At 34.4% G+C, this 57,671-nt stretch carries 57 protein-coding genes, 1 pseudogene and 1 riboswitch (1 of these 59 running past the window's edge); of the genes and pseudogenes, 34 read left to right on the top strand and 24 right to left on the bottom strand.

Annotated elements, in window-relative coordinates; genetic code table 11:
- The 3 genes in view from mddA to CLV90_RS11535 are tightly spaced (at most 22 nt apart) and all read left to right on the top strand, a layout consistent with a single transcriptional unit that may run on beyond the window.
- A protein-coding gene (gene mddA / locus CLV90_RS11525; RefSeq protein ID WP_133687623.1) for a methanethiol S-methyltransferase crosses the window boundary here: on the top strand, positions 1–271 show its 3' portion. Its footprint begins 506 nt before the window's first position; only the last 271 of its 777 coding nucleotides appear in the window; the start codon falls outside the window, past its left edge; it ends in the stop codon at positions 269–271.
- Between the two features lie 22 nt (positions 272–293).
- Entirely contained in the window at positions 294–1,685 is a 1,392-nt protein-coding gene (locus tag CLV90_RS11530) for an FAD-binding oxidoreductase (protein WP_133687624.1), read from the top strand.
- Positions 1,686–1,704: 19 nt separating this feature from the next.
- Positions 1,705–2,256, top strand: a complete 552-nt coding sequence (locus CLV90_RS11535) for a dihydrofolate reductase family protein (RefSeq protein WP_243835397.1) — start codon at positions 1,705–1,707, stop codon at positions 2,254–2,256.
- A 69-nt stretch (positions 2,257–2,325) separates the two neighbouring features.
- On the opposite strand, the gene CLV90_RS11540 is transcribed toward CLV90_RS11535, so the two are convergent.
- From CLV90_RS11540 to CLV90_RS11555, 4 genes are all read right to left on the bottom strand, one after another.
- Positions 2,326–3,003 carry a type 1 glutamine amidotransferase domain-containing protein gene (locus CLV90_RS11540; protein ID WP_133687625.1) on the bottom strand — a complete coding sequence of 226 codons (678 nt, stop codon included), beginning with the start codon at positions 3,001–3,003 and terminating at the stop codon, positions 2,326–2,328.
- 44 nt (positions 3,004–3,047) lie between these two features.
- The gene (locus CLV90_RS11545; RefSeq protein WP_133687626.1) at positions 3,048–4,046 is read right to left on the bottom strand and encodes an NADP-dependent oxidoreductase; all 999 of its coding nucleotides are present in this window, start codon (positions 4,044–4,046) and stop codon (positions 3,048–3,050) included.
- A 238-nt stretch (positions 4,047–4,284) separates the two neighbouring features.
- The gene (locus CLV90_RS11550) at positions 4,285–5,679 is read right to left on the bottom strand and encodes an NAD-dependent succinate-semialdehyde dehydrogenase (RefSeq protein WP_133687627.1); all 1,395 of its coding nucleotides are present in this window, start codon (positions 5,677–5,679) and stop codon (positions 4,285–4,287) included.
- A 21-nt stretch (positions 5,680–5,700) separates the two neighbouring features.
- The gene (locus tag CLV90_RS11555; RefSeq protein WP_133687628.1) at positions 5,701–6,441 is read right to left on the bottom strand and encodes an SDR family oxidoreductase; all 741 of its coding nucleotides are present in this window, start codon (positions 6,439–6,441) and stop codon (positions 5,701–5,703) included.
- 239 nt (positions 6,442–6,680) lie between these two features.
- On the opposite strand from CLV90_RS11555, the gene CLV90_RS11560 reads away from it, so the two are divergent.
- A complete protein-coding gene (locus tag CLV90_RS11560; RefSeq protein ID WP_243835399.1) occupies positions 6,681–7,436 on the top strand; it encodes an aspartate/glutamate racemase family protein in 756 nt (251 codons plus the stop codon).
- Here CLV90_RS11560 and CLV90_RS11565 read toward each other — a convergent pair.
- Complete coding sequence (locus tag CLV90_RS11565; RefSeq protein WP_133687629.1) at positions 7,433–8,329, bottom strand: AraC family transcriptional regulator; 897 nt, start codon at positions 8,327–8,329, stop codon at positions 7,433–7,435. The two genes, CLV90_RS11560 and CLV90_RS11565, sit on opposite strands and share 4 nt — an antisense overlap.
- Positions 8,330–8,493: 164 nt before the next feature.
- Between CLV90_RS11565 and CLV90_RS11570 the strand changes: the two genes are divergently transcribed.
- From CLV90_RS11570 to CLV90_RS11615, 10 genes are all read left to right on the top strand, one after another.
- Positions 8,494–9,123 carry an alpha-ketoglutarate-dependent dioxygenase AlkB family protein gene (locus CLV90_RS11570; RefSeq protein WP_133687630.1) on the top strand — a complete coding sequence of 210 codons (630 nt, stop codon included), beginning with the start codon at positions 8,494–8,496 and terminating at the stop codon, positions 9,121–9,123.
- 60 nt (positions 9,124–9,183) lie between these two features.
- Positions 9,184–9,483 (top strand): putative quinol monooxygenase, encoded by a 300-nt coding sequence (locus CLV90_RS11575; protein ID WP_133687631.1) that lies wholly within the window; start codon positions 9,184–9,186, stop codon positions 9,481–9,483.
- Positions 9,484–9,691: 208 nt separating this feature from the next.
- Complete coding sequence (nfsB, locus tag CLV90_RS11580; RefSeq protein WP_133687632.1) at positions 9,692–10,351, top strand: oxygen-insensitive NAD(P)H nitroreductase; 660 nt, start codon at positions 9,692–9,694, stop codon at positions 10,349–10,351.
- Positions 10,352–10,371: 20 nt separating this feature from the next.
- The gene (locus CLV90_RS11585) at positions 10,372–11,379 is read left to right on the top strand and encodes a zinc-binding alcohol dehydrogenase family protein (protein WP_133687633.1); all 1,008 of its coding nucleotides are present in this window, start codon (positions 10,372–10,374) and stop codon (positions 11,377–11,379) included.
- Positions 11,380–11,407: 28 nt separating this feature from the next.
- Positions 11,408–11,884: a cupin domain-containing protein gene (locus CLV90_RS11590; protein ID WP_133687634.1), complete on the top strand. Its 477-nt coding sequence runs from the start codon at positions 11,408–11,410 to the stop codon at positions 11,882–11,884.
- Between the two features lie 21 nt (positions 11,885–11,905).
- Entirely contained in the window at positions 11,906–12,742 is an 837-nt protein-coding gene (locus CLV90_RS11595) for a DUF4437 domain-containing protein (RefSeq protein WP_133687635.1), read from the top strand.
- Positions 12,743–12,996: 254 nt separating this feature from the next.
- Positions 12,997–13,470, top strand: a complete 474-nt coding sequence (locus CLV90_RS11600) for a Dps family protein (protein ID WP_133687636.1) — start codon at positions 12,997–12,999, stop codon at positions 13,468–13,470.
- Positions 13,471–13,522: 52 nt separating this feature from the next.
- Positions 13,523–13,792 carry a UBP-type zinc finger domain-containing protein gene (locus CLV90_RS11605; RefSeq protein WP_133687637.1) on the top strand — a complete coding sequence of 90 codons (270 nt, stop codon included), beginning with the start codon at positions 13,523–13,525 and terminating at the stop codon, positions 13,790–13,792.
- Between the two features lie 12 nt (positions 13,793–13,804).
- Complete coding sequence (locus CLV90_RS11610; protein WP_133687638.1) at positions 13,805–15,451, top strand: FAD-dependent oxidoreductase; 1,647 nt, start codon at positions 13,805–13,807, stop codon at positions 15,449–15,451.
- Positions 15,452–15,465: 14 nt separating this feature from the next.
- The gene (locus CLV90_RS11615; RefSeq protein ID WP_133687639.1) at positions 15,466–16,332 is read left to right on the top strand and encodes an AraC family transcriptional regulator; all 867 of its coding nucleotides are present in this window, start codon (positions 15,466–15,468) and stop codon (positions 16,330–16,332) included.
- A gap of 5 nt (positions 16,333–16,337) precedes the next feature.
- Here CLV90_RS11615 and CLV90_RS11620 read toward each other — a convergent pair whose 3' ends face one another.
- Positions 16,338–16,748: a hypothetical protein gene (locus CLV90_RS11620; RefSeq protein ID WP_133687640.1), complete on the bottom strand. Its 411-nt coding sequence runs from the start codon at positions 16,746–16,748 to the stop codon at positions 16,338–16,340.
- Positions 16,749–16,919: 171 nt separating this feature from the next.
- Between CLV90_RS11620 and CLV90_RS11625 the strand changes: the two genes are divergently transcribed.
- The 12 genes and pseudogenes from CLV90_RS11625 to CLV90_RS11680 all read left to right on the top strand — a co-directional run bounded on the left by CLV90_RS11625 (position 16,920) and on the right by CLV90_RS11680 (position 27,935).
- The gene (locus CLV90_RS11625; RefSeq protein ID WP_133687641.1) at positions 16,920–17,765 is read left to right on the top strand and encodes an enoyl-CoA hydratase/isomerase family protein; all 846 of its coding nucleotides are present in this window, start codon (positions 16,920–16,922) and stop codon (positions 17,763–17,765) included.
- Positions 17,766–17,769: 4 nt separating this feature from the next.
- Entirely contained in the window at positions 17,770–17,937 is a 168-nt protein-coding gene (locus CLV90_RS19280; RefSeq protein ID WP_166638573.1) for a hypothetical protein, read from the top strand.
- A gap of 27 nt (positions 17,938–17,964) precedes the next feature.
- Entirely contained in the window at positions 17,965–18,948 is a 984-nt protein-coding gene (locus CLV90_RS11630) for a zinc-dependent alcohol dehydrogenase family protein (protein WP_133687642.1), read from the top strand.
- Between the two features lie 243 nt (positions 18,949–19,191).
- A complete protein-coding gene (locus tag CLV90_RS11635) occupies positions 19,192–20,154 on the top strand; it encodes a 2OG-Fe(II) oxygenase (RefSeq protein WP_133687643.1) in 963 nt (320 codons plus the stop codon).
- Between the two features lie 76 nt (positions 20,155–20,230).
- On the top strand, positions 20,231–21,016 hold the full coding sequence (locus tag CLV90_RS11640; RefSeq protein WP_133687644.1) for an SDR family NAD(P)-dependent oxidoreductase: 786 nt from the start codon (positions 20,231–20,233) through the stop codon (positions 21,014–21,016).
- 83 nt (positions 21,017–21,099) lie between these two features.
- Positions 21,100–22,218 (top strand): annotated as a pseudogene (locus tag CLV90_RS11645) (esterase-like activity of phytase family protein).
- Between the two features lie 204 nt (positions 22,219–22,422).
- On the top strand, positions 22,423–23,046 hold the full coding sequence (locus CLV90_RS11655) for a MarC family protein (protein ID WP_133687646.1): 624 nt from the start codon (positions 22,423–22,425) through the stop codon (positions 23,044–23,046).
- A 44-nt stretch (positions 23,047–23,090) separates the two neighbouring features.
- Positions 23,091–23,621, top strand: a complete 531-nt coding sequence (locus CLV90_RS11660) for an NAD(P)H-dependent oxidoreductase (RefSeq protein WP_133687647.1) — start codon at positions 23,091–23,093, stop codon at positions 23,619–23,621.
- Positions 23,622–23,681: 60 nt separating this feature from the next.
- Positions 23,682–25,586, top strand: a complete 1,905-nt coding sequence (locus CLV90_RS11665; RefSeq protein WP_133687648.1) for a monovalent cation:proton antiporter-2 (CPA2) family protein — start codon at positions 23,682–23,684, stop codon at positions 25,584–25,586.
- 179 nt (positions 25,587–25,765) lie between these two features.
- The gene (locus CLV90_RS11670) at positions 25,766–26,356 is read left to right on the top strand and encodes a DUF6515 family protein (protein WP_133687649.1); all 591 of its coding nucleotides are present in this window, start codon (positions 25,766–25,768) and stop codon (positions 26,354–26,356) included.
- Positions 26,357–26,519: 163 nt separating this feature from the next.
- Positions 26,520–27,137, top strand: a complete 618-nt coding sequence (locus tag CLV90_RS11675; RefSeq protein WP_133687650.1) for a DUF6134 family protein — start codon at positions 26,520–26,522, stop codon at positions 27,135–27,137.
- Between the two features lie 30 nt (positions 27,138–27,167).
- Positions 27,168–27,935, top strand: coding sequence for a patatin-like phospholipase family protein (locus tag CLV90_RS11680; RefSeq protein WP_341777689.1), 768 nt, complete (start codon positions 27,168–27,170; stop codon positions 27,933–27,935).
- A gap of 11 nt (positions 27,936–27,946) precedes the next feature.
- On the opposite strand, the gene CLV90_RS11685 is transcribed toward CLV90_RS11680, so the two are convergent.
- The 6 genes from CLV90_RS11685 to CLV90_RS11710 form a co-directional block, all read right to left on the bottom strand.
- Positions 27,947–28,558, bottom strand: a complete 612-nt coding sequence (locus CLV90_RS11685) for a DEAD/DEAH box helicase (protein ID WP_133687651.1) — start codon at positions 28,556–28,558, stop codon at positions 27,947–27,949.
- A gap of 113 nt (positions 28,559–28,671) precedes the next feature.
- The gene (locus CLV90_RS11690) at positions 28,672–29,571 is read right to left on the bottom strand and encodes an EamA family transporter (protein WP_133687652.1); all 900 of its coding nucleotides are present in this window, start codon (positions 29,569–29,571) and stop codon (positions 28,672–28,674) included.
- Between the two features lie 138 nt (positions 29,572–29,709).
- Positions 29,710–30,867, bottom strand: a complete 1,158-nt coding sequence (locus CLV90_RS11695; protein WP_133687653.1) for an iron-containing alcohol dehydrogenase — start codon at positions 30,865–30,867, stop codon at positions 29,710–29,712.
- A 46-nt stretch (positions 30,868–30,913) separates the two neighbouring features.
- A complete protein-coding gene (locus CLV90_RS11700; RefSeq protein ID WP_133687654.1) occupies positions 30,914–31,546 on the bottom strand; it encodes an NAD(P)H-dependent oxidoreductase in 633 nt (210 codons plus the stop codon).
- Positions 31,547–31,556: 10 nt separating this feature from the next.
- Positions 31,557–32,228 (bottom strand): Rossmann-fold NAD(P)-binding domain-containing protein, encoded by a 672-nt coding sequence (locus tag CLV90_RS11705; protein ID WP_133687655.1) that lies wholly within the window; start codon positions 32,226–32,228, stop codon positions 31,557–31,559.
- 1 nt (position 32,229) lies between these two features.
- Positions 32,230–32,814 carry a TetR/AcrR family transcriptional regulator gene (locus CLV90_RS11710; protein ID WP_133687656.1) on the bottom strand — a complete coding sequence of 195 codons (585 nt, stop codon included), beginning with the start codon at positions 32,812–32,814 and terminating at the stop codon, positions 32,230–32,232.
- Positions 32,815–33,058: 244 nt separating this feature from the next.
- Here CLV90_RS11710 and CLV90_RS11715 point away from each other — a divergent pair, with 244 nt between their 5' ends.
- The 3 genes from CLV90_RS11715 to CLV90_RS11725 all read left to right on the top strand — a co-directional run bounded on the left by CLV90_RS11715 (position 33,059) and on the right by CLV90_RS11725 (position 36,972).
- Entirely contained in the window at positions 33,059–34,273 is a 1,215-nt protein-coding gene (locus CLV90_RS11715; protein WP_133687657.1) for a patatin-like phospholipase family protein, read from the top strand.
- 126 nt (positions 34,274–34,399) lie between these two features.
- Complete coding sequence (locus CLV90_RS11720; RefSeq protein ID WP_133687658.1) at positions 34,400–35,440, top strand: leishmanolysin-related zinc metalloendopeptidase; 1,041 nt, start codon at positions 34,400–34,402, stop codon at positions 35,438–35,440.
- A 197-nt stretch (positions 35,441–35,637) separates the two neighbouring features.
- Positions 35,638–36,972: a DEAD/DEAH box helicase gene (locus CLV90_RS11725; protein WP_133687659.1), complete on the top strand. Its 1,335-nt coding sequence runs from the start codon at positions 35,638–35,640 to the stop codon at positions 36,970–36,972.
- Between the two features lie 93 nt (positions 36,973–37,065).
- On the opposite strand, the gene CLV90_RS11730 is transcribed toward CLV90_RS11725, so the two are convergent.
- The 5 genes from CLV90_RS11730 to CLV90_RS11750 form a co-directional block, all read right to left on the bottom strand.
- On the bottom strand, positions 37,066–37,926 hold the full coding sequence (locus CLV90_RS11730; RefSeq protein WP_133687660.1) for a sigma-70 family RNA polymerase sigma factor: 861 nt from the start codon (positions 37,924–37,926) through the stop codon (positions 37,066–37,068).
- A 344-nt stretch (positions 37,927–38,270) separates the two neighbouring features.
- On the bottom strand, positions 38,271–39,548 hold the full coding sequence (locus CLV90_RS11735; protein ID WP_133687661.1) for a TRAP transporter large permease: 1,278 nt from the start codon (positions 39,546–39,548) through the stop codon (positions 38,271–38,273).
- 10 nt (positions 39,549–39,558) lie between these two features.
- Complete coding sequence (locus tag CLV90_RS11740; protein WP_133687662.1) at positions 39,559–40,011, bottom strand: TRAP transporter small permease; 453 nt, start codon at positions 40,009–40,011, stop codon at positions 39,559–39,561.
- A complete protein-coding gene (locus tag CLV90_RS11745) occupies positions 40,008–40,991 on the bottom strand; it encodes a TRAP transporter substrate-binding protein (RefSeq protein WP_133687663.1) in 984 nt (327 codons plus the stop codon). Before CLV90_RS11745 ends, CLV90_RS11740 begins: the two co-directional genes overlap by 4 nt.
- A 208-nt stretch (positions 40,992–41,199) precedes the next feature.
- Positions 41,200–42,042, bottom strand: a complete 843-nt coding sequence (locus tag CLV90_RS11750; protein WP_133687664.1) for a helix-turn-helix domain-containing protein — start codon at positions 42,040–42,042, stop codon at positions 41,200–41,202.
- 220 nt (positions 42,043–42,262) lie between these two features.
- Between CLV90_RS11750 and hxlB the strand changes: the two genes are divergently transcribed.
- Both hxlB and hxlA read left to right on the top strand, forming a co-directional pair.
- On the top strand, positions 42,263–42,847 hold the full coding sequence (hxlB, locus tag CLV90_RS11755) for a 6-phospho-3-hexuloisomerase (RefSeq protein WP_133687665.1): 585 nt from the start codon (positions 42,263–42,265) through the stop codon (positions 42,845–42,847).
- Positions 42,848–42,897: 50 nt separating this feature from the next.
- Entirely contained in the window at positions 42,898–43,527 is a 630-nt protein-coding gene (gene hxlA / locus CLV90_RS11760) for a 3-hexulose-6-phosphate synthase (RefSeq protein WP_133687666.1), read from the top strand.
- Between the two features lie 217 nt (positions 43,528–43,744).
- Here hxlA and CLV90_RS11765 read toward each other — a convergent pair whose 3' ends face one another.
- From CLV90_RS11765 to CLV90_RS11795, 7 genes are all read right to left on the bottom strand, one after another.
- Positions 43,745–44,437, bottom strand: a complete 693-nt coding sequence (locus CLV90_RS11765) for a nitroreductase family protein (protein ID WP_133687667.1) — start codon at positions 44,435–44,437, stop codon at positions 43,745–43,747.
- 274 nt (positions 44,438–44,711) lie between these two features.
- Positions 44,712–46,739 carry an NADPH-dependent 2,4-dienoyl-CoA reductase gene (locus CLV90_RS11770; RefSeq protein ID WP_133687668.1) on the bottom strand — a complete coding sequence of 676 codons (2,028 nt, stop codon included), beginning with the start codon at positions 46,737–46,739 and terminating at the stop codon, positions 44,712–44,714.
- Positions 46,740–46,992: 253 nt separating this feature from the next.
- Entirely contained in the window at positions 46,993–47,853 is an 861-nt protein-coding gene (locus CLV90_RS11775; RefSeq protein WP_133687669.1) for an outer membrane beta-barrel protein, read from the bottom strand.
- Between the two features lie 657 nt (positions 47,854–48,510).
- Positions 48,511–49,173, bottom strand: a complete 663-nt coding sequence (locus CLV90_RS11780; protein ID WP_133687670.1) for a hypothetical protein — start codon at positions 49,171–49,173, stop codon at positions 48,511–48,513.
- An 87-nt stretch (positions 49,174–49,260) separates the two neighbouring features.
- Positions 49,261–50,562, bottom strand: a complete 1,302-nt coding sequence (locus CLV90_RS11785; protein WP_133687671.1) for a Na+/H+ antiporter NhaC family protein — start codon at positions 50,560–50,562, stop codon at positions 49,261–49,263.
- A 51-nt stretch (positions 50,563–50,613) separates the two neighbouring features.
- Positions 50,614–50,710, bottom strand: a riboswitch (SAM-I-IV-variant riboswitch).
- A gap of 313 nt (positions 50,711–51,023) precedes the next feature.
- Positions 51,024–51,401: a response regulator gene (locus CLV90_RS11790; protein WP_133687672.1), complete on the bottom strand. Its 378-nt coding sequence runs from the start codon at positions 51,399–51,401 to the stop codon at positions 51,024–51,026.
- A 164-nt stretch (positions 51,402–51,565) separates the two neighbouring features.
- Positions 51,566–52,792, bottom strand: a complete 1,227-nt coding sequence (locus tag CLV90_RS11795; RefSeq protein WP_133687673.1) for a hypothetical protein — start codon at positions 52,790–52,792, stop codon at positions 51,566–51,568.
- A gap of 110 nt (positions 52,793–52,902) precedes the next feature.
- Between CLV90_RS11795 and CLV90_RS11800 the strand changes: the two genes are divergently transcribed.
- From CLV90_RS11800 to CLV90_RS11810, 3 genes are all read left to right on the top strand, one after another.
- Positions 52,903–55,257, top strand: a complete 2,355-nt coding sequence (locus CLV90_RS11800) for a TonB-dependent receptor (RefSeq protein WP_133687674.1) — start codon at positions 52,903–52,905, stop codon at positions 55,255–55,257.
- 74 nt (positions 55,258–55,331) lie between these two features.
- Positions 55,332–56,366, top strand: coding sequence for a M29 family metallopeptidase (locus CLV90_RS11805; RefSeq protein WP_133687675.1), 1,035 nt, complete (start codon positions 55,332–55,334; stop codon positions 56,364–56,366).
- Positions 56,359–57,627, top strand: a complete 1,269-nt coding sequence (locus tag CLV90_RS11810; protein WP_133687676.1) for a purine-cytosine permease family protein — start codon at positions 56,359–56,361, stop codon at positions 57,625–57,627. The genes CLV90_RS11805 and CLV90_RS11810 overlap by 8 nt, the downstream gene beginning before the upstream one ends.
- Positions 57,628–57,671: the final 44 nt, after the last annotated feature.

Below are 57,671 nucleotides of genomic sequence, written 5' to 3' on the forward strand. Positions count from 1 at the left end.
TTTTTACGGATTGGTACGTCACCCTATAATGCTAGGATTCATAATCGCTTTTTGGGCTACACCAATTATGACCGTAGGTCACCTGTTATTTGCAGTAATAACAACTAGTTATATTCTAGTTGCCGTTAAATTCCTAGAAGAAAAGGATCTTAAAAAAGCATTAGGCAAAACCTATGAAGAGTACCAAAAAAAGGTTCCCATGATTATTCCTTTCACAAAATTTTCTAACAATAATACCATAGAGCCAAAAGGTGTGCAAAGTGGACTTTAATACCAATCTAAAAATTTAAATTATGAAAATAGAGACACAATCCTTTTTAAAAAAATTAGTTGACGACCTACACAACTTAATTAACTGTACTATAATAACACCTACAGACCAGGACTATAATATTTCGCGCAAGGTGTATAACGCTATGATAAATAAACATCCTGGCGGTATAGTCATGTGCAGTAATGTTACTGAAGTACAAACCGCTGTAAATTTTGCACGTAAAAATAATTTACTTGTTGCAATAAGAGGTGGCGGTCATAATGGGGGTGGATTAGGCTTATGTGATGATGGTATGGTCATTGACCTATCAGGTTTAAAATCAATCACCGTAAATGCAGAAAATAAAACCGTAAAAGTCGGCGGAGGTTGTATTTGGAACGAAGTAGATAATGCTACACATGAATATGGTTTGGCAATCCCTTCTGGTATGGTTTCAAGCACCGGTGTAGGCGGACTCACACTTGGTGGAGGTGTGGGTTATCTTTCTCGAAAATATGGCTTAACCATTGATAATCTTTTAGAAGCTGAAATGGTTTTGGCAGATGGATCAATTGTAATAACTAATAAGGATGAACACTCTGATCTATTTTGGGCTATTCGTGGTGGGGGTGGCAATTTCGGAGTAGTAACAGAATTTACTTTTCAAGCACATCATCAAAAAATGGTGTATGGCGGGCCAACATTATGGCCTATAGAACAGACCGAGGAAATTATGGCTTGGTTCGATAGTTTTATTAGAACGGCACCAGATGATATTAATGGTTTTATAGCCACCATGATAATTCCTGAATCTCCATTTCCTGAACATCTACACAACAAGAAGTTTTGTGCCATTGTATGGTGTTATACTGGTGACATGGATAATATAAAAGAAACTTTTGCGCCGGTTTTAGATAAAAATCCGCTGTTTGCCCATATGGGCGAAATGCCTTATCCAGCGTTGCAAGCTATGTTCGATGGTTTGTTTCCTACAGGAATGCAGTGGTATTGGAAAGCTGATTTCTTCAAATCTTTAACTCCTGAAATAAGTGCCCAACATTTAAAATTTGGATCTAAAATACCTACTCCTTTATCACAAATGCATTTATACCCCATTTCTGGCGCAGCAAGCAGAGTGGGAGCTACAGATACGCCTTGGGCATATCGTGACGCTGAGTATTGTGGCGTATATGTTGGTGTTGACCCTGACCCCAAAAATGCCGATAAAATTACCAATTGGTGTAAAGATTATTACAACGCACTACACCCATACTCTGCTGGCGGAGCGTATTCCAACTTTATGATGGATGAAGGTCAAGAGCGAATTAAAGCAAGCTATAAACAGAATTATGAGCGACTAACCAAAATAAAATATCAATATGACCCAAATAATTTTTTTAGAGTAAATCAGAACATCGCTCCTAAAGCGTAACTTATAGCTATATAAAATAATGATTATTAATAAGATAATCTATTACGTTGCCATTTCTATTGACGGATTTATCTGTGGATTGAATGATGATATTAGCGGTTTTGTAGGTGAGGGTAGTGGTGTTACAAAATACTTGTCTGATCTAAAAGAATTTGAAACCACTATCATGGGTAAAGACACTTATGAATTTGGATACGCCTACGGATTAAAACCTGGTCAGCCAGCATATGCACATATGCAACACTATATTTTCTCTAAGTCTTTACAGTTTGATACCATAAGCGATCAGGTGCATATAATTGCTGATTATAGTTTGGGTAAAATAAGAGAGTTGAAACTAAACTCAACTACAGATATCTACTTATGCGGAGGTGGAATTTTCGCCGGATGGCTATTTGACAATCAATTGATCGATATCATTAAAGTAAAAATTAATCCCTTAGTATTAGGTGAAGGCGTACGATTATTTGGGGAATCTAAACAAGGACATCAACTAGAACTTAACTTAACGGAAGCTTATGATGGCGGATTGGTATTTAACACCTATTCCGTTAACTATAATATGAAATAGTCCTAAAAGAAAAAGTCCAGAAAATCAATTGATTTTCTGGACTTTTAACTAATAACCAAACTTAAACTTTTACTTTAAAGCAGCTAATAATTTCTCTGCTACTAATTCAGATGATGCAGGGTTTTGACCTGTAATTAAATTACCATCTTGAATTGCGTATGCTGCCCAATCTTCTTTTTTAGAATAGATTCCGCCATTTTCTTGTAACATATCTTCTACTAAGAAAGGAACAACTTCTGTCAACTGAACAGCTGCTTCTTCACTATTTGTGAATCCAGTAACTTTTTTACCTTTAACTAATGGCTGACCATCAGTTCCTTTAACTCCTTTCAAAGCTGCAGGTGCGTGACATACAAATGCAACTGGTTTCGCTTGCTCATTGAATGTTTCAATCAATTTAATTGATGTTGCATCGTTAGCTAAATCCCATAACGGTCCGTGACCACCTGGGTAGAATACGGCATCAAAATCAGAAGCATTTACATCAGCTAATTTTTTAGTGTTGTTGATAACACTTTGCGCATCTTTATCATCCTTATAACGCTTTGTATCTTTTGTTTGAGCATCTTCAGTATCACTACTTGGGTCAATTGGTGCTTGACCGCCTTTTGGTGTCGCTACTGTAATTTCAGCACCTTTATCCAATAATGCGTAATACGGAGCTGCAAACTCTTCAATCCAAAACCCTGTTTTCTTTCCTGTGTCTCCTAATTGATTGTGGGACGTTAATACGAATAATATTTTCATTTTATTTTTGTTTTTAAGTTATTGATTTATAGCAAGTCTTGTATTTAGACTTTAACTATCATTTTTCCTTTATTCTTACCATCCATCATATCTAAGAACGCTTGTGGCGTATGTTCAAAGCCTTCAACGACAGTTTCTTTATACTTTAATTTACCTTCACCTAACCAAGTTGCTAGTTGCTTCATAGCTACTGGGAATTTATCTGCGTAGTTGGAAACAATAAATCCTTGCATTAAAGCACTATTCTTAACCAAGAACGGTTGTACAGCCACTGCCATCGGAATTTCCGTTTTGTTGTACACAGAAATTGCACCACAGATGATAATACGTGCAAACTGATTGATATTAAATAGAACAGCGTCAGATATTGGTCCGCCTACATTATCAAAATATATATCTACGCCATTAGGGGCTGCCTCTTTTATAGCAGCTTGCATATCTTTTGTAGTTTTATAATTGATACCATAATCAAATCCGAATTCAGATTTTATCATATCAACTTTTTCATCTGAGCCTGCAATACCGATAACATTCAAACCAAGAATTTTACCAATCTGACCTACAACACTACCAACGGCGCCTGCAGCACCAGATACTACTAAAGTTTCACCTTTCTTAGGATTCCCGATTTCGTTTAGACCTAAAAATGCCGTTAAGCCCGTCATACCAACGATACCTAAATAAGCACTTAGTGGCGCTTTGCTTTTATCTATTTTCTGCAAGCCTTCACCCGTAGAAACCTGCTTTTCTTTCCATTGTAATAATCCTGATACAAAATCACCTTTCTTAAAACCTTCGTTGTTAGATTCTATAACTTCTGCAACAATTCCAGAACTTATCGGCTCCCCTAATTTAAAAGGAGGAACATAAGATTTGGCATCGTTCATACGACCTCTTAAATAGGGGTCAACAGAAATATATTTGGCTTCTAACAATAGTTGACCATCAGATATACTAGGATTTATATCAGATTCAACAAACTCAAAGTCAGAAAGAGTAGGAGTACCCACCGGACGTTTTTTTAAATTAATGGACTTATTCATAAGTTATTATTTAAATTCTATGCTAATTTATAGTCTAAGAAATATGTGATAATTAGTGCATTCACTAGTATACTTTTATATTATAAATTGCAAACTTATAATCTGTGTTTCTTAGACACTTCAAAGATATTACAAAAAAAGAATGAACATTCATTTTTTAACAAAGGTTTATAAAACGAATTACTTTTTTGCATTAAAAAAAGCATCTGTAAAGATGCTTTTTAGTTCTTATTATAATTTATTTCTTTATAGTAATGGCTTTCACATTCACAAATTCTTTCATTCCGAATCCGCCATGTTCTCTTCCGTAACCTGAGTCTTTAACACCACCAAATGGCATCATCGGATTTGCTAATCCGAAGGAATTTATAAATACCATTCCCGTATCAAAATGCTTTTCTGCCAATTCAATTGCCTTATCAACATCTCTAGAAAAAATTCCGCCGCCTAATCCGAATCTACTATCATTAGCGATACGCATTGCATCTTCATTGTCCTTTGCCTTAATTAACGAAGCAACTGGTCCGAATAACTCATCATCATATGCTGGTTGACCTGGCGTTACATTACCTAAAACCGTGGCAGGGTAGAAGTAGCCCTCACCATCAGGGATTTTTCCGCCACATAAAATTTCAGCACCTTTATCAACACTTTCTTCAAGCTGTTCGTGAATCTTTTTTCTTAAATCTTCACGCGCCATTGGTCCTAATTCGGTTTCCTCTTTTTTAGGATCACCCACTTTTAAAGCATCCATTGCTTTAACAAATTTCTCTTTAAACTCGTCATACACCTTTTCGGTAGCTACAAATCTTTTAGCCGCGATACAGGTTTCTCCATTATTATAGATTCGCCCCATAACACTTTTTTCTATTGCCAAATCAATATCTGCATCATCAAGCACCAAATAGGCATCATTGCTACCCAATTCTAATACTGTCTTTTTTAGTTGTGCACCGGCTAGTTCTCCGATTTTTTCACCTGCAACCGGACTACCAGTTAAGGTAACACCTCTAATTAATTTGTGTTCTATAATCGCATTAGACTGCTCATGGTCAATAACCATTACATTAAATAAATTCTCTGGTAAACCAGCGGTATCAAAAATGGATTTCAATAATTTTGCCGTACCCGTAACGTTAGATGCATGCTTTAATAAAATACTATTACCAGCCATTAGGTTTACAATAGTATATCGCAATACTTGATAACTTGGGTAGTTCCAAGGTTGAATACCATAAATTATTCCCATGGGTGAATAGGTGATTATTCCTCTTCCGCCATCTGATAATTTTCTTTCTTCATTCTTTAAAAATTCTGGAGCGTTCTCTGCAGAATAATTACAAATTGAAGTACATAGGTCAACTTCGTGTTCGCTTTGCGATAAAAGTTTACCCATTTCGTCGGTCATTAACTCTGCTAGTTCTTTTTTATAATTCTGAAGCTCTTTACCTATAGATTTAATAATCTCGCCGCGTTCTTCAATAGATTTCATTTTCCATTTCAAAAATGCTTTCTGAGAGTTTTGAATGCTTTCTTCTACCTGTTCATCTGTCATGTAGGTGTGTGAAGCTATTTCTTTACCTGTTGTTGGGTTAATTGTTTTGAATGTATCTTGTTTTGTTGTCGTAGACATATCTTGTGTTTTAAGTTAATTTTACTGTTGCTCGCTTGGTACCAAATAGACATCGTTGATATTGACACGTTTTGGTTGAGTTAATACGTAGTAGATAGAATTTGCAATGTCTTCTGCCTCTAAGGTTTCCATTTTTTGCATTTCTTTCATTTTGTCCTTAATATCTTCATCGCTAATCGTACTTGTCAAATTGGTAGCAACGGCACCAGGTTCTATTGACGTAATATTAATTCCGTATTTAGGTGCCAATTCTTGACGTAGCCCTTCTGAAAACATTTTTACTGCCGATTTGGTAGCGCAATACACAGCCCCACCAGGAAAATACCTGTTCGCAGCCATGGATGAAATATTAATAATATTACCGCCCTTATTTTCTTTTAATTCTGGTAATACAGCCGCTACACCATTTAATACACCTTTTATATTAACATCTACCATCTTATCCCATTCATCTGTCTTCAACTTTTCTACAAATGAAAGCGGCATTAAGCCTGCATTGTTTATTAATCCTGATATTTTACCATATTCGCGTTTCGTTTTAGAAACTACATTTTCGAAATCAGCTTTCTTAGTTACATCACCGGCTACTGCTAATGCTTCTCCGCCCTTTTTAGTAATATCAGATTTTAAATCGTTTAGCTCATCTTCGCTTCTCGCCATCAAAACTACTTTTGCTCCGTTTTCTGCCAATTTTATTGCTGTAGCTTTACCGATACCACTAGATGCTCCTGTTATAATTAGTACTTTATCTTCTAAATTCATTGTGTCTTATTTTGATTTGAAGGCAATTTACTGGGTGTGACTAGATTCTTTTAGCTAGATTAAATGAAGAATTGACGGATATGGAAATGAGCTAAGAATGAAACTTTACGAGTCAAAAAAGTGACCCTGACTATATCGAATGAAAGCCGATTTAGAAATTATAGATTTATTAAGACCATTACTTATTTAAATGCCATTAATTTGATGCCTTAATTCTTTTTCAAGAAAAAGACGGAGTTATGATGACAAATAAAATGATCGGCATAGTTGGCGGAGTAGGTAGCTATGCCGGTATCGATTTAATTAAGAAAGTGTACGACTTAACCGAAGCTACATCTGACCAAGACCATTTGCCTGTTTCTATGCTATCGGTGCCTCATAAAATTATTGACCGTACCAAATACCTTTTAGGTGAAACAGAAATTAATCCTGGTATTGCGATATCTGAAATTATAGCTTCTTTAATTGCCAGTGGTTCTAGTATTATAGGTATACCCTGTAACACTGCACATGCCAAGCCGATTTTAAGTTTAATTGAAAAAAGCATACCAGAATCATGTGTTTTAGTAAACCTTATTGAAGAAGTAGGATTATACATTTCTGAAAAGCATCCTGAAATTACTAGAGTAGGTGTACTGGGCACAACAGGTACTATTCTTGCGAAAGTTTACCCCGAAGTACTTGCTAAATATAATATTGAAGTGATTCAACCATCCGAAGATATTCAAGTTTTATTTGTGCATCCGTCTATTTACGATACCAGCTATGGTATTAAAGCTTTTTCAAATCCTGTAAATCAAAAAGCAAGAGAAAACCTAAGCATGGCAGCAACCTATTTGTCTAGAAAAGGCGCCCAAGCCGTTATATTAGGTTGCACAGAAATTCCGTTAGCCATTCAATACGAAAAAATTGAAGACAGTTTAATTATCGATGCAACCACAGTATTAGCACGAGCACTGATCAGGGAATCTAAAAAAATGGAAATGACTGCTTAGGCACTTGCCGTTGGTGAGCAAGATGCTCTTTTCAATAACATGTATTCTCCCTTTATTTTAAAATCACGAATAGACGAACCTGTATAACGTTTAAAGGTTTTTGAAAGATGACTTACATCGGTAAAACCTAAATCATCTGCAATTTGGGTTAATGTGTAATCTGAGTTTAGAAGACGAATTTCTACAAGCTTCAACTTTGCTTTAATGATGTATTCTCGCAAAGACATGCTCACTTGCTTTTTAAAATATTCACTCACATATGTAGGCGACATCATAAAAACATCAGCTAAATTTTCAACTTTCAGTAATTCGGTTTTGTCAATATTTGTGTTGATATAAGTCAGCATATTAGTAATTCTATCATCAGAATTGTTCTTTGGTAATTCAAAGTAGGTGCTCTTTTTAATATTGCGAATTAAAATCTCTAAAATACTGGTCATTAAACTAGTAACCAGGTTTATAGATTCTTCACCATAATTTCTAGATTCTTGAAGAATCATGCCAATAAGGTTTTCGAGATAATTTCGATCCAGTTCATTTTTAATGATATCTCCTGGTAATTGGTTGTAATTAGATAAGATATACGAAGCTTCCTTAAACCATTCGTTTCTATCAATGGTTATTCTGTTCGCATTCTTAAAAAACGAATCGGTAAATTTTAGAAATACAAATCTGGTAGGTTTTTCTATAGTAAAAGAATGACATTTCAAAGGTGGTAACAAAAACATGCTATTCTTCTCATAAGTATAGTCATTATAGTTTATGCATTGTGTGCCTTCTCCATCTTTAATTAAAACCAGTTCAAAAAAATTGTTTTTAACGGGACGTTGTTTCCAATCTGTCAACTCAATTTCTTGTATTTCAAAAGGTTTGTAGGCTTCTAATACTTGCATTTACAGAATTATTAAAGGATATATCAGCTAAAATAGGTCAAATCTGTATTCACTATCAAAATTTAACCTTTATTTATACAATTATCACCCATATAATTACCTATGGTTTTGCGGTAAAGCAAGTATCTTTGTGTTGGCTTAAAAAACATAAAGCTTATTTACTCATGGATATATTTAATCAAACCAATTTATTTTCAACAAAAGAAGTCTGTAAAACAGTATATGATTTACCAGGAGCAGATGTTACGTTGTTCGAAAATTTTTTCAATATAGAAGAAAGTAATAAGCTGTATAAGAGTTTATTAGAAAACACACCTTGGCAACAAGAGCAAATTATCATTCACGGCAAACTGGTAGATTATCCTAGGTTAACCGCTTGGTATGGCGACATTAGTAAAGACATTCAATACACCAATACCAAAAGTAAAATGCATTTGTGGAACGACGATTTACTTTTTATTAAAAATCGGATAGAGCAGGAGGTAGACGTCAAATTCTCACGTTGTCTTCTTAACTATTACAGAGACGGAAAAGACAGTGTAGATTGGCATCAAGATTATAAAGGCGATCAACGTAAAAATACTGTAATTGCTTCGGTAACTTATGGAGCAACAAGACCTTTTCAGTTAAAACACGTATCTCGTAAAGATTTAAAACGTGTAGATATTCCTTTAGCAAATGGCAGTCTATTGTTGATGCAAGGTGCTACCCAAGAAAATTGGAAGCATAAAATTCCGAAAACGTCAAAACCAATATCGCCTAGAATTAACCTAACCTTTAGGTGGATTACATAGTCTTTCGTTCATCAATCTTTATATTTATACACCAATTGTAGAATCTATTTGAAATATCTTATGAAAAAATCATATTTAACCCTTGTAGTAAACGTTGTAGTAAAAGAGGAATTTAGAGAAGAAATAAAATCAGAATTGCTGAAACTAGTAGGTCCTACTAGAGGCGAAGAAGGCAATATTGCTTACGATTTGCATCAAGATAACGAGAATCCCAATTTATTTTTATTCCACGAAAAATGGGTAAATCAAGCGTATTTAGACAAACATTCTCAAAGTAGCCATATAGCGGTGTATAGAGTAGCATCCAAAGACAAATTAGAAAATTTAAGTGCTTATAAAATGACTGAGTTAACTGCTTAGTTTGTATTTATAAAGGTTTGCTATATAATTCAAGTATTTAAAACCTTAGTTTTTACTTGTTATAATTACGTATTAGGAAAATTTTAAGATTTATCCCTTAAAAAACCTCTATTTATACCAACATCACCTCTTTTTGTACTCAAATTTGGCGGTATCACCTATTTATCTTTGTTCTATAATATTCAATCAACATAGTAAAAAGATAAAAATGAATTTAAACGATACATTAAACTGGAGATACACTACAAAGGAATACGACATCACTAAGAAAATATGTGATGCAGATATGGCTGAAGTCAAAAACTTGTTGAGAATGAGCCCTTCAAGTGTAAATCTTCAACCTTGGCACTTTATAGTTGCCGAAACTACAGAAGGTAAGGCACGTATTGCAAAAGGAACACAAGGCTTTTTTAGTTTCAATGAGCCAAAAATAACTAATGCTTCTGCTGTTGTATTGTTTTGTTCAAAGATTGATGCAGATGACGCATACTACCAGCATATTGCAGATACTGAAGATAAAGACGGAAGATTCCCTAATGAAGATATTAAAAACGGATTTCTAGGCGCTGTTAAAGCTTTTACAGGTATTCATAAATACGATTTAAAGGATTTACAACACTGGATGGAAAAGCAGGTATACCTTAACATTGGTAGCTTTTTGTTAGGTGTTGCTAGTTTAGGTTTGGATGCAACACCAATGGAAGGTATTGATGTAAAGGCATTAGATGAAGAATTCGGATTAAGAGAAAAAGGATACACGTCATTAGTAGCTGTGTCTTTAGGATACAGAGCGCAATCCGATTTTAATTCTACCGAAAAAACACCAAAATCAAGATTAGCTGAAAGTGAAATTTTCACATTACTATAATTTCAAAATTTACAATTCAGATGAAAGCAATAGGATATAAAGAGAATCTACCGATTGATAATATAAAATCGCTACAAGACATCACTTTAGATACGCCAAAAGCAACTGGAAGAGATATTCTAGTAGAAGTGAAAGCGATTTCAGTAAACCCTGTAGATTACAAAGTACGTGCCAATATGCCTGTAGAAGGTGATGATTGGAAAGTAATCGGTTGGGATGCAACGGGAATTGTAACTGCTATTGGAGAAGATGTTACGCTATTTAAAGTGGGTGACGAGGTTTGGTATGCAGGTGATTTAACACGTCAAGGTAGTAATGCAGAATATCAAGTTGTAGATGAGCGTATTGTGGGTAAAAAACCTGCAAGTTTATCATTTGCTGAAGCTGCTGCTTTACCATTAACTACACTTACAGCTTATGAAATGTTGTTTCACAGATTACAAGTTTCTAAAGATGATGCCAACAAATCTATTTTAGTAATTGGTGCTGCTGGTGGTGTAGGTTCAATTTTGGTGCAATTGGCTAAAAAGCTGACAAAACTGCATATTATTGGTACCGCTTCTCGCGAAGAAACTACCGATTGGTTAAAAGAGTTAGGTGCAGATACGGTTATCAATCATAGACATAAACTCAATGATGAGTTTGAAAAATATAACCTACCAGCTCCCGAATATGTGGTGAGTTTAAACGCTACCGAACATCATGTAGATGAAATTGTAAAACTGATTAAACCTCAAGGTAAATTCGGATTTATTGATGACCCAAAAGTGATGAATGTGATGCCTTTTAAAGGGAAAGCAGTTTCTACGCATATCGAGTTAATGTTCACACGTTCTATGTTTCAGACAGATGATATGATAGAACAGCATAACATTTTAAACGAGGTTTCTGAATTAATTGATAACGGAACCGTTAGAACCACTTTGGGCGAAAACTTTGGAACTATAAATGCCGAAAACTTAAGAAAAGCACATGCTTTTTTAGAAACTGGTAAAGCAAAAGGTAAAATTGTTTTAGAAGGATTTTAGGCTCAATGAGTCAAATAAATTAAGTAAAATGAAAAACACATTAGCAGCATTAGCTGTGACAGCATTATTTGCCAGTTACACAGCAAATGCACAAGTAAATACGATAGATTCTATAGCCACTTCGAAAGTGCAACATTTCAATTTTGATGAAATGGAATCGGAAACTATTGGTGAAGGAATTAAACGCAAGTGGTTTCACGGTCAAAAAGGACAAATGACGATTTTCAATTTAGAAAAAGACGCGCATATTCCTTGGCACAAACACCCAAACGAGCAGATAACATACATAATGTCTGGTAAGGTTAAAATCAAGACTATTATTGATGGTAAAGAGGAATTTGTAGAAGTTGGAGCAGGAGAAGTGATTGTTTTTCCTGAAAATGTACCTCACGAATTTTGGGCATTAGAAGAAACTGTAGATTTAGATGTTCACGTTCCTGTTCGTGAAGATTGGTTGTCTAAAGAGCTACCAGATTATTTAAAAAAGACAGAAAAACAAGATTAATACTATTTATAAAACTTTAAAATGAAAAAAAGTATCTTAATCGCATTGGCATTAGTCGCAGGCTTTTATGCAAATGCACAGACACCAACTACAGATGCTGCAAAATCTATAAATGAAGTAGTAACCGCAGACAACGTAGAATGGGGATGGTTAAATCCGTTACGAGGCGATAAAAGTCCGGCTGCAGGAAAACTTTGGGGAGATCGTACCAAAAACGGACCAGCAGGATTTTTAGTAAAATTCAACAAAGGATTTTCTTCGCCACCACACATTCACAATATTACCTATCGTGGAGTAGTAATTCAAGGTTTATTACATAATGATGATGAACAAGCAGCAAAACAATGGTTGCCAGCAGGTTCTTATTGGCAACAACCAGCAGGAGAAGCACACATAACTGCTGCAGATGGTCAAGAAAATATGGCTTTTTTAGATATTCAAGAAGGACCGTATTTAGTAAAACCAACTTCAGAAGCTTTTGATAATGGAGAGCGTCCAGTAAATGTAGATAAATCGAATTTGGTTTGGTTAAATGCTAACGATATTGAATGGGTTTCTGCAAAGAGTAATGTTGAAACTGCTTTTTTATGGGGAAGCCACGAAAAAAATCAATTGCGTGCAACGCTTTTAAGATTACCAGCAGGTTTTAAAGGTAAAATTAAAAATTTGAGTCCAAATTTTAGAGCAGTTGTTATTTCTGGAGGATTAACACACCAGTTTTCTAAAAAAGGTGCAGTAAACCAATTAGATGCGCCATCTTATTTTGGTGCAGAAGAAAATGCAACTTCAATAATTTCAGCAGAAAAAGAAACTGTGCTTTATATTAGAAGCAACGGAGATTTTGAAGTGAATATTTAAATTATTTAGGTTGACGTATTTCGATTATCAACCTAATACAAACTTAGTTTTTAGATGACTTGAGCTAATAGATGTAGAAATTTTTAAGGTTTTCGTAATTAGTAAAACAAATCTTACAGATTTAAAATTAGGAACTAAAAGTATTAATAATTATTGTAAATGAGCTATTTACAGATTATGAACAGCTAGTAAAAATCAATTTCTATGCTTAATTTGTCGGGGAAGTTTAAAAATTAAATTAAAAATAAAGGAAAATGAAAACAAACATCGGAATTACAGAAGAAAACAGAGAAAAAGTTGCTGAACATTTATCTAAAATTTTGGCAGATGAATATGTAATTTACACTAAGACATTAAGAGCGCATTGGAATTTAGAAGGTATTGATTTTCATACCAAACATGTATTTTTTGAAGACCATTACAATGCTATAAAAGAATTTACTGATGGGGTAGCAGAACGTATTCGTAAAATTGGTCATTATGCTCCAGCTACTTTAAAGCAATTTTTACAACTTACACATCTTTCCGAAGAAATAGAAGGTGACAATTCTAGTTTAAACTACATGAAAGTCTTGTTACAAGACCACGATACCATCATTGTAGAAATTAGAAAAATTATACCTACTATTGAAGATGATTTAAATGATGTAGGTACAGCAGATTTTCTTACGGGTTTATTACAAGAACATGAAGAAATGGCTTGGATGTTACGTGCTAGTGTAAGTTAAACTTCACTGGTAATTTTCAACTTCTTATTTAAATTTTTAATACCAAAAAGCCATGCAGCAAGAATCTTGTAGTCATATCAATGCTATTTCAGAATTAAAAACGGCTACCAAGCATGTGTGTGAAGAATGTGTAAAACTCGGCGATGGTTGGGTTCATTTAAGAACATGTCAAGAATGTGGCGTAACGCTTTGTTGTGACGACTCTAAAAATAAGCATGCTACTGCACATAATCATACTACGGGTCACCCGGTAATTAGTTCTGCAGAACCTAATGAACGGTGGCTTTGGTGTTATGCAGATAAAGCTTTTGTAACCTACTAAACCAAACTAAATATGATAGATGCCAGATTCCCTGAACTCACCAATCAACAAGTAGAAAAGTTGAAAGGTTATGGTATTGTAGAGAATTTTGAAATTCCTACTACGATACTAGATTATGGTGATAAGAGATATGATTTTTTTGTTGTTTTAGAAGGAGGTATTAAAATTATTGACCCAGAGAAGGACAAGGGCAATGTTACCATTCATGGTAGGCATCAATTTTCAGGGTCTAGTAGTATTCTTTCTCACCGAGCTATTGGAGTACGTGGAGAAACATTAAAAAACACTCAAGTAATACGCATAAAGCCAGACCAGTTAAAAAAAGCTATTTCAAAGTTTAGTGATATTAGCGATTTACTTTTAAACGCATTTTTATTGCGCGAAGAAAGTTTAAAAAACAGTATACAAGGGGTCAAGTTAATAGGTTCGGAACATTCTAATGAAACGTATGCTATTCGCGATTTCATGGACAAAAATGACATTCTATATACTTTTGTCGATTCGGATAAAGATGATGGACTTAAAAGTATATTAGAAGCTTTTGACTTGAAAGAATCAGATTTACCTGTTATGATTAATAGTCAGAATGAGATTTCTATTCGTCCTTCTATTGATGAAATAGGGGAGTGTTCTGGTGTTCGATTAAAGTTAGATGATGAAATTTATGATGTATTGGTGATTGGTGCGGGACCAGCAGGTTTAGCTGCCAGTGTGTATGCTTCATCTGAAGGATTAAAAGTATTGACCATTGATAGTAATTCTCCTGGAGGACAAGCTGGTAAGAGTTCTAAAATTGAAAACTACCTCGGGTTTCCTACGGGAATTTCCGGTAGAGATTTAGCGAATAACGGCTACATACAAGCACAAAAATTTGGGTGTACCATTTCGGTACCGCATAGGGTTGAAAGTATTCAAAAAAATGCAGGTCTTTATGAGGTAAATGCAAGCAATACATCAACTTTAAAGGCACGTACAGTTATTGCTGCAACAGGTGCGGCATATAGAAGATTGCCATTAGATGGTATAGAAAAATATGAAGGTGCAGGTATTTATTATAGCGCAACTTCTATGCATGCCAATATGTGTAAAAACAGTGAAATTGGTATTGTGGGCGGAGGAAATTCCGCAGGACAAGCGGCATTATTCTTGGCAAATTACGCACATAAAGTCTATATAATTATTAGAAAAGAAGATATAGGTGCAAAAATGAGCGACTATTTGGTTCAGCGAATTATTGCTTGTGAAAACATTGAAGTATTGACCAATAGCAACGTGGTCAAAGTAGATGGTGATACCTATTTAGAAAAAGTTGACATCAAACAAAAAGACACTCTTGTACCTAATGAAATAAGCTATCTTTTTACTTTTGTTGGTGCAAAACCATGTACAGAATGGCTAGATAATATTATTGATACTGATGCGAAAGGTTTTGTACATACGGGACTCACCATTTGCGATAATGCTTTAAATAGCGAATCAGAATTTAGCCAGAGAAAACCATACACTTTTGAAACCAGTTTACCAGGATTATTTGCAGTTGGTGATGTACGCTCGGGTTCTGTAAAGCGTGTAGCATCAGCCGTTGGAGAAGGCTCTATTGTGGTAAGCGATATTCATAAGTTTCTGGCGCAAGATAAATTTGCTACTACCACCAATTAAACCATCTATGCAATATGGCGCGTACTATCATAGAAAATATTGTAATTGCGAAATACGAAGAACAAACTTTTTTTGAGTTTTGTAAATACACGACCATTCGTTTTTTCGAAATTGTATATTTTGAAAAGGGAACAGGAACGATTAAGATCAATGGCAAAACCGTACCCTACGCTGCAAATAGTGTTTTTGTTTTTATACCTGATGATATTTATATCGTGAACCCTGATTCCGCGACGACTACTGTGGCTATAAAATTCTTAAAAAGCTTCTTTAGAAATACATCGGCTCAGAACGAAACACTGCCCGTTAACAATTGGTTTCGAAAAATTGAAGAAATATTAAATAGCGAAAGTCATCAGCTTCGCGAAATGCAATTTGAAACTGAATCAGATAGGTCGCATCTGGTATCTTTAATTAATATGGTTGCCACTGAATATATGAGAGAGCAGACCTTTGATATTTTTATCATTCAAAACTCTGTATCGGTTATTCTACATCTTATTGCGAGAAATATTCAGTTTATCAATACTGCCGACACTGTAAAGGAGGTTAAATCATCTAAGATTCAGCAAATCATAAATTTTATTCACGCTAATATTTATAATTCCGAATTGCTAACTACCAAAAGTCTGGCAGAGGAGTTTCATATGGCAGATAATTATATGAGTGAATACTTTAAAAAGCATACCGATGTCTCTTTAAAGAAATACATTATCAACTATAAATTAAAACTTGTTGAAACCCGATTAAAATATACCGACTTACAGTTTTCGGAAATCGCAATAGAGCTTGGCTTTACGGATAGCAGTCACTTAAACAAAACCTTCCAAAGTTATAAAGGAATGACGATTGGGGCTTTTAAGGCTAGTATTTCAGCTTAGAGAAATTAAATACCGTCAAAAATTCCTGATACGAATTCTCCAACGCCTTCTAGTAAACCATCAAACACATCCCCAAAATCTAACCAAGAAGCATCTATATCCAAGTCCGGTATATCGGTCCAGTCAGTTACCGTAGAAACTGATAATCCGCTTAGCATTTCTGTTTTCATAGCTACATAATCACAAACCTCCCCTGTTTTTTCATGGTACAAATCAAAGTCTGTATGTGATGAGAAAATACTCAATGCCCAACAAGACCAATCCACATAATCATACCATTTACTGTTTCTGTGCGCTTTTTTCACTTCTTCGGGCGTATAGTATTTCTTCTTACCGTTATCCTTTACTAGTATTTCACCTATATCAGAAATGAATTCTCTTTTATTCTGTGGTGCGGATTCGCAAGATGTTCTCATAGAAATTTTGATTATAAAGCTGATTAAATTAGTTACTTAAACTTGAAAAAATACCATTTACCTCTTTTTTTACCAAAAGCACTTTGTTTTTTACCCATTTGAACCTTGTGTCCCCAGATACCTTTGTACTGTAATTAATACAGAACGAATAGCAACCAAAAATAAAATATTATGGACTACAAGAACTTTCAAACATTTACAGCAGAACAAAAAGGCGGAATTTTAACAGTTGACATCAACTTCGGACCAGTAAATGTACAGGGACAAGAAATGTTAGCAGATTTAAGCAGCTTATGCTTACGACTAGAGCGTGATAGAAGCGTAAAAGTAGTGGTTTTTGAATCTTCAAATCCGGGGTATTGGGTATGTCATTATGATACCGATTTATTAAAAGATATGTCTACCGAAGCTGTACCAAGAAACGAAGTACAGTTGTTGGATTTACAATCTGTTTTGGAGAGATTAAGCAATGTACCCCAAGCAACCATCGCAAAAATTGAGGGATTTGCAAGAGGTGGCGGACACGAAATGGCATTAGCATTAGATATGCGTTTTGCAGCAAGAGGAAAAGCCAAATTCATGCAAATGGAAGTAGGTATGGGCATTTTACCTTGTGGAGGTGGTGCATCTCGTATGGCTAGACAAGCAGGATTAGGAAAAGCATTAGAAATTATTTTAGGTGCAAGAGATTGGGATGCTGATGAAGCTGAAAAATTTGGAACCATAAATAAAGCCTTAGATGCGGATGAAATTGGTGCTTATGTAGATGCTTTAGCAGAACGAATTTCAAAATTTCCGGCAGAGTCCATTGCAGCATGTAAACGTGCAGTATATGCATCCATAGATTTACCAATAAAAGAAGCATTAAAAGAGGAAGCATACCAATTATTTCAAGCGACAAGTAAAACTCCGGCAGTAAAACGTTTCCAATATGCAGATGATAACGGAGCACAATTTGACCATAACAACCAAAAGAATTGGGAACAAATGGTAATGGATATTCAAGAAGTGAATTAAGGCGATGAGCGCCATACGCTTTGCGCATAGCGCTTTTCAGTTTTTGCGTAGAGCGTCTAGCGCACAGCGAAAAACGAAAAACCAACAACGAACAACCAACAACGAACAACCAACAACGAACAACCAACAACCAACAACGAACAACAAACAACGAACAACCAACAACAATTAAAAATTAACAAAATAAAAGAAGATAGAAATGAAAGCAATGTTACTAAGTGAATACGGAGAAAGCGCAAATTTCGAAGTATTAGAAATAGCAAAACCAGCAATAAAAGCAAATCACGTATTGGTGAAAATAGCAGCGTCAAGTGTCAATACTATTGATATGATGATTAAGAATATGGGGTCAGATTTACCATTATCGCCTGCTGCACCAGCCTTATTAGGTATGGATTTCTCAGGAACAGTAGAAGCTGTTGGAGAAGGGGTAGAGGGATATAAAGTTGGCGATGAAGTATACGGTTGTGCTGGCGGATTAGCAGATTTACCTGGTACATTAACAGAATACATTGTTGCCGATAGGAGTTTAATTGGTCACAAACCAAAAGACTTGACTATGCGTGAAACTGCAGCTTTACCTTTAGTTGCAATTACAGCTTATGAAGGGTTGACAAGAGCAGGCGTAAAAGCAGGACAAAAAATATTAATACACGGAGGTTCTGGTGGTGTTGGTCACTTAGCGGTACAATTGGCGAAATACTTTGGAGCAGAAGTTTATGCAACAGGAACAGGCGACAAACAAAAAGCGATTATTGAGAAATTTGGAGCAACCTTTATTGATTTTACTATAGAAAAAGCAGCAGATTACACAGCAAAATACACCGATGGTGGTTTTGATGTTGTTTTTGATACTGTTGGTGGTCCAAACCTGACTAACTCTATGGAAGCAGTTGCCTTAAACGGACACATTTCTACTACAGTTTCCTTGTTGGAAATCGATTTAACTCCGTTGCACTTTAAAGGAGCGTCATTACACGTGGTCTTTATGTTGATCCCGATGTTACATAACTTCAAAAGAGAAAAACACGGTAGTATTTTAGAAAAATTAGCTGAAATTTCTAACGAAGGTCATTTAACCCCGATTGTAGATGAAAATCAATTTTCATTAGAACAAGTCGGCGATGCTTATGCACACTTAGCTAGTGGTACAGCCATTGGTAAAGTTGTGGTTGAAAACTAATAATAGATAATAAATATGCAGTAGGATTAGAGTTGCACGCTCTAAACATGCCGATTAATATGTTTTGTTGAATGCCCCAGAAATGGGGCATTTTTTTGCTTTAAAATAAAACCTTGAAATTTACCTAAACAACCGTTTTTACTACCAAAAAATTACTGGTGTCTCATACTACCTTTGTTATCAGAATAAGTAAACAAAACCAAAAATACTTTTAAAGAGGTTTTGGTAAAAAACAAATATATCATGAAAACAATAACAAATATTAATGCACTCGCACAAGCTCGTGCGCTTACACTACCAACTCGCGAAGCTTCACTAAATCGTGATCCTTCTGTGTCACAATTTTGGAATAGTAACCGAGAGTTACTTGAAAATGCATGGAGCGAATGGGAAATAGAAAACAAAGACAGTTTATTAATTCCTGATGAAACGCTACTTGACCCAAAATTGAGAAAAGCGATAAACGATGCTTGGGAAAATCCAGAAAAAGAAAACGCTGTAGCTGATTTATGGGAAGAGATTATCCCTGGAGTATATTCTGCTCAGTTTTTTGATTTAGAACGCTTAGCAGAGTTTCGCAAGTATTTAGAGGCTACTGTAAATTCTGAAATCCCTAGACGTGCACCTTATGGTATTCAATTGAATCGTCATGGCGTTATGCTAGATCCGCGATCAGAAGGTCACCTTGCAGCACCTAATTTTCAGGCATTTTACAACGAAATCATGGATCGTTATATGCGTCCAATCGCTCGTTTGTTATTGGGTACTTATGGTTATGACAATCAGACATTTGGATTCTCTATTCAGTACAATCCAGATAAAGACAAAGATTTACATGCCCATACGGATGCTTCGGCTGCTACCTTGAATATCAATATCAACTTACCTGATGAAGGATTTACAGGTTCACAAGTGGATTTTCACGATACAACTACAAGAAAGGTTGTTCAAACTATCTTTGAACCAGGAAAAGCAATAATTCACACTGGGAAAGTACCACATGCTACACACCCAATTACTAGCGGACAACGTAGTAACTTAGTAGTGTGGCTATACGGAGACCGTATGCAAATACCGCGAGGTGGTGCAAGTAGCTATGGTAGTGTTGATAATTCAGCCGCTAAAGTTGTTACAACGGAAAACGTAACCGCTCGCGAGCGTTGGAGTATACCAAATAGCCCTAAGGATTCCTTTGCACCGTTTTAATAAAGAACAGAAGTCAGAATTTTGGCAGAACATTTTCTGCCAAAATTCCATTTAGAATATTCAAAAGTTTAAAAAAATGAAACATATAGTAATTACAGGAAGTACAGATGGTATAGGAAAACTATTAGCGCTTCGCTTAGCTAAAGAAGGTCATTTCGTGGGCGTTCATGGTAGAACTGAAGCTAAGTTAAAAGCTACTGTAACCGAAATCAAAGCAGAATCAAAGAATGAAAATGTAGTAGGTTTTTTAGCAGATTTCTCAAACTTGTCAGAAGTAAAAAGAATGGCAAAAGAATTTGCTGAAAAAATGCCAAAAATTGATGTTTTGGTGAATAATGCAGGTATTTTTAAAGTCAAAACGGATACTGCTTCGAACGGAGTAGATGTTCGTTTAGTCGTGAATTATTTAGCGCCATATCAATTTACAAATGCGGTATTACCGTTATTGAAAAAAGCCGATGCACCTAGAATTGTAAATCTTAGTTCTGCGGCACAATCTCCTGTTTCTTTAAATGCGCTGCAAGGCGGTATGAGTTTAGGAGCGAATGATGCGTATGCGCAAAGCAAATTAGCCTTAACGATATGGAGTTTTGATTTGGCAAAAAAAGAACCTAGTATTTTGGTTGTTGCAGTCAATCCCGGTTCGTTATTGAATACAAAAATGGCTAATGAAGCTTATGGTCAACATTGGTCTCCCGCAGAAAAAGGTGTAGCTATTTTGTATGATTTAAGTATGACAGCAAAAGCAAAAACAAGCGCCTATTTTGATAATGACAAAGGCGATTATGCACAAGCACACCCAGATGCATATGACGCTAAAAAGATTGAAGAATTACTTTCATTGACTAATACATTGGTTTAAATAATATGGCTTGTTATTTTTTGATGGTACCTTTGAATTAGGAATATTTTCAAATTTTAACTTTCACTATTAAAAACCGATAAATGAAGATTGTAGTTAGAACGTTAATTGTATTTATAGTATTATTAACCGTGATTTCTTGCCGTTATAAAAATGAGGTTAAAGAAACCAAAACCAATCTAAAATTGCGTTTTATAGATGAATATGTTTTGCCAGATGAAACTACATTTGAGAACACTAGAGTAGGGGGATTATCGGGTATTGATTATGCAAATGGAACCTGGTATGCTATTAGTGATGATAGCGATTTTCCTCGATTTTATAGCGTCAATATTTCTTATGACATCAACGGGTTTGATTCGGTTACGATAAAATCTGTTACTCATTTCAAAGATTCTATTGGCGAAGTTATACCTAAAGGAATAGTGGACCCTGAATCTATTCGATATGATAATGGTGCTTTTATTTGGACAAGTGAAGGAAACATAAAAGATGGATTAAAACCTTTTGTACAAATAGCTGATTCTAGCGGAATGTTTGTAAATGAGTTTACACTAGCAAATCGATATTTGCCCAATTCAGACTTAAATTTTGGACCACACCACAACGGAGTCTTCGAAGGCATTACATTGAGTTTTGATAAAAAGGGATACTGGGTTGCGATGGAATTACCATTAAAAGAAGATGGAGAAGAACCTACTTTAGAAGAAACAGATTCCCCCGTAAGAATAGCTTTTATAAATAAAGAAACAGGGCATTTCGAGAAGGAGATAGTATATGAATTGGACAAAGTTGCTCGCCCAGCAACTGACGGAGCTACTTTTGAATTGAATGGTATCGTAGAGATTTTAGAATATGAAAAAAATAAGTTTTTTGTTTTAGAACGGTCTTATGCTATGGGATAACCTGACGGAGGTAATACCGTTAAAATTTACGATGTAGATGCAAGCAAAGCAACCGATGTAAGTAGTTTTAATAGCTTAAAAGGTGAGCACTATACCAAAGTAACAAAGAAGCTTTTATTCAATTTTGAGGATATTAGAAAGGAATTAACCAACGGTATTGTCGACAATATTGAAGGTATCAATTTTGGTCCTGATTTTGAAAATGGAAATCGCTCATTAGTCGTTGTAGCCGATAATAATTTTAGTCTTTATGGTCCTCAGCTGAATCAGTTTATCCTGTTTGAAGTAGAGAAATAAAATTGCAAATAATTTTCAATAAATCATTGAAAACTTAATATTGCAATTAGACTATAATATGCTATATAATTCATTAATAAGCTAAGATTAATTTAAAGTTTTCTCTTCTTTTCTTATATTCTAATAATTCACAAAAGATTCAAAATAAACTTGGAATTTCAGTAAGAAATCAAGTTCTTGCGCGATTAAATTTTGCTTAAAATAATGAATGATTTAACTACCTTTTCTATTGCTGTTTTTACTGGTTTTTTCGCCATTACAAACCCAATATCTAACATGACCGTTTTTCTTTCTTTGACGCAAGGTGCAGATGAGAAAACCAAAGCTGACATTAATAAAAGAGCAAATATTATTGCCTTCATTATTGTATTAGTTTTTGTTCTTTTAGGAAAATATATTTTCGAACTATTTAATATTAGTATTCCTGCATTTAAGATTACCGGCGGTATTTTAATATTCTACATAGGTTTTGACATGCTTCAATCAAAACAGTCTAATGTAAAGAATATTAAACACGTAAATATTGATGAGAATATTGCGGTGTCGCCTCTTGCGATACCTATTTTGGCTGGTCCGGGTACAATTGTTACAGCAATGAACTTTGTTTCAAATGCACAACCTATTCATATTACTATAGTAATTGCAATTTTTGCTTTTATGAGTTTACTAACTTACCTTACTTTTAGATTAAGTAATTTAATTGTTAGACTAGTAGGCTACAATGTTATTTCGGTTATCGGTAAAATTATGGGTTTGATCATAGCCATTATTGGTACCGGTATGATTATAGAAGGAATAAAAATTTCTTTTAATCTGGTTACTAATTAATTACCAATACCAATAACTACTTATTTTCCTTAATTTAACGGAACATGAAGAAAGTCCTAATTTTATTTGCTCATCCTAAGTACGAAAAATCTAGAGCGAATATGGTTTTAGTAAATCATATAAAAAATAAAGAGGGCGTTACTTTTCATGACTTGTATGAAGAGTATCCAGATTTTAATATAGATGTTCCGTTCGAGAAAAAATTATTAGAAGAGCATGATGTTATTATATGGCATCACCCTATGTATTGGTACAGTTGTCCGCCGTTATTAAAACAATGGATCGATATGGTACTGGAATTTAATTGGGCTTACGGACCAAATGGAAAGGCTTTATCTTCTAAAATCTGCTTAAACGCTATCACCACTGGTGGTAGTAAAGAATTATATTGTACACAAGGAACAAATAGCTATACCATAACAGAATTTTTAAGACCCTTTGAGCAAACCGCAAATTTATGTTTAATGAACTATCACAAACCTTTTACCGTGATGGGAACTTATAAATTAACAGATGATGAATTAGAGGTTTATGGTGCTGAATACAGTTCGCTCATAGACAAGCTAAAAAATTAAAACCAATAACTTCATTACCACAGTAATGTCTAAAAACACATTACAAATAAACCAACCAATATGACCGGCAGCTTATTATTTGATGCAATTGTTTTCTTGTTAGGAGCAATTATTTGTGTTTCTATTGCGAAAAAATTAGGACTCAGCTCTGTTATTGGCTACTTAATGGCAGGGGTAATCATCGGACCTTATGTTTTAGGTTTTATTGGTGAGGAAGGTCAAGATATTCTTCATTTTGCTGAATTCGGGGTGGTGGTAATGCTGTTCTTAATCGGATTGGAAATTGAGCCTAAGAATTTCTGGAATATGCGAAAGACTATTGCTGGTTTAGGCGGGCTACAGGTGGGTGGAACCATGGTGGTATCATATCTCTTTTTTATATTATTAGATTTTGATTGGAAAGTAGCTTTGGTTATTTCTATGGCAGTAGCGTTATCATCTACTGCAATTGCCATGCAGACCATAAATGAAAAAGGATTGATGGATACTACCTTTGGTAATTCTGCCTTTTCTATCCTATTATTCCAAGATATCATCGTCATCTTCATGTTGGGTGCTATTCCGTTACTTTCGAATACAGATGTGGCGGCAACTACCGATGCACATGAGGCAAGTAGCAACCTTTTAGATGGTTTACCTATGGGCTATCAAACACTCGCCATTATTCTTTCTGTTGCATTAATTATTGGTGCAGGCCAGTATTTAATAGTACCGATGTTAAGAAAGGTAGCACAGACTGGGGTACGAGAACTATTAATTGCTTCTGCGCTATTAATAGTGTTCAGTATTTCTTTTTTAATGGAATATGTAGGGCTATCACCTGCTTTAGGAGCATTCTTAGGTGGCGTAGTGCTATCTAATAGTGAATATAAACATGAGCTAGAAAGTACCTTGGAACCTTTTAAAAACCTGCTTTTAGGATTATTTTTTATTGCCGTTGGCGCTTCTATAAACTTTGTGGTTATTGCCAAAATGCCGTTTACTATCGGCGGAATTTTAATTGCCGTAATCTTAATTAAAGCATTGGTTTTATTTGTTATAGGTACAATATTTAAAATGAAGCTTGACCAAAAATTATTACTGACCTTCGGCTTGGCGCAAATTGGGGAATTTGCTTTCGTACTTCTTTCATTTGCTTTTCAATTAAATATTCTAGAACAAGAAGAAATGGATATTTTATTGGTAATTACAGCATTAACAATGTCGTTAACACCTATTATAAGTATCATTAACGAACGATTAATTCTACCTAAAATTGGAACAAAAGAATCTATTAAAAGACCAATGGATCACATTGCTAAATCGCAAAATGTTATTCTTGTCGGCTTCGGTCATTTTGGTAGTACGGTTGGTCGTTTTCTAAGATCTCATGGTATAGAAGCCACTATTCTAGATCAAGATTCTAACCGTGTTGACTTTCTTCGTAAAATGGGGTTTGAGGTGTATTACGGCGACGCCACACGTATAGATCTATTAGAATCTGCAGGTATTGCACAAGCTAAAATATTAATATGCGCAATTGACAACCCTAGTGTTACCAAAGAAATTACAAAAATGGTAAAAGAAAAGTACCCGCATGTTGAACTCATGATTCGTGCTCAAAATCGGTATGATGCCTATGAATATTTGAATATGGGCTTCGAGAATATTTATAGAGAATCTCTAGACACCTCTTTATCATTGGCCAAAGATGTATTAAGCAAGCTTGGCTTTAGAAAATATACCTTAAACCAACAGGTACAGAATTTCATTAAATATGATGAAACAAGTTTAAGGAGATTGGCCGCTGAACCAAAAGGTGAAGAGAATTATATTTTTAAAGCTCGTAAAGAATTAGAAGAGCAGCAAAGATTGTTAGAAGAAGATTTCAAAAGAGGCATTGTTGAATATGATAATCATTGGGATAGTGAATCTATTAGAAAAGTCTTGGAGAACCAACAAGATGATAATCCGACTTCTAACTGATTCCAATTTTTATCTCTAAATAATAAGTTTTTAACTTCTATAGAATCCCTAGATTCATAGATAAAATTTACCTACCCGTCGATTTCTAATTTAATTATAGGGCAGTAGATTAAACCATTATTTAATTCATATGTCAAAGTATTGAACGCAAAAAAGTTTAACCTTTTAAATTCAATATAATGATAACAAATACTAAAACATACGTAGTACTAGGTTTATTTCTAATAGCTTTTGCTTTACCTAGCACAGCACAAACACGTAAAAGAACAGCAACAAAAACAATAACTACGAGAACTACCACTGTTACCAAAACACCCGGAAGAGTTTCTAGTAAGAAAGTTCAATATAGAACTCCTACTAAAAAAGTAGTGTCGGTTAGAAATGTACCAAACAGAAGTGTTGTTAAACATAATGGTCAGAATTACTACTACGCTAATAATAGGTATTACACGCAATCTCGAGGTAGATATATTGCTATTGCACCTAGGGTTGGCTTTAGAATAAATAGCTTACCTCCAAATTATGCAAGAATCAATTTCAACAATCATTTATACTTTAATGTTGGTGGTACCTTCTACGTAGAATCAAATGCCGGGTATGAAGTGGTAGATCCTGAAATAGGAACTATTGTTTACGAATTACCAGAGGGATATGAAAAAGTAACTATAGACGGTTTAACATATTATGAGTATTCTAATATACTTTATGAAAAAGTACAATTAGATGGTTCCAGAGCTTATGAAGTGGTTGGGATCATTGAAATGGAATAACATATAATTTAGTTTTGAAAATGAAAAGGCTTACGAATTTCATCGTAAGCCTTTTTTATTGTAATCTATAAAACATGATATTGGTTAGGTTCAAGAAAAACCGAATTACTTACTTTTACATTGGTCACTAGAATACATTTCTAAATTTATTAAACATTTTAAGATGCCTTCAATTAATCAATTTGTTATAGTTTTTGCACTTCTCTTTTTAGGCACTGTTGGTTTTTCAGATAAAGATGTAGCGCATATAAAAAATACATTTTACTTTGATATTATACATAAAGATAACGTGATTGGTAGTTTAAAGGCATCAAAGAGTATTAAAGATTCTAAAGTTCATTACCAAAGTGTTACTACTATAAACACAAGGGTTATCAAAGAAATAGATGTAAATTATTTATATAATGTTACCTATGAAAATGATAAATTAAAAAGGGCAAACGTACTTATAGATGTTAATGATAAACCCTATGCAGATATTCTTACCAATTGGGAAATAGATTATTACCAAATATCCAAGAATGACAAAAATGAGTTAGTGATAGAGGAGGATATCAACTACGCCACTATATTGCTATATTTTGATGAACCTATAAATGTCAACAGATGTTATTCTGAACAAGACGGAAGTTTTAACATTATCATACCTTTAGGCAATCATACCTATAAAAAGATAAATTCTAAAAATCATGAGAATATTTACCACTATAAAAATGGTTTTTTAGAAAATGCAGAAATTAATGGAGGATTAATAAAATTTGGCATTATTGCTCAAAAATGATTTTTTTAAAAGGTAATAAGAACATAAATTATGATGAATACCGGATTAGTACTATCAGGCGGAGGTATTAGGGGAGTAGCCCATATAGGTGTAATCAAAGCCTTAGAGGAACATGGTATTTATGCAACTCATATATCTGGCACAAGTGCAGGTGCTGTTGTTGGCGCCTTATATGCCGGTGGTGTAAAATGGGAAGATATTTTAGAGTTCTTTAAAGTAATCCCTATTTTTCATGCCAAGAAATTCGCTCGTAATAAACCCGGATTTTTAGACACCGAGAAGTTTTACGATGAGTTTAAAAAATTCTTTCCTCATGATTCTTTTGAATCATTACCTAAAGAATTATTTATTACGGCTACCGATATTATTAAAGGCGAATTAAAGATTTTTTACAAAGGAGAATTAATTAAACCTGTACTTGCATCTGCAACATTTCCTGGTGTTTTTTCCCCAATTAATATTGATGGATCTTTCTACGTAGATGGTGGTGTGTTAAACAATTTTCCTATTGAACCTTTAAAAACATCATGCGACAAAATAATCGGCAGCTATGTAAATGCTCTGAAGGGAATTAAAATAAAGGACTTAAAACATTCTTATAATGTACTGGAGAGAGCCTATAAAATAAAATCTGCCTCTGAATCTATTGCTAAATTTTCAGAATGTGAACTGATTATATCACCAGAAGAGCTTTGTGAATATGCTACATTTGATATGAAATCTATAGATCCCATTTTTGATATTGGCTACAATAGCACTATTGACGAACTAAGGAAACAGGGATATTCAAAACAATAATAAAGCTTATTTTATAACTTCACATGACTAGCACGTTCCATGAAATAATCTTCAAAACGTTGTAATTTTGGATGCATCTTTTCAGAGTATATCACATACTGGCATTTCATAATACTCTGTGCAACCGTGATCATTGCGGTATAATCTGATTTTTGAATTAAAAAATCACCATCATCTATACTGCAAATCTTTAATTGTGAAGTACTTACCCCATTTAATAAAAACAACTTGTGTAGGGTAGTAGGGGTAGTGATCAATACATCTATACCTTCGAAAATTTCAGACTTTTGAATATCAATATGTAATTCTTTATAACTAGCATATAGTCTAACATCGGTATATTTAGTGTATTCAAAAAACTTGTCATAAAGTTCCAATACTTTTTCTTTATTCTCCACAACAACTACAGCTCTTGGTGCATTGCCTGCTGCTTTGCATTTTAATTTTTGTAATGTGGTCAATATTAAAGTGGTTGTTTTACCACTATCTTTTGGAACGGTACAATATACATTAGCTCCACTTTTTACAACAGGTATACTTTGCTTCTGAAATGAAGAAGGTTCTGTAATTGAATGATATTCTAATCGTTCTAATAAGTGTGGATTCAATTTTTTAAATGACATACTGCTACATTAACTAATTAAATATATTGTAATAATACAAAGATACAGCCTACAAATGGGCAATCATTATTATAACTCCGTATTTTCCTATTGCCTTTAATAAATTCAATATTTTAAGAGTATAGAATAAGAAAAACACCTAGCATTATACCTGCCAACGGCACTAATTTTTTACGCTTATTCTGCTCCTTAAAGATGAATCCGCCAACAACAACTGCTATTAGTATCTGACTTCTTTTTATAGCAGATAATAGCATAATCAATGCATCTGGATCTTGTAACGCTTTAAAATAGAAATAGTCTGCCGTTTGCAATAATATACCCACCATTGGTATGGTCCATCGCCATTTGAAAGAGCCTTTTAAATTGGAATTTGTAGAACGTGTAATAAGAACTAACATACCAATGATTAACATGGTATAGGTACAAAACCAAAACTGAAGGGTAGGAGGGTTTAACGCTAAACTTTGAATCAAGAACTTATCGTACAAACCACTTGAAGCCCCTAAAAAGGTGGCTCCTATAATGGCAAATATCCACTTATTGTTCTTAAAATTTATACCTTCTTTTTTTCCGATTTTAGAATATAGAAAAACAGAAAATATAATTAGAAAGAAGCCGATCCATTGCAAAAAATTAGGGCGCTCTTGATATATTAAAATTGCACCGATAAAAGTGAAAAACGGACCAGCAGAACGAATTGGTGTTACAATAGTAATTGGTAAGTGCTTCAACGCTTGATATGCCAATACCCATGATGAAGCCATAATCATTGCCTTTATAAATATAAAACCGTGTGTCTTCAATGAAATATCCGATACAAATAAATCGATAGACTGAAATTCCTCCGGATAGTATTTAGAACCCAAAAACAAGGGTAAAAACAATAAAAAACCAGTTATCAGAGTGCCTAGCAAAACAGAGAAAGCATCATTACCTTGTACGGCATGTTTCTTACATAAGTTGTGTAATCCTAAAAAAAGCGCTGCTAAAAGTCCGAGGTACATCCACATAATGCGCGCGAAGATATTGGTTTTTAGCTATTCTGCCTTCTAGAATTCAAAATCAAATTCTATTTGTAATTGGCACAGGCGTACATAAAAAAGGGCTGTCTAAAATTAGACAGCCCTTTAATAAATAATCTATTTAGCTTAGTAAGCCATTTTCACAATCTTCTGTGCATCTTCTGGCATTAAAGCTTGACGCTCACCTAATTTCCATCCGCGGTCTGTAAAACGTTTTGAAATTTCTTCGGCAGTACCTTCATACTCTTTAGTGTAATCAGATAACTTAGTATCGATGCCTAATTCATGAAAGAATTCCTCGGTCTTTTCAATGGCAGCATATGCTTTGTCATCGATACTACCTTCGGTAATATTCCAAACACGTTCCCCGTACTGTGCTAATTTTTCTTTTTTAGCTTCAAAATTGTACTTGTAGTGACTTGGTGCAATTACAGCCAATGTACGTGCGTGGTCAATACCGAATAATGCGGTTAACTCATGACCCATCATATGTACTGCCCAGTCTCCCGGAACTCCTTTTTGAATTAATCCGTTTAAAGCCATAGTACAGCTCCACATAAAATCTGCAGCTGGTTTATAGTCCGTTGGATCTTTTAATACTTTTGGTGCCACTTCAATTAGCGTTTGCAAAATACTTTCTGCAAATCTATCTTGTAACAATGCATCTATCGGGTACGTCATGTACTGCTCTAGAACATGTGTAAAAGCATCTGTAATTCCGTTTGCCAATTGACGCTCAGGAATAGATTTTATTACCTGTGGGTCTAGTATAGAAAATTCAGGGAATAATCCTGGTCCGCCCATTGCTAGTTTTTCCTTAGTCTCTGCTCTTGTGATCACCGATCCAGAATTCATTTCTGATCCTGTTGCCGGTAAAGTTAGAACGGTACCAAAAGGCATCCCTTTTTTAGTTCTAATGTTTTCCGTTAGAATATCCCATGGGGTATCTCCATCATATACCGCTGCGGCAGATAAAAATTTAGTTCCGTCAATTACAGAACCACCACCAACTGCTAATAAATAGTTGATTTTTTCATCTTTTATAACCTGTAGCGCCTCCATCAATATCGCGTACTCTGGGTTGGCAGGTATACCACCGAACTCGATTACTTCAATACCAGACAATGCAGTTTTAACTTGATCGTAGATTCCGTTTTTCTTAATACTACCACCACCGTAAAGCATTAATACTTTGGCATCTTCAGGTATTTCTTTATTTAATTTTTCTATCGTATCCTTACCAAAAATAATTTTAGTGGGATTTTTAAACTCAAAATTGTTCATTTTCTTTTTCTTTTAATTTTTATTCTTCACTTGCATTAATGACCGCTTATTCAATAACAGTTACCAATTCTTCCATTGGTTTTCTAACCTTCACTAAATTCACCAACCAGTCTTCACTTTCATTTCTATACCCTAATGGTAACAGTACTGCACTGCGTAATCCTTTTTCGCGTAAGCCTAAAATTTTGTCTACAGCAGCTGGATCAAAACCTTCTATAGGTGTAGCATCTACTTCTTCAAATGCCGCAGCAGCAATCGATTGAGAAAAAGCGATGTATGCTTGCTTTGCAGCGTGATTAAAGTTTTCTTCAGGATCTCTCTGCGGATACATATCTAACAACATTTTACGGTAATTTTCCCATCCTTCGTTTTTAAAACCACGAATTTCATTGGTTAAATCGAACATATAGTTGATTCTATCCTCTGTATAATTATCCCAAGCTGCAAAAACCAATAAGTGAGAGCAATCCGTAATCATAGACTGGTTCCAAGCTACTGGTCTAATCTGTTCTTTAATATCTTGATTTTTAACCACTATAATTTCAAATGGTTGCAAACCACTAGAGGTAGGAGCAAGGCGGGCAGCCTCTAAAATACGTTCTACTTTATCTTCTGCTACTTTTTCGCCGTTCATTGCCTTAGCAGCATATCTCCAGTTTAATTTATCTAATAATTCCATTTTAATCTTTCTATTTTAAGTTGCGTTTTGCTAATTGTTCTATATCGTTCGATGTAATAATAACATCGGTATTACTTGTTGTATTTGCTAAATTCAACATTGCCTGAGCAATGCTTTCTGCATTGATAATTTTATATTTTTTAAGCGGACCAATAAATAACGGCTGAATGGCTTTAAATACTAACAATCCTATTTTTTCTAATATCCTTTGCTCTTCTCTTTCACCTCCAATTAATGACGGTCTTAAAATTGAAGTGTTTGGTATGCCTTGGTTGACAACATCTTGTTCCATTTCTCCTTTAGTTCTATTATAGAACACACTACTTTTTTTATTCGCACCCATTGCAGACACTACTAAATAAGTAGGGATACCGTTTTCTTTCGCTAATTTCGCTGCAGCTACTGGTATACCATAATCAATGTTCTTATACATTGCTTTATCTGGAGTCTTCTTTGCTGTCGTACCTATACAACAATACACTTCGTCCGCTGTAAAATCATTTTTAAACTGATATAGCTCTAATAAATTGCCTATATATTGATGTACTTTATTGGGCAATCCGTCTATTCGTGATCTTGAAAATAGTTTTATGGTGTCATACCTATCATCTGCTATTAATTTTTCTAATAATAACCCACCAGTTAAGCCAGAAGCTCCTAAAATAATTGCCGTCTTTTTCATATTAGTTACAAACTTTTATACTACTCCATGCTGCTTGGTATGCTTGCTCTAATTCTTCTTCATCCATTTTTACAGAACCACGAACTTGAGTAATCATAAGAAAGGAAAGTGGATTAATTGAATACGCATACAACATGTAATCTGACAAAGGCTTTATGACTCCTTCTTTTTTGCCACGTGCCCATAAATCGAGTAGGGGTTGTAAATGCTTAATGCCCTCTTGTCTGCTTTCTTCATCGATCATAGGGGTATTATCGCATTGTGCAAGAAACATGGCGTTAGCACTTTCTTTAAGTTTAAACTCCGCAATACGTTTCCAAATCACTTCAAAACCTTCTTCAACCGACATGGTCTCGTTATAAGTTGCAAATGCATACGCCGTGTAGCTCGCCTTAACTTCTATATAGGTTTTGTTTACTAAATCTTGCTTGTTTTCAAAATAAAGATATATGGTCGCTGGTGAGACACTTGCCATTTTTGCAATCTTGCTCATGGGTGTCGCATGAAAACCGTCATTGTTTACCAACTCTATGGTGGCATTTATCAGTGCGTTTCTTTTGTCTATACTTTTTTGAAGTGCTGCCATTTTTATTATATCAGAGTACAAAGATATAATAAATGAACGTTCATTCTTTTTTATTAACAGAAATTTAATTTCTCATATCATTTGGAATAAAAAACAGAATATCCTCATATATTCTAAGAACTTCCTATGACAGCCTTATGCTATAATTCAGTAAATTTAAAATATTTAATAAAGGTAGTTCCCGCGTTACTTTTTTATTACCTGTTCAAGTACCGATATTTAGGCAATTAAAACAGCCATTGATATGTATAAAATTCTCTCTTTAGATGGCGGCGGAAGCTGGGCTATTATTCAACTACTAACCCTTAAAGACAGATACGGAAATATTAATGGACATCAGATTCTACAAAAATTCGATTTAGTAATTGCCAATTCTGGCGGAAGCATTGTTTTAGCAGCTCTTGCCGAAAACTATACTCTAGATAAAGCAATTTCCTTATTTAAGGAACAGAAAAATAGAGAACTCATATTCCATAAAAACACGTTTAAAGATCGTTATTTTCCGGTGGATTATTTGGGACTATTCAATGCCGGATTCGGACCAAAATATAGCGCTACCAAAAAGAAAGAGGCTTTTGAAAATCTGTTCCCTGAAATTGATAAAATGCAGATGGATGAACTGCCAACTCTTATTGGCAAAGAATCACTAAAAATAGTGGTTGCTACCTATGATGCCTTAAATAACCGAGCTAAATTCTTTAAATCATTCACAACAAATCCTGATTCGTATGATTCTGTTAGACTTACTCAGGCTATCAACGGATCATCTAATGCGCCTGTTCAATATTTCGATTTCCCGGCACGGTTTAAAGCGAAACAAAGTGAAATATATTATGAGTTATGGGATGGCGCTTTGGGTGGATTCAACAACCCCATTTTAGCAGGAATCATTGAAGCTTACAAACTCGGTGTAGATTTAAAAACGATTCAGATTATATCGCTTGGCACCAGTAATTCTTTAATGTCAGCAGATGCGAAGAAAGATTTTTGGGATTGGAAACAGATTGCATTAATCTTTAGAAGAAAGAAATTTGCCTTCTCTAAATGGAAACCGCAGTTCAACTTTTTTAAAGAAACAGTAATTCATCAAGCTAAAACTATTTTATACCAACCCCCAGATACCGCCAACTATATCGCCATGATGTTTTTAAAGGTGGCTACGGGTAAATTACTTAACGAGCAAATTATACGCTTATCGCCATTAATTCATTTCGACTCGAATACACCTAAAGAGGTAGTACCCTTGGTTCATGAATTATATCAATTAGATATGGACCTCACTAAAGATGAAGAAATTGAAACACTTATTAATTGTTTTAACGCATGGAAAGCCGGACAACTTTACAACCAGCCCATAGAGTTTAAAGTAGAGCGTAATAATGATTTAACGCTCTTACAAGGTGATAAGTTTTATAAAATCGGAATGAATAGATGGAGAAATTTGGATGGAACCAAATAAAAATTTGAAAATTGGTAAACAAGATTGCTCAATTACAATTATTAAGTTAAATTTAACAAAATAGATATTTTTAATACAACTATTGTATTAAAAATTTGGAACAATTATTTTAAACACTATATTTTTATGAAGAACACTTTACAAAAAACAGGTAAATTTTTAGCTATGGGATGCGCTATGAGTGCATTTTTTATGACTTCTTGTACAGAAGAAAAAATAGATTCTGAAATTGAAACTACGCAAGAAATCAAAACGCTAGAAATTGCTTTAAAAGCCCCCAATAGTACCCCAATAATCATTGATGACTTAGGTATTACAAATTTGGAAACAGCCAAATCTAGCAATGCAGAGAAAGGTCGTTACAATATTACCTTAAAGTATTTATTACCCCCTACCGAAAGGCAAGTGGAAGTTTTTGAAGCTGCTGCAGCAAGATGGGAACGTATAATCATCAAAGATGTACCAGATGTTGCTGGTCCAATACCTTCAGCTTTCGCAGGTTTTCCAGATATTGATGCTATTGATGATTTGGTTATCGAAGTAGCGTTAGCCCCAATAGATGGTCCAGGTGGTATTTTAGGTCAAGCAGGTCCTCAATTTGTTAGAACCGAAGATTTCTTATCATTAACAGGTGTAATGTTCTTTGATGTTGAAGATTTAGATTTTCTTGAAGAAATTGATTTGTTCGAGGAAGTTATTGTTCACGAAATGGGTCACGTTTTAGGCGTAGGTACGCTTTGGAACACGGTACCTTTCGGTTTTGACAGAACCCTAAGAGCAGGACCAGACAGTAACCCCTACTTTACAGGTAAAAAAGCTAACGTATTCTGGAATGCTGAAGGTGGAACTAATGAGTTACCTATTGAAAACATGGGTGGTCCAGGTACTGCTTTAGGTCATTGGAGAGAAGCTACCCTAAATAATGAACTTATGACTGGCTTCTTAAACCTTGGAGAAAACCCATTAAGTAGAATAACTGCTGGATCAATGAGAGATCTTGGGTACGGTTCTGCTTCTGTTGGCGAGTCTTATGATTTACCTCGTGGTACAGAAGGTGTGGATATTAATGATCTTGGTGATTTTGGTACTGCTGAAAATCAAGGTTTAAATATTGCTAAAATGGAAGAATTAGTTCCGTTGAGAGGTTTTGTAAACGTTAAAAAATAATACTCATGTGCATCTAAGGTTATCATAAACCTAATACCGTGTAACATTTTAAAGCTTGCATCATTTAAATATGGTGCAAGCTTTTTTTAATCTTTAAATTAACTTTAAGTATAGAGTCAATGTACTTTAATCTTAAGCTTTGGCCTATATAATAGTTGCGTTATGAAACTGTACCTATCTTTGCCAAAAATTATTTTATGTCAAGCACGTTTTCAGATTTAGGAATTTCTAACGATTTACAAAAAAGTCTAGAAGAATTACAGATTACCGCACCCACAGATATTCAGAAGAAATGTATTCCTGTTATTCTTAATCAAAAAGATGACCTTGTTGCCTTAGCAAAAACCGGAACCGGAAAAACCGCTGCATTGGGCTTGCCTTTATTACAATTGGTGAATACTAAAAGTACGACCGTACAAGCTGTTATTTTAGCCCCAACAAGAGAATTGGCGCAACAGATACATGCTAACCTGATTTCGTATGCAAAACATAGTCCTGCGATATCAATCGCTGCAGTTTGTGGTGGTATACCCATAAAACCTCAAATAGAACGTTTAAAAGAAGCTACTCATATTGTAGTAGCTACACCTGGTCGATTGGTAGATTTGGTGAAACGTGAGGCTATAGATATTAAAAAACTAAAGTATTTGGTTTTAGATGAAGCCGATGAAATGGTTACAGCCTTAAAAGAAGATTTAGATACTATAATAGAAGCCATACCAAAGGCTAGACGTACATTATTATTTACCGCTACCATGTCTGGAGCAATAAAACAGTTGGTTCAAAATTACATGTCTAAACATGTAGTACATGTTGAGGCAGATATGTCTACTCTTGGTCATCAAGGAATTGATCATAAATATGTGGTTGTAGAGCCCATTGAAAAGTTAGATGTGCTTATGCATTTTTTAAATACAAAAGAAGGGCAGCGCGGTATCATTTTCTGTAAAACGAAAGCGGCAGTCAATAAGCTGGCGAAAAACCTAGCTATAAATAAATTTTCATCGGGAGCTTTACACGGTAGTTTATCTCAAGGTATTCGTGATCGTATAATGGGTCAGTTTAGAGAAGGTCATATCGATATATTAGTGGCAACCGATTTAGCTGCGCGTGGTATCGATGTAAAAGAACTTGGTTACGTAGTTAATTATCATTTACCTGATACTTACGATGCCTATGTTCACCGAAGCGGAAGAACAGCTAGAGCAGGGGAGAAGGGACTTTCATTGACTATTCTTCAAAAAGAAGAAGTTGCCGAAGTTTTCGATTTTGAAAAAGAATTAGGTATTTCTTTCTCGAAATACCAAAAGGCAGATGCACAGAGTATCGAAGAGAACAACACCTTACTTTGGGCTAAAAAAATCTTTAAAACCAAGCCTAATCGCGAAGTGTCTGAAGAATTTAAAACTAAGGTAAGAACCATTTTTCATCACTTAACGAAAGAAGAATTGGTAGAGAAAATATTGGCGAACCATATAGCACAAACTGCTAGTTTACATATGAAGTCAGAAGAGCCGAAAAGAAAAAAATAATTATAATTAGTAATCTTCATCGTTTACAACACCTTACTGCATAAAAAAGCCGACTACATAAGTCGGCTTTTTTAATTTCTAAAGATTTGTGATCTACAAATATGCTTTCAACATTTCGTTTTGAGACTTGTTACGCAATTTACGTACAGCCTTTTCTCTAAGCTGTCTAACACGCTCTCTAGTCAAATCGAAAAGTTCTCCGATTTCACTTAAACTTTTAGGGTGACTCTCACCGATGCCATAATAGAGCTTGATTATTTCGCTTTCTCTACTAGGCAGGGTATTTAATGCTTGATTAAGATCTGTTTTGAGGGAATCCATCATCATACCGGCATCTGGTCTGTTTGCATCTTTAGAGCTTACAACATCATATAAATTTGATGACTCTCCCTCTTGAAAAGGTGCATCCATAGATAAGTGTTTGCCTGAATTTTTTAAAGCGAGCTTTACTTGCGTACCACTCATATCTAGTTCTCTAGCTATTTCGGTTGTACTTGGTGGTCTTTGTAAAGATTGTTCTAAAGAAGAATAAACCTTATTAATTTTACTGATTTCCCCGATTTTATTCAGTGGAATACGTACCATACGCGATTGCTCAGAGATTGATGATAGTATTGATTGTCTGATCCACCAAACAGCATATGATATAAATTTAAAACCTCTGGTTTCGTCAAAACGTTTTGCGGCTTTTACCAAACCGATATTTCCTTCGTTGATTAAATCTGAAAGTCGTAATCCGCTACCTTGATATTGTTTTGCCGTAGAAACTACAAAACGTAGGTTGGCGTTTACTAAGGTATTTAGGGCAATTTGATCTCCTTCACGTATTCTTCTAGTTAGCTCCACTTCTTCATCTGCGGTAATCAAATCAATTTTTGATATTTCTTGAAAGTACTTTTCTAATGATTTAGTGTCTCTGTTTGTAATTTGCTTAGTGATCTTCAGTTGCCTCATATATTATTTTTGTTTTTATCGTTGTTATAATTTAAGCTATTTTTTGATGAAATCCTAATGAATTTTAATATTTATTGATATTATTTTAATGATTTCTTAATATCACTTAAATAAATATAATTATTTCTAAGAAAATGATATGATATTGTCAAATCTATAATACATAGGCATAGTATAACTGTTTAACTCAGAAACCCTGAAGACCTAAAGATTTTTCTGATGCTTTAATCTAGTGCTGTTGCAATGTGAAGTTCTCATCACTTTACAGGAATAAACAACATTTGTTTTGTAGCCTTTAGCTATTTTATTACAATTACTTAAAAACGAATACTAATTGAATGTTATTAATCACCCATTAAGAGTTCAGGTAAAAACAGGGTTATTTCTGGAAATAGGGTAACTACAATCAACACTAAAAAGCTAATGCCTAAATAAGGTAAATTGGCTATGCTTACTTTCTCTAAAGGTACTTTCCCTATACCAGATGCTACAAATAAACAAACCCCTAGAGGAGGTGTCGTTAAACCAATAATTAAATTCAATAGTGCAATAATTGCAAAGTGAATTGGATCTACATCAACACTTATAGCAATTTTTAATAAAATTGGAAATAGAATAAGTAGTGCCGCTATCGTCTCCATAAAGGTACCCACAAGTATCAAGAGAATATTTATAAGTAGAAGCACTACATATTTATTATCCGAAAAACCCAAAATCATATTAGATATTTCATGAGGTACTTTTTCTGAAACCAATATATAACCAAACAAGTTAGCAAAACCGATAAGGACCATTAGACTCGCAGACGTTTTCATGGCATCAATAATAATTGCCATGGTTCTTTTAAAATTCAATTTCTTGTACACAAATGCGCCTACCACAAAGGCATAAAGTACTGCTATAATTGAGGCTTCAGTTGGCGTAAATACACCGCCTATTATTCCGAAAAGAATAATAAAAGTCATTAATAACGACCAAAAGGTATCTATGAATCCTCTAAAAATTTCCTGTAAAGAACTACGCTCGTGTTTGGGATAATTTCTTTTTTTAGCGATGTAATAGGTAAGTATCAACATTGCCACACCCAATAACAAACCCGGTATAGCACCTGCTAAAAACAATTTACCGACAGACAGACCACTTAAGGTTGCGGCTATAATCATTGGTACACTTGGTGGTATAATTGGACCAACGGTAGAGGAAGATGCGGTAACCGCACAAGCAAAGTCTGCATCATAACCTTCTTTTTTCATAGCGGGTATCATCACTGACCCTATGCTTGCCGTATCTGAAATAGCTGTACCAGAAATACCTGCAAACAGCATAGAAGATCCAATATTTGCCAATGCAAGCCCACCAGGAACATGACCTATTAAATGATTACAGAATCTAATGATCTTTGCAGTTAGCCCACCTTGGTTCATTAAATTACCTGCTATAATAAACCCTGGTATACTTAACAAAACAAAAACATCTATACCAGAATACATTTTCATGGGCATTACAATCAAATCTGTCCCATTAAATATCAAAAATACCATACATGATATACCAAGCGAAAATGCTATTGGAAATCGTAATAGTAGGCACACAACAAAAACCACAAAAAGAATAGTAATCATAAGCTCGATATTAAATTTTTGGTTTTTGATCTAATAGATGTACTAAAATGGAAAGTCCCATGATGGCTATTCCTGAAAATGATATGGCCATTTTATATTTTAAACTTGGTGATTTTTCTATTAACCCCAACATTAAAAAATCTATAGCGTAATAGGTAAATAGAACAATGAATATAACAGTTACACCCCAAACAAAATAAGTAAGCCGTTTTTGTAAACGAGGTTTTAGTTTTTGAGCCAAGAAACCGAAATCGACGTAATAAGAACCCCTAACCGCTAAACCGGCCGCAAAGGCAATAGCATAAATAAAAGCTACCCTAGCTGCTTCTTCTGACCAAGAAGGCGCTTTAACCATAAAAAATCTACCATATATTTGAATTAATGTAATCCCTATAAATAATAAAGTACTGGTAATTGTACCCCATATCATTAATTTTCTAAAAGCTTTAAATAGTGATTTCAAGGCAAATCTTCTTTAACTGAATTATATATAATCTGCATTTCTGGCGAAAGAATATCATACATGGTGGTACCACATTTTTGTACAAATGCTTCGTTGTCAACATCAACAAAAATCATCCCTTTAGCTTCTAATTCTTCTCGTATTTTCTTTTCATTTTCTAGAAACAAGGTTTGATGATAATCAATCATCTCTTTTGATGTTTTTAAAAATATCTTTTGTAAATCTTTCGGAAGCTTATTAAATGATTTCTCTCCAATAACCGGGTAGGTCCAGCTTACTACATGGTTGGTGAGGTTAACGTATTTTTGAACTTCATAAAATCCTGATACTTTGATTAGTGCTAATGGATTTTCTTGTGCATCTATAGTGCCTTGTTGTAATGAAGTAAATACTTCTGAAAATGCCATAGGAGTTGTTTTTGCGCCCAAGGCATCCCATGCGGTTACAAAAGATGGCACATTGGGCACTCTCAAAATTAATCCCTGTAAATCATCTGGATGTTTTATTGGTCTATTAGAAGTAAGTTGGCGAACACCTGCCTGAAAATAACCAAGTGGTATTAAGCCTGTGGTTTCTTGCATTTCTTGAGATATACGTTTACCCAAAGGTCCATTCATTAATATTTCAACGTCATCTGGACTCTTTAATAAAAAAGGCAACTCGCAAAATGTCATAATTTCTGTCCAGTTACTAAGTAATGAACTGGTAGTGGTCATATCTAGAACGCCCGTCTGAATCATTCGTATAGCCTCTACTTCTTTAGCCAATTGTTCAGAAGGAAAAGTTTCTAATTGTAAGCGACCATTAGATTCTGCTTTTAAGCGTTCTCCGAAAAATATAAATGCTTTATGCCAAGAGTGATCTTCGCTTACTAAAAGACTTGCTTTTAAAACAAAGTTGTTTTGGTCGTTTGTTTTGCAGCCTAAAAAACATATTAGAAGACATGAAAAATAAATAATCCGAAACTTTTTACGAACCATAAAATCAGCTGAATTATTTAAATATTTAGGATTCTAAGATACAAAGATTAAAACTTTAAAAGCCAACCATTTTTCAAATTCACTACTTATAATCAAATTGTTACATATTTATTTTATTGTATTAAATACACTTTAAAATATTTCTTATCTATATTTATAGTGCAATGCCACGAGGCATTCGAAAGGAAATTGTAGTAAAATCTATTAATTAACTATACAAGGTATTATCATGCGAGATAACATGTTCTTTTACCTTGTTTTGAAACTCTTGTGGAGTCTGTTCTGCGTGTTGTTTAAAGAATCGACTAAAATAGGAATGATCTTTAAAATCTAGGTTATACGCAATTTCCTTTATCGTACTCTCACTATGAATAATCTGTCTTTTGGCTTCTAGAATTAATCGATCATGAATTAATTGTACTCCGGTTTTATCTAGCTTTTCTTTCAATATCTGATTCAATCGCTTTGCACTAATACCCAATTGCTCTGCATAGAACTTGGCATTACGCTCTTCCTTATAATTATTTTCAAGCAAAAGCATGAACTCATAAACGCGCTTTTCATTTATATCCTGTAAGGTAAAATGTTGTTCTTTTAAATGTATCAACTTCAATAAAAACACCTTTAACAATGCTTTTATCATAATTAGGTTTACAGTCTCTTTGTTGTAATCATCTTTCAATAATTGTAATACGGTCGCCAGTCCTTTACTGGTTTCTTCATTTACTTGTAAACAAGAAAACTCTCCTTGTATATTGAACATTCTAAAAACATCTAACAAAAACTCTTTTAGATCGCCTTCTAATAATTCTTGTTTAAAAGAAATTAGCACTCCGTTTTTACCTGCTTTATTCAATTGATGAACCCGGTGTGGGGGAATCAAATAGATCCAATCTCCTTTTAAAGTTTGAAAATCATGTTGTGGTACATGAAGAGCATCCTCATCAACCAACCATACAATTTCATAGAAATCTCTTCTAGCAGGGTCGTTTAAATAGGATGGGGGACAGTTACCTAAATCTTTAATGTATAAAACCTTATCACTCAGCATAATTCTATTTTTTAAACACTTTAAAAGTTGATTTTAGAAATTACAAGTTAAAACTTCATCATTTCCAAAATGTACCACAAAAATAGGAAATAACACCAATGGTTTTTACGCTTTGGGCAGATTGTACCACACATCTATCAAATTGTATAAGTAATAGAGCAAGTACCGCCATAACTTTGTACTCGAATTAGTGAAGCAGTAAAAAAATAACAAAGTAATTATGGAAAATTTACTAAAAAATAAGGATACCCAATTGGTTGAAAGTGCAATGAATATTATTATAAATGAGCACATAAAACTAGTACACACCATAAATTATGATGAAGTAGCCGCACTGATACCTATTATTACCAATTCCAAGCATATTTTTATAATGGGTGCAGGTAGAACAGGGCTGATGATGAAAGCTGCTGCCATGCGTTTAATGCACTTAGGCTATAGCGTTCATGTAGTAGGAGAAACGACTTCACCGGCAATTGCAGAAGGAGACTTATTAATTGCAGGTTCTGGTTCTGGTACAACTGGCGGAATTGTGAATGCTGCAAAAACCGCAAAAAATGTAGGTGCAGATGTCGTCTGTATTACAACCAATAGTAGTTCTCCATTGGCTGAGTTATCAATACAAACAGTATTAATACCTGCTGCACAAAAGCAAAAGCGTGACGAAAATGTTTCTCAACAATATGCGGGTAGCCTTTTTGAACAATCGTTGCTTTTGGTATTTGATGCATTAATACAAACGCTTTGGGATCTTGACGGCAGTTCTGCTTCTGAATTATGGAAACGTCACGCGAATATGGAATAATTAAGAATAGAAAAATAGATAAAAATTAATAACATTTTAAATAGAATATTATGGCAAAATTACAAGTAGCAATAGATTTATTAAACATTGATGACGCTATTGCATTAGCAACAAAAGTAGCTCCGTATATTGATATTATCGAGTTAGGTACACCGCTTATTAAAAGTGAAGGTTTAGCAGGTATTAGAAAGATGAAAGATGCTTTTCCTGATAAATTGGTATTGGCTGATTTTAAAACTGCCGATGCTGGTGAACTAGAAGCTAACATGGCTTTCGGTGCTGGTGCAGACTATATTACAGTTTTAGGTGCAACGGGCGATTCTACAATTGCAGGTGCAGTAAAAGCAGCAAAAGCACATGGTAAAGGTGTGGTTGTAGATACTATCGGTGTAAAAGATAGAGTAAAACGTGCACAAGAAGCTATTGCTTTAGGTGCCGAGTTCGTAGAATTGCATGCTGGTTTAGACGAGCAAGCTGAAGACGGATACTCTATTCAAGTATTAATTGATGAAGCAACAAGAGCAGGGGTGGCAGTTTCCATTGCCGGTGGTGTTAATTTAAGCAGTATTACCGCGGTTAAAAACTCTGGCGTAACAGTTGCAGTAGCTGGTGCAGCTATTTATGGTGCAGAAGACCCTGCTAAAGCTGCCAAAGAATTACAAGAGTTGGCAATGGCTTAAGCAAGTAGAAGGCGATAGTTACACTTTTACAGCAACACAAATCCTCATTAGTTTAATGGGGATTTGTTGTTTTACACCCCTAGTTATATTTCGAAAGCCTTATTGATTTATCACAAAAAATTATAGAATCAAAGCCCAAGATTATAAATATTATTACAAATTTAAATCTTATCTAAACTATTATCAGATAGGATTTAAAATAACCTTACTTAAAGTATTACTCGTAGAACTCAGAAACCTCATCTATTGGTTTTCTTTCAATGTCTGGCACATACGTTGGTGTTTTTGGATAGCCAACTGGTAACAATAAAAATGCGCGTTCATTACTTGGTCGATCTAATAGCTTTGCTAGAAAGTTCATCGGACTCGGAGTATGTGTTAATGTAACCAAACCGGCATTGTGAATCGCTGTAATTAACATTCCTGCAGCAATACCTACAGATTCGTTTACATAGTAATTATTTACCTTTTTACCATCATCATCGAAATCATGTACTTTTTTGAAAATGATGATAAGCCAAGGTGCATCTTCTAAAAAGGGCTTGTACATATTTGTACCCATCGGTTCTAAATCTTTTAACCAACGTTCGCTCATTCTACTTTCATAGCTTTCTTTCTCTTCTGCTTCAGCGGCCTCTCTAATCTTGGTTTTTAAAGCGGAATTAGAAACCGCGCAAAAGGTCCATGGTTGTTTATGTGCACCTGATGGTGCTGTAGATGCCGTTTTAATTAAATTTTCAATCACTTCTTTTGGTACATGGGTATTTGCATACTCCCTTATGGATCTTCGCTCATCTAAAACCTTATAAAATTCCTCGCTCTGTTTTATAAGTTCTACTTGAGACAAGGTATTATCTTTATAAAGTACATGTGTATGTCCATTTACAGATATATGAGATTCGGTCGCCATTTTTCGAGTGTTGTTTAAATTTAAATTTCTACTCTCAAAGATATTGTTTTAAAAAGTTTCTATAAGTTCAGAAATTTAAAATTGACTTCGTTAAGTAATTCGCTATACAAATTTCAAGTAGACTGTTTTTAAAATTACTTAATATTTTAAACCGTAATTTTCTTATGTATACACTAAATAAAAATTACATTTATGACACAAAATATGCACCTTAAACATGTTACATTTTCTTTAATATCAGCAACAAGTAGAATACGATCATCATATGTACAAGCTATATTACAGCAGCTAATCTACATGCCTGATTTATGGCACGTTTAGCATCTAATTCCGCTGCAACATCGGCACCACCTATGACATGTACCTTTATACCCTTTGCTTGCAATGGTTCTAAAAGTTCTTTAAAAGGTAATTGTCCTGCACAGATAACAACAGAATCTACTTCCAGTATTTTTTGCTCGTTATTTTGGGTATAATGCAATCCTTGATCATCTATCTTAGTATACTGCACTTCATTTATAAATTGTACATTTTTCTTTTTCAACGTAGAACGATGTATCCACCCTGTTGTTTTACCAAGATTACCACCAAACTTACCTTTGCTACGCTTAAACATAAAAATCTCTCTCGGCGAAGGGTGTACTTCTGCCTGTATATTCTCAATGCCACTACGAGCTTCTAAGGACTTATCAATTCCCCATTCTTTCAGCCAAGCATCAATATTTAAGGCTGTACTTTCCCCTTCATGGGCTAAATATTCTGAGACATCAAAACCGATTCCGCCTGCGCCAATAACCGCAACGCGTTTACCCACAGGTTTTTTCAACTTTAATACATCAATATAATTCAGGACTTTGGGATGGTCTACACCATCAATTTTCGGAGTCCTTGGTTGTATTCCGGTCGCAACAATAACTTCATCAAAATCACCAATTTGCAAGTCTTCTGCAGTTACGCGTGTATTCAATTTCACCGTTACATTATGAAGCTCTAATTGTTTATTAAAATAGCGAATAGTTTCGTAGAACTCTTCTTTACCAGGTATTTGCTTTGCAAGGTTAAATTGTCCGCCTATTTCTTTTTCACCATCAAATAGTGTAACATCATGCCCACGTTGTGCTGCTACTGTTGATGCTGCCAATCCTGCCGGACCAGCTCCTACAACGGCTATTCTTTTCTTTGTTTCTGTTGGGTTATAATTCAGTTCCGTTTCATGACATGCCCGCGGATTTACCAAACAACTAGCCACCTTACGTTGAAAAACATGATCTAAACAGGCTTGATTGCAACCTATACACGTATTTATTTCATCTGCCTTTTCAGCTTCAGCCTTATTTACCCATTCTGGATCTGCTAAAAATGGTCGTGCCATTGAAATCATATCCGCATGACCTTCCGCTAAAACTTTTTCAGCAGTTTCGGGCATATTTATTCTGTTCGAAGTTATTAACGGAATAGATAATTCTTCTTTCATCTTTTTGGTCACCCAAGTAAATGCAGCCCTGGGTACCGATGTTGCAATAGTGGGTATGCGTGCTTCATGCCAGCCAATTCCTGTATTTATAATAGTCGCACCAGCTTTTTCTATTTCTTTACCCAAAGCAACCACTTCTTGCCAAGTGCTTCCTTTTTCTACCAAATCTAACATTGACAAACGATAGATAATAATAAACTCCTTACCAACCGCTTCACGTGTTTGCTTTACTAAATCTATTGGTAAACGCATTCGATTTTCATAGCTTTCACCATAGTTATCGGTACGTTTATTTGTTCTTTCTACAATAAATTGATTTATTAAATAACCTTCAGAACCCATAATTTCTACACCATCATAACCCGCTAATTTTGAAAGTTTAGCAGAATTTACAAAATCACGAATGGTACGATTAATGCCAGATTGGTTGAGCTTAAATGGCTTGAAAGGGGAGATGGGAGATTTTATTGCGGAAGGGGCAACTGCAAAAGGATGATACCCATACCGACCGGCATGTAATATTTGCATACAAATTTTACCGCCTTCTTTATGTACGGCATCAGTTATAACCTTATGATGTTTCGCATGTTTTTTAGAACTCATTCGCGCTGAGAAAGGACCTGTCCAACCTTGTACGTTGGGCGCTATTCCGCCAGTTACAATTAACCCGACTCCGCCCTTTGCACGTTCGGCATAATATGCGGCAATTTTCTCTATACCATCTTTTTCTTCTTCTAATCCGGTATGCATCGAACCCATTAATATTCGATTTTTAAGGGTGGTAAATCCTAAATCTAGTGGCTCAAAAATATGGGTGTACTTGGTCATTACTTGTTACTTTTTAGTTACTTTTTTATTATGCATGCATAATAATTAACAAGATACGTTTTTAATTTTTGAAAACTAATTAAACATTTTTTAGCGAGTACTGAGCTTATTTTCAATCATACAGTTAGATTTTGAATATGCTCATTTCTTAAGCAGTATGTTTAAAACCTAACTGCCAGAATTAAAAAACCCCTATAAACTAAAAGTTTTATAGGGGTTTTCTTTATTTCTGAAAGAACTTAACCTTTTGTAATTATTCTTTTATAGCACGCGTAAATTTGTACGTAATACCAAAGTTAATACCGAAAGATGAATAAGGCACTTTTTGAGATAATTCATTTGAAGTATCTGTATTTGTATTCGATAATTCATCTACGTACGTGGTTTTATTATTTATACCCTCTGGTAAATTATCGATAGTATATAATCCGCTAACCGCAACTGTACCATCAGGAAGTTTAACATCAGTATTAAATTCAGAAATCTCAGAATCTTTACGCTTTAAACTGATTCCGTAATACTCTACTTCAGCAAAAAGACTGAAATTAGAATCTAAGTCATACTTATAACCAAGTGCACCTACGAAACCTAAAGGAAAATGTCCGTGAAAATCTTCCTTATAATTTGTTTCAGAATAAGAACCGTTAGGTACACCTAAGGCTTCTGCTTCTTGCTCTGAAAAAACCGATTTTTGATAGATAACTCCCTCAGTTTTACCACCTAATTTTAATAAGGCTCCAAAACGACCGTAAATATTATTAGTAAACTTATATACTACAGATGCGGAAGCACCAAAAGCTCGCGCTCTTGCTATAGCATTTACCTCGGTACTTGGAAAATCAATAATCGATATGTCTTGACCCGTACCATGTAAATAACCCACACCTAAGTCAAAACCGAAAGAATCGTCGAAAAAATAAGTTCCTCTAAGTTGAAAATTTGTTCCTTCACCGTAACTTCCATAAGAGTTTTCAGTAGAAGTAGCATTAACGCGTTCTCCTAATTTCATGGTCGCGCTACCTATTGCGTATCCAGAACTAGCAGATACTTGCCATTGACTGTAAGACATCGTGCTAATTAAAACAGCTGCACAAACAGCTACTAAGTGTTTCATAATAAATGATTTAGATTTGTAAAAACTATTAAAACTTAACCCTTTAGTAATACGAACGCACATAGTTAATTAACAATACTTTACGACGTATATCATAATGTATTACTAAACACAATAAGCGTCTGATTTAAAATCGGGATATCAAAGTTACTTTTTTAGGGAAAGTTCTTACATCTAAAGGCATGGTTTAACACTCTATTTGAAATTTATAACTGATTTTCTCCTCTGTATTACTAATTAAGCAATACAAAATCGATATAGCACACTTTATTGTAATTTATTGGGAGTCGATAATTCAGTTTTTGTTTAACCTCAGTCATTTTTATTGGACCTATATACACTGACGTAATGTATTTAGACCACAATTTCGAGAAATAATTATGAATGATATATTCTAAACGCTCCATACCACCAAACTTAAATAAAGGTAATTACGCATGCTGTCAATATGGTTGCTAGAAATAGATTTGCAAATGCACAATTAGCAAACAGATGGTTCTTGACCTGTAGATATATATTAGCTTCTTACTGCCTTTGTTTATCGGCTATAAATACCTGTCTTATTTATTGGCGCCGTTATATGGAAGATAACGGAAATAAAAAAACCTATAGTTTCCTATAGGTTTTTTTATATTTAATGATAGTTTTTATTCTAATTTAATTACTACAATTTTCATTGTAATACAAAACAATAGCAGCTAATTCTGCGCCTTTACCATATTCATCATCTTTGAAATCACCATCATTCATTTTTTGAATAAGTGATTTACAATCTCCTAATTGTTTTTTCACCTTTTTCTTGTATCCTATCCAATCTACATCACCAACAATTAGGCGGTACACTTGTTCAATATTGTTAGCGCCTGGCTTTTTAATAAAATATTTAATAATAGTGCCTCTACTAGTAGGTCCTCGAACAACCCTTCTTGAAACTTGTGTGCTTTGACTTGCTGTTAGTTTACCACTTTGAGCATAAGAAGTCTCGTTTTCAACCTTCATACTACCGTAGTTTGTTTGAATGTTTCGTGCCACTAACATTGTTTCTCCAGAAATTATCACCTGAAATTCTTCTAATTTCTTAGAATTTGGTGAGCTTCTAAAATATTCAATATCACCTGTTTTTATATGTTCTATATCTTCATGATCAATTTTCTCAGGTTGCGAAGCTTCAATTTCAGTAAAGAGAATTTTACTTCCCTTATTCTCAATAAGGCCTTCTTTAATATCTCCATTTTTAAAAGTTACTACACCTTTGTTTTGTGCGAAAACATTTGAAATAAAAATAAAAAATACGGCAAACGATAACATCTTGAAATTCATTGATAATGGTTTTGAAATTTATAAGATACTAGAACGTACTTTTATCAGAAAAATTACTTTTTAAAAATTGCTGTATCATATTAAAGACTACTTCATATGTATAGGCTTAAGCCCAATAAACAGTAACGTATAAATAAACAAAAGAAGTAGATACCACGTATTACTTACCAAATCTATATAATCGATTTTCCCTTTGGAGAAGCTTAAAATCATTAAAACCTGAGCTCCATAAGGGAGTAAGCCTTGAAAAATACAAGCAAAAATATCTAAGATTGATGCCGTCTTTTTATTATCCAAATGATACTCGTCATTTATAGTCTTTGCAATAGGACCAGCAATAATAATAGACACCGTATTATTTGCAATTGCCATGTTAATGGTACTCACTAAAGTCGCAATACCAAACTGGGCAGATTTCTTATTTTTAATCAGCTTTTTAATATTGACCAGTATAAATTCAATTCCGCCATTTCTTTCCACTAAGGCAGCTAGCCCACCAGTTAACAAAGACAGCAGAAATATTTCGGTCATATTGGTAAATCCGGTATAGGCGATTTTGGTTGATTCTATTAATGAGAAATCACCATAAGCGATTCCTAATGCACCTGCTGCAATTGTACCTAACAACAAGGTTACAAAGACATTGACTCCCACGACCGAAAGAACAATCACCAATACATATGGCAATATTTTAATGATAGAATAATTGTAAACTGTAGTTTGGTTTACATCAGATTCCAATCCTATTCCCTGAAATACTAAAATAGCAATGGTGAATAATGCTGCAGGCACCGCTATTTTGATATTCTGTTTAAATTTATCGCTCATTTTGCATCCCAAAGACTGAGTCGCGGCAATTGTGGTATCTGAGATAACAGATAAATTATCTCCAAACATACTACCACCTAACAAAGCACCACATAGTATTGCCAAATCTGCACTGCTTTCATCTGCAAAACCAACTACAATTGGTGCCAATGCTACAATTGCACCAACAGATGTTCCAGTAGAAACCGATAAAAATCCTGCAATAATGAAGATCCCTACATAAATATATTGAATAGCTATAACATCTAACCCAAGGTTAACGATGGCATCTACACTTCCCGTTTCGTTTGTAATAGCAGCAAAAGCACCTGCTAGCAAATAAATAAGGCACATGGTCAATATTTTATCATCGCCACAACCTTTTAACAGAGTGTTAATTTTGGAAGTAATGCTTTGTTTAAAAAGTAAAAATGCTACAATTATACCGACAATTACCGCAATAGGAGCGGGTAGTGCATAGAAATCGTTTTGATAGATACCTACGCCTAAAAACGTAAATACAAATACGAATAAGGGTATTAAAGCTGAAAATTTTGGTATAATCTTTTTAGTGCTTTCCATTTCTCTTTCTTCATTTTCAAAAAAGGAAATAGCTATAAATTAGAAGAATCATGTGTTAACATTTGTTCCAATTAATGGCTTATCTATTTAGCACCTTGCTTGTTATTGCAGGTTGCTATCTCCTTTTTCGAGATTCTTGATAACAATTTTAAGGCGGCAAATGTAGTCTATAAATGCATCTTGTAAATCTTAAAAAAGGTTAATATTTCACTTTTTAATTTGGAGGAAATAAACGTAAAAAGAAATTCAATATGATGGTAATGACGAGCGTTATAAATTAACAATCACTTGTTTCATCTGCGAAGACGTTACAATAACTGATGCAACTGATGTTATAAATATGGTGTCAAATGATATTATTATAGGCGCGTTGAGCATTTACTATGGTTTAAATTATTATTGGCCATAACAAGTTCGAATTTCAAAATCCTTATAATTATTAAGAATTTTGAAATTCAAAATTATGCGCTTACTTTTTTTCCATAAATATTGGCGTAAACTAAATCTATGGCATTATGAAGTTCACTTTTTGTAAATGGCTTTCTTACAAAATCAACACAGCCAAGTTCTCTGGCAACAACTTCAAATTCTTGTTTGGTAGAACTTGATATAAATGGCAAACGATCTGCGAACATTTCTAGAAAAGAGAGTCCGTTCATACCTGGCATCTCAATATCTGACATTACAACTTGTGGTTTCGCTATTTGTATATGTACCCAAGCATCATAAGAGTCTTCAAAGGTAAGGACACTACGCACTAACGGGTGATTTTTGGCAAGCTTTTCGGCTAATGACAACCATAAAGGGGAATCATCTACTATTATTAGTTCAAGTTTCATTAATCTGCTTTCGGGGTTTGAGTGCCGAAAAGTACTTTAATGCCTTAGTATGAAAAAGTAATTCAGATGAACAGCTTAAAAATATCTTTATATGTTAATATTACACTTTAAAAATGACCTTTTTGTTACGTATAACTAATTCTATTATCTAATTTTTCTACCAATTATGCTTCGGTAAAATCAACATTTAACGAACCATTCACCAATCTATTTTCATTATCTATACCACTAAACACACCTTCTTGGTTTCTACTATTATTTTTTAAATAGTAGCTTTTAAAGTAGATATTTACACGTTCCAAAGCTATAATCCCAGAGAAGTTAAATCTGAAATTAATTACAGATCCTTTGTTCAACAGTTCTATTCGGTCCTTTTCTATATAGACATTATCGGTAAGTGTTACTATTTCAAAATTGGACTTCAAAATTTTGAATTTCAATTTTTCCTGAAATCCGTCAACAAAGTCAAAAGTTACATTATAGGTGCCTGGTAGTTTGCCATAAAGTGATGCGTACGGACTATTGCTTGATAGTTCTAGTGCATGTTTTGGAACAACACTAGGGTTTACAATACGCTTGTTTCTTATTTCCATAGCTATATAAGGAGGTATGCTAGGGTCCATAGATTTTTGTTCCATTTCTCGCTTACTCTCACATTTTTCTAAAATGGAACGGCCGGCAACAGTATTTGTAAATAGATCGAATGTGCAATAGGTACCGATCAAGTATTTAATGTTAGATGGCGCTCGGTGTCCTAAATAATAGATTTCACTAGCCCCATCAATATATCTGTCCCCAGAAAGGGTATTTGTCTTAATGGTCAAGGTATCTCCTTGGCGTTTTATATTGCCGTGGCTATAATATTCACGCATGGTACCATCTTCTAAGGGATACATAAAAATATGCTGAATCTTTTTCCAATTTTTAGAAATGATACTTTGCCCTTTTAAAATGGTATTGTCTTCCCCGAAATAGTAATTGATATAATAATAGGTAATGTCTTCATCATTACTTTTAAGAAGGGTTAACTGCTTATCGAACTCATCTTCAGAGGGTTTGTTTTCTGCAAGAAATACTTCGTAGTCTTGATATCCTAAAAAAAGTAAGATGATGGTTTTATAATAATGATTCAGTTTTATAAGTGGTTTCCCTTTTTCAAATTCTCGAAACTTATCATATAAGTACTTTCCATTTATAAACTCGGACCCTAAAGCTTCAAAATCGTTTTTAAGACTAGGTTTGTTTTCATCAAAAGCACCATAACCATACAATTGAAACGTTTTTGGTAATTGGGTAAGTTTATGTTTTTTTATAAACTCATCATGTATCTTGTCTATTAAAATTTTAAAGTACTCTGAAGTAAAAACCAATGACCCTGAACCTGTTATCATAAATTCCTATTTTAAGAATAAAATTATTAAAAATATTTTTAGTATTAAGAATTAATAAGAATTAATAGATGTGTTTCTACATTTAGCAAACAAACTAATCTAAACAGATCATGAAAAAACTATTCTTACTTATTTGTTTTCTGGTTTCTACCTTCGGTTTTTCACAAACTTTGGTGACTGGTAAAATTACAGATCAAAATGGCGAACCGTTGCCCGGAGCCAGTGTTAGCGAAAAAGGCACATCTAATGGTGTAATTTCAGATTTTAACGGAAATTTTGATATTAGCATTGCATCTACCGAAGCAATACTATCTGTCGCTTTTATTGGGTTTGAAACTCAAGAAATAACAGTTTCAGGGCAATCTCAAATTGATGTTGAATTGGTAGAAACCGCTGTTTCATTAACTGGTGTTACCGTACAAGGGTTCTCTGGTGTTATGGGTAAATCTTGTAAGCGAACAGAATCTATACAAACTACGCCAGAATCTGTTACGGCTTTGAATGCGGAAGGCATTGAAAGTGCCGGTATTACAGATGTAAGTTCATTTTCAACTTTAGTACCAAACTTAAAATTCAATTCTTCGCAATCTATTGGTCTAAATTTTATTACGGTTCGTGGTATTCCGCAAGTTAGGGGAGGCGATGCTCCATTGGCTTTCGTTATTGATGGTGTTACCATACCTGATCCAAGTTTATTAAGTCAAGATTTGTATGACTTGGCTTTGGTTGAAGTGGTTAAAGGTCCGCAAGGTGCCTTATATGGTAAAAATGCAATTGGTGGCGCGGTTAATATTTACACAAAAGACCCTACCAATAAAATGAACAACCAAATTAAATTAGGTGTTGGTAATGGCGGATTTAAACAAGCACAGTTTGTATCATCTGGGGCTATAGCGAAAGACAAATTGTTCTATCGTTTTTCAACACAATATAAAGATTTTGATGGTTTACTTACCAATGAATTTCTTAATGAAAAAGTTGATTTTAGAGAAGACATTAATGTAAGAGGTCAATTGAAAGCAAAATTATCTTCTAACTTCTCAGTTACGGGTTCTTATCAGTATTTTAATATTGAAGGTGGTGCAACATATTATTCGGTAAATCCAACTGGTACAGATGGTGAATTTACGGGTGGTATTTTAGACCCCAATCCGTCTGATGGTAATAATGTAATATTTTCTGATGTGCTGGGAAGGTCGGATATGACAAATAACTACGGTACCTTAAAAATGGATTATAACCTTACCGGTGTTAAATTACAGAGTATCACTTCTATCAATAAAGTAGAACGTTCTACTAATGGAGATTTAGATTTTCTTGAGTTGGACGGCTTAACACAAGGTGAAGAAATCACTTCCAAAACATTCAACCAAGAAATTAGAATCAATAATTCAAAATCGGACACTAAGTTTGATTGGAGTTTAGGCGGATTCTATCAAAAAATAGAAAAAGACTTTTACCAAAACGGGACTACAGGTGTTGATTTTGGCGGTCCAGATGCTTACGATACAGCAGACTATATTAACGAAACCCAAACTATCGCTTTATTCGGATTCGGAGATTACAAACTAACCGATAAATTAACCCTTTCTGCAGGATTCCGTTTAGATATGGACAACTTTACACAAGATGATGTATTGTTTGTTACCAATTCAGAAAGAGATAATAGCGAGTTTCAACCTAAAGTCTCTTTATCATATCAAGCGAATAAAAATGTTTTGATGTATGCAAACTATGGTCGTGGTTATAGAAATGGCGGATTTAATGCACAGCCAACTAATCTGTTCAATAGAGAGTTTGACGATGAAACATCAGACAATTATGAATTAGGATTTAAAACTACTTCATGGAACGATCGCTTTATACTTAACGGTTCTGTATTCTATTCTACTTTAAATAACCAACAACAATATATTTTAGACCTAACCACTTTTATTGCAGGTGTTTATAATTATGATAAGAGTGATGTATTCGGTTTTGAGTTGGAATCTCGTGCTAGACTTTCAAACTTCTTAGATGTATTTGCCAATGTAGGTGTAACAGATGCTAAAATTGTAGAAGGTGGTACTACTGGTGGTGACGATGGTACTTTTACAAACAATTCAGCTTACGATGGTCAAAAAACACCGTTTGTACCTGTAAGTACTTTCGCTGTTGGTTTAGAATCTTCATTCAATATTACCGATGATTTAAAATTCAACGGATTCTTAAACCTAGATACTACAGGAAAAACCTACTGGCATGAAAGTAATAGAGATGCTTTTACAACAGATGCTTATTCTTTATTAGATGCTCGTTTGGGACTATCATACAAAAACTGGAAACTTGAACTTTGGGGCAAGAACTTGACCGATAAAGCATATTACCAAGAATTCTCACCTGGTGAATTTGTTGGGAGTCCTGATGATGTTGCCTGGAGAGGTCAACCATTAACCGTAGGTACTGCAATTTCTGTTAAATTCTAAGTACACGTCAACCATTAACTGATATTTATGGGCATTGTCTTAGGATGCCCTTATCATACTTTTTTCAAATACATATGGAAACTAAAAGAGAACGTTTTTCAAGAATATTAATGGAAGATATGTTTCAGGTACAACCTGGAGAAACCATTGCCATTACATCAGATTTAGGTACAGATAGAGCTACTATAGATGCTATGGCGCAAGCTGCACAAAATGCTGGTGCATTGCCATTGGTCATGTACATTCCTCAAGCTGAAAAAGACAGTCAAGCCGGAATGAAAGATTGGCCTTCTGAAGCATTAACCGCAGCCTTATTAAAAGCTGATGTATGGATTGAAGCTAATGCGGTAGTGCTATTATATTCAGACATCTGGGAAACAGCTATGAGAGATAATAAAAAACTGCGCTACTTAATAATAGCAGAAAGCTCTATAGATTCGCTAGATCGCGTGTTTACGGGTTATGAAATTCCCATTTTAAAGAAACTTCTGTCTAAAGTAACCAGTATGGTCAAAACGGCAAATACGGTACGCATCACCAGTGAAAACGGAACAGATGTATCTTACGATATCGATATCAATTACACGTTCGATTATGATGATGGCGATTTTTCCATGCCTAAGTTTGGTACAGCACCAGGTTTTGTAAATGTGGTTCCAAAATTAGATAGTATGAACGGGCGTATTGTTTTCGATTATTTACAACATGCAAAACTCACTAATAAAGTTGCATTTGTAATGAAAGATGGTAAAATTGTTGATGTAGAAGGGGAGGGCGCTGCTCAGTTTAAAGAATACCTTAGTTCTTTTGAAGACGAGAACATGTATAAGATTTCTCATAATATGATAGGTCTTAATCCGAAAGTTCACGCCATTACAGGTGAACTTGTTGAAGACGAACGTATTTGGGGCGGTGTAGATTTCGGATTTGGACACACAAGCGCTATGGACATGCCGCCATTCGGACAAATGGCAAAATCGCATTTTGACGGAGTGGTAGCGAAAACCAGCATTTATTTTGATGAAATACAAATTACCGATAATGGCGAAGTTTGTCATGAAGAATTGAGACCTTTAGCTGAGAGCTTATTAAGCGCCACAAATGTCTAACCAAGCAGATCAATACGCAACTACCAAAGTTCAACCCAAAGACTTCGTTTCTGGTTGGGTAGTTGCGTTGATTATTGCCAGTACCGGGTTATCCGTATCTACCTTGTTTTTAGGCTCTGAAATTGCACTTGGTCTTGGTTTTAAAGATGCTCTTATCGCATTTGGTATTTCTACCTTGGTATTGACCATTATGTGTATGGCGACTACCCTAATAGGTAACCGTTCACGATTATCTACCTACATGATTCTCCATTTTAGTTTTGGAGAACACGGAGCAAAGATTGTCAATTTTATTTTTGGAGTAACCTTGGTCGGGTGGTTTGCCGTAGCATTAGAATTGTTGGGTATTGCTATTTTTGACACTACCGAAAGCACCTTTAGCTTTACAATTTCAAAAGAACTGATTATTATCGCAACTAGTCTGTTTATTACGATTACCACGGTATATGGAATTAGAAGTATTGAAAAAGTCGCGAATATTTCTATTCCTGTTTTAACCGCTTTTCTAGGTTATGTTTTTTATCTGTCTCTAGAAAAATTAGAAAGTCCATCAGCACTGTTCAACTATGTGCCAGAAGAAAGTTCAATGACGCTTTTTAAGGCAACTTCAATTTTAGTAGGCGCTGCGGTTTTATTCCCTGTATTAATGGCAGATTTTTCTAGATTCGTAAAAACCGACAAACAAAGTCTAGCCTCCGTTTTAGGATTAACCATTGGTACTCCGCTTGCCTATATTTTAAGTGCAGTACCTTCTATACAAACTGGTGAAGTAGATATCATAAAAATAATGGGTGAGTATAACTTGGTGATTCCTGCTTTTCTATTGTTGTTTATATCTACATGGAGTACCAACGCTACTAACCTCTATTCTGCAAGCTTAACGTTTACCACCATTAATAAAAAATGGACCTTTAAAAATGTAGTTATTGTTTCAAGTATTTTCGGAACCCTATTGGCTCTGCTAGGTTTCGCTACCTACCTTTTTGAATTCTTAGAATTTTTAGGTATTCTAGCCCCAGCAATTTCTTCTATCTATTTTATTCATTTCTTTTGGATAAAAAGACAACAGTACAACCTTGAAGATATTGTTAAATGGGAACCTGCAGCTTTAATTAGTTGGGTTTTGAGTTCACTGATCAGTATGCTAACTTACTTTGAAGTATTTCAGATTACAGGTGCTTATTTTCTTGATTCGTTTCTATTGGGAGCGGTTATTTATTTAGCCTTTAAATGGAAAGCAATTTTTAGGCCTACTGATTGATTTTATTTTTATAGCATGAGATTTATTCTTTTTTGTAATTATAG

Origin of the sequence: Maribacter spongiicola (assembly GCF_004364165.1) — a bacterium.
GTDB lineage: Bacteria > Bacteroidota > Bacteroidia > Flavobacteriales > Flavobacteriaceae > Maribacter > Maribacter spongiicola.

Bases quoted from the DNA above. Each gene is read 5' to 3' on its own strand.
- CLV90_RS11620 (WP_133687640.1), bottom strand. From the start codon at position 16,748: ATGAGAACATCTTGCGAATCCGCACCACAGAATAAAAGAGAATTCATT.
- CLV90_RS11555 (WP_133687628.1), bottom strand. From the start codon at position 6,441: ATGAATTTAGAAGATAAAGTACTAATTATAACAGGAGCATCTAGTGGT.
- CLV90_RS11625 (WP_133687641.1), top strand. From the start codon at position 16,920: ATGGACTACAAGAACTTTCAAACATTTACAGCAGAACAAAAAGGCGGA.
- CLV90_RS11535 (WP_243835397.1), top strand. From the start codon at position 1,705: ATGATTATTAATAAGATAATCTATTACGTTGCCATTTCTATTGACGGA.
- CLV90_RS11735 (WP_133687661.1), bottom strand. From the start codon at position 39,548: ATGATTACTATTCTTTTTGTGGTTTTTGTTGTGTGCCTACTATTACGA.
- CLV90_RS11810 (WP_133687676.1), top strand. From the start codon at position 56,359: ATGTCTAACCAAGCAGATCAATACGCAACTACCAAAGTTCAACCCAAA.
- CLV90_RS11565 (WP_133687629.1), bottom strand. From the start codon at position 8,329: ATGCAAGTATTAGAAGCCTACAAACCTTTTGAAATACAAGAAATTGAG.
- CLV90_RS11785 (WP_133687671.1), bottom strand. From the start codon at position 50,562: ATGGAAAGCACTAAAAAGATTATACCAAAATTTTCAGCTTTAATACCC.
- CLV90_RS11570 (WP_133687630.1), top strand. From the start codon at position 8,494: ATGGATATATTTAATCAAACCAATTTATTTTCAACAAAAGAAGTCTGT.
- CLV90_RS11665 (WP_133687648.1), top strand. From the start codon at position 23,682: ATGACCGGCAGCTTATTATTTGATGCAATTGTTTTCTTGTTAGGAGCA.
- CLV90_RS11790 (WP_133687672.1), bottom strand. From the start codon at position 51,401: ATGAAACTTGAACTAATAATAGTAGATGATTCCCCTTTATGGTTGTCA.
- CLV90_RS11690 (WP_133687652.1), bottom strand. From the start codon at position 29,571: ATGTGGATGTACCTCGGACTTTTAGCAGCGCTTTTTTTAGGATTACAC.
- CLV90_RS11725 (WP_133687659.1), top strand. From the start codon at position 35,638: ATGTCAAGCACGTTTTCAGATTTAGGAATTTCTAACGATTTACAAAAA.
- CLV90_RS11745 (WP_133687663.1), bottom strand. From the start codon at position 40,991: ATGGTTCGTAAAAAGTTTCGGATTATTTATTTTTCATGTCTTCTAATA.
- CLV90_RS11675 (WP_133687650.1), top strand. From the start codon at position 26,520: ATGCCTTCAATTAATCAATTTGTTATAGTTTTTGCACTTCTCTTTTTA.
- CLV90_RS11600 (WP_133687636.1), top strand. From the start codon at position 12,997: ATGAAAACAAACATCGGAATTACAGAAGAAAACAGAGAAAAAGTTGCT.
- CLV90_RS11800 (WP_133687674.1), top strand. From the start codon at position 52,903: ATGAAAAAACTATTCTTACTTATTTGTTTTCTGGTTTCTACCTTCGGT.
- CLV90_RS11635 (WP_133687643.1), top strand. From the start codon at position 19,192: ATGAAAACAATAACAAATATTAATGCACTCGCACAAGCTCGTGCGCTT.
- CLV90_RS11775 (WP_133687669.1), bottom strand. From the start codon at position 47,853: ATGAAACACTTAGTAGCTGTTTGTGCAGCTGTTTTAATTAGCACGATG.
- CLV90_RS11575 (WP_133687631.1), top strand. From the start codon at position 9,184: ATGAAAAAATCATATTTAACCCTTGTAGTAAACGTTGTAGTAAAAGAG.
- CLV90_RS11680 (WP_341777689.1), top strand. From the start codon at position 27,168: ATGATGAATACCGGATTAGTACTATCAGGCGGAGGTATTAGGGGAGTA.
- CLV90_RS11590 (WP_133687634.1), top strand. From the start codon at position 11,408: ATGAAAAACACATTAGCAGCATTAGCTGTGACAGCATTATTTGCCAGT.
- CLV90_RS11720 (WP_133687658.1), top strand. From the start codon at position 34,400: ATGAAGAACACTTTACAAAAAACAGGTAAATTTTTAGCTATGGGATGC.
- CLV90_RS11660 (WP_133687647.1), top strand. From the start codon at position 23,091: ATGAAGAAAGTCCTAATTTTATTTGCTCATCCTAAGTACGAAAAATCT.
- hxlB (WP_133687665.1), top strand. From the start codon at position 42,263: ATGGAAAATTTACTAAAAAATAAGGATACCCAATTGGTTGAAAGTGCA.
- CLV90_RS11540 (WP_133687625.1), bottom strand. From the start codon at position 3,003: ATGAAAATATTATTCGTATTAACGTCCCACAATCAATTAGGAGACACA.
- hxlA (WP_133687666.1), top strand. From the start codon at position 42,898: ATGGCAAAATTACAAGTAGCAATAGATTTATTAAACATTGATGACGCT.
- CLV90_RS11710 (WP_133687656.1), bottom strand. From the start codon at position 32,814: ATGGCAGCACTTCAAAAAAGTATAGACAAAAGAAACGCACTGATAAAT.
- CLV90_RS11700 (WP_133687654.1), bottom strand. From the start codon at position 31,546: ATGGAATTATTAGATAAATTAAACTGGAGATATGCTGCTAAGGCAATG.
- CLV90_RS11695 (WP_133687653.1), bottom strand. From the start codon at position 30,867: ATGAACAATTTTGAGTTTAAAAATCCCACTAAAATTATTTTTGGTAAG.
- CLV90_RS11670 (WP_133687649.1), top strand. From the start codon at position 25,766: ATGATAACAAATACTAAAACATACGTAGTACTAGGTTTATTTCTAATA.
- CLV90_RS11750 (WP_133687664.1), bottom strand. From the start codon at position 42,042: ATGCTGAGTGATAAGGTTTTATACATTAAAGATTTAGGTAACTGTCCC.
- CLV90_RS11730 (WP_133687660.1), bottom strand. From the start codon at position 37,926: ATGAGGCAACTGAAGATCACTAAGCAAATTACAAACAGAGACACTAAA.
- CLV90_RS11610 (WP_133687638.1), top strand. From the start codon at position 13,805: ATGATAGATGCCAGATTCCCTGAACTCACCAATCAACAAGTAGAAAAG.
- CLV90_RS11560 (WP_243835399.1), top strand. From the start codon at position 6,681: ATGATGACAAATAAAATGATCGGCATAGTTGGCGGAGTAGGTAGCTAT.
- CLV90_RS19280 (WP_166638573.1), top strand. From the start codon at position 17,770: ATGAGCGCCATACGCTTTGCGCATAGCGCTTTTCAGTTTTTGCGTAGA.
- CLV90_RS11530 (WP_133687624.1), top strand. From the start codon at position 294: ATGAAAATAGAGACACAATCCTTTTTAAAAAAATTAGTTGACGACCTA.
- CLV90_RS11805 (WP_133687675.1), top strand. From the start codon at position 55,332: ATGGAAACTAAAAGAGAACGTTTTTCAAGAATATTAATGGAAGATATG.
- CLV90_RS11550 (WP_133687627.1), bottom strand. From the start codon at position 5,679: ATGTCTACGACAACAAAACAAGATACATTCAAAACAATTAACCCAACA.
- CLV90_RS11630 (WP_133687642.1), top strand. From the start codon at position 17,965: ATGAAAGCAATGTTACTAAGTGAATACGGAGAAAGCGCAAATTTCGAA.
- CLV90_RS11705 (WP_133687655.1), bottom strand. From the start codon at position 32,228: ATGAAAAAGACGGCAATTATTTTAGGAGCTTCTGGCTTAACTGGTGGG.
- CLV90_RS11765 (WP_133687667.1), bottom strand. From the start codon at position 44,437: ATGGCGACCGAATCTCATATATCTGTAAATGGACATACACATGTACTT.
- CLV90_RS11585 (WP_133687633.1), top strand. From the start codon at position 10,372: ATGAAAGCAATAGGATATAAAGAGAATCTACCGATTGATAATATAAAA.
- CLV90_RS11545 (WP_133687626.1), bottom strand. From the start codon at position 4,046: ATGAATAAGTCCATTAATTTAAAAAAACGTCCGGTGGGTACTCCTACT.
- CLV90_RS11655 (WP_133687646.1), top strand. From the start codon at position 22,423: ATGAATGATTTAACTACCTTTTCTATTGCTGTTTTTACTGGTTTTTTC.
- CLV90_RS11605 (WP_133687637.1), top strand. From the start codon at position 13,523: ATGCAGCAAGAATCTTGTAGTCATATCAATGCTATTTCAGAATTAAAA.
- CLV90_RS11640 (WP_133687644.1), top strand. From the start codon at position 20,231: ATGAAACATATAGTAATTACAGGAAGTACAGATGGTATAGGAAAACTA.
- CLV90_RS11615 (WP_133687639.1), top strand. From the start codon at position 15,466: ATGGCGCGTACTATCATAGAAAATATTGTAATTGCGAAATACGAAGAA.
- CLV90_RS11780 (WP_133687670.1), bottom strand. From the start codon at position 49,173: ATGAATTTCAAGATGTTATCGTTTGCCGTATTTTTTATTTTTATTTCA.
- CLV90_RS11595 (WP_133687635.1), top strand. From the start codon at position 11,906: ATGAAAAAAAGTATCTTAATCGCATTGGCATTAGTCGCAGGCTTTTAT.
- CLV90_RS11685 (WP_133687651.1), bottom strand. From the start codon at position 28,558: ATGTCATTTAAAAAATTGAATCCACACTTATTAGAACGATTAGAATAT.
- CLV90_RS11795 (WP_133687673.1), bottom strand. From the start codon at position 52,792: ATGATAACAGGTTCAGGGTCATTGGTTTTTACTTCAGAGTACTTTAAA.
- CLV90_RS11715 (WP_133687657.1), top strand. From the start codon at position 33,059: ATGTATAAAATTCTCTCTTTAGATGGCGGCGGAAGCTGGGCTATTATT.
- nfsB (WP_133687632.1), top strand. From the start codon at position 9,692: ATGAATTTAAACGATACATTAAACTGGAGATACACTACAAAGGAATAC.
- CLV90_RS11770 (WP_133687668.1), bottom strand. From the start codon at position 46,739: ATGACCAAGTACACCCATATTTTTGAGCCACTAGATTTAGGATTTACC.